The following is a 55,570-nucleotide window of genomic DNA, read 5'->3' as shown; positions in this document are numbered from 1 at the left end:
AGCCGGTGCCGATGCCGATCAGGACGCCGTAGCACAGCACGACTTCCGTCATGCTACGCGCAAACGCCGCGCTCATCAGGCCGAGTGCCACAGCCACCATGCCCACGATGGCCAGCGGTCGCGGCCCGATGCGGTCCGCCAGTGGCCCCGTGACGCCGCTTACCGCGAAGCAGCACGCGCCCGAGAGCGCGAAGACCAGGCTGGAGGTGGCGTGGGACGCACCGAACGCCGCGACGAAGTCGTCGGAGAAGGCGGCATAGGAGTAGATCGCACCGAAGCCCACCATGTTGACCAGGAACGCCCCGACCAGGGCGCGCCACCCTTCGGCGAATTCGCCGCGGCGAGCCCTGTTGCCGGCCGCGCCCGCCTCGCCCGCGCGCGGCAGTCGCAGATGGCGTTCAGCCTGGTAGTGGAGGCTCACGGCACGCGCTGCCGCAGGGTCGAAGCGAGAAAGATTTCGGCCTTGCTCCCGCCGCGAGCGATGCGGAGCGGACGGAAGGAGCGACCATGCGATGCCGGCGCCGTCAGGCCCGCGGCCGCCTGCGCTGCCCCTGGGCGCGCTGCTTCCCGCCCCCCCGCGTGACGGAGGACCGAAACGCCGGTGACATTCGCCCGCCCGCAAGGACGCGCGCCTTGCCGCGATGGCGGACACGAATGCGCGACGGCGTGGCACAGGTTCTCCGCATCGGAAGACGACCGTGCCGGCAGGTTGTCGGTCCGTAAATGGAACGTTATTCGGGAAGCCAACATGTCGCGAAATGTTAAACTGGGAGCGTGCCGGCGGGAGCGGCCCGGCCGGGCATGCTGTCCAGCCCCGGCTGCTTTCCTGCCGGATTTGTATCGGCACGGCGGCTTCCGTATATCGCCGCCGGCATTACGGCGATGGCCCATTCGAGGAGGCGCGTTGAATGGATCGTGTCTTCATGCCGAGCGAGGCACCGACGATCGATCCCGCCCGCCTGGCGACCTTCCACGTCGTCCAGGCCACCGATTCGGCGGAGCTGGACGGTCTCTCGCGCGTGAGCGAGCGCTTTCCGACGCAGTGCCGCACCTACAAGTACCGCCTGCAGGACCGCGCGCTCTGGCGCCAAAGGTTCGACCGTCCGATCTTCGGCCTTGCCACGCGTAGCGCGGGATCCACCCTGGCGAGCCTGGGCGAGAACCGCTTCGCCACCGAAGTGGCCATCGACGGCCCGGCGGTCGAATACTATGCAATCACGACGATCCTTCGCGGCGGATTGACGCTGGGCCAGAATGGCCGCGACACCACGGTCGCAGAAGGCCAGGCACTGGTGTATCGCACGGCCCCCGGGACCCGCATCCTGACCAGCGACGGGTCAGCGCGTTCAAACTTGTTCATCAAGGTCGAGGACATCGAGACCGTACTCGAGCAGCTGCTTGATCAGCGACTTCGCAAGCCGCTGGAATTCGCGCCCGTGCTCGATTGGACCCACGGACTCGCGGCCAGCCTCAGGAAGCAGCTCGACTTCATGCTGGGCGAATTCGAGCGACCGGACGGGGTGGTGGACAACGCCGCGGCGCTCGCGTCGATGACGGACCTGCTGGTCAGGTTGGTGCTTCGCGCCGTGCCGCACTCCTACACCGACCAACTCGACTGCGGGTCGGCCGGCGCGGTGCCCGCCTATGTCCGGCGCGCGGAGGACTTCATGCGCGCCCATTGCACGGACCCGATCCGCATGGCCGAGGTTGCGGCGGCGGCGGGATGCAGCCTGCGCACCCTTGCGGCCGTCTTTCGGCAGTTCCGCGGCAGGACGCCGCTCGGCGTGCTGCACGGCGTGCGGCTGGACGAGGCCCGACGCGCGTTGGGCGACGGCGCGACCGATGTCCCGGTGGTCGCCGTCGCGCGACGCTATGGCTTCACGAATGCGACGCGCTTCGCGAGCGCGTTTCGCCGTCGCTTCGGTGAATCGCCTTCGGACGTCGTGCGGCGCGCGTCGCGGTCCGCGTAACCGGGTCGATGCGCGGCCGCGGAAAACCTGCTCCGCCGCCCTCCCCGTCGCCCCCGCAGCCGCGGCATCGCCTCCGCCGCGACGCGACCCATCGTCTCCGCCTCCGAGGCTGCGTTGATGCCCGAACCGTCGAGCCCCGGCAACGGCAGGGTGCGGAGGCGCCCGGCTTCCTCGCGCTGCGCCACGACGCAGCGGACAGGGGCGCCGTCGAAGTCGCGGACACGGCACGGACCGGCCAGCGCAACCGGCAGGCCGGCGCCGGCGATGGCGGCGACGGACGCACCGGCCGCGGCAGCGGCATCCGTCACCGGTCCTTGCGGATGCGGGCTCGCACGACGTGGACCCAGGCGATCGCCAGGTTGCGCGGAGGGAACGACGGACCGGCGCCACCTCGCCCATGGGCTCGGAAGCCCAACGGCTACAGGGGGGCTCCCGCCGGCCGGCGGCCTCGACGGCTCAACGCCTGGAGGTAGCGCAGAGATACGGGGGAGAACAGGCGCGCATCGGCGCCGCGCAGCAATTGCGGTAGGACCCGCGGAGGGGAGAAGTTCCCTATCTCCCTCCACCCTGGTTCCCAACCCCGCGCGGCGCTCAGGCCAAGCGCACGAAGTTCCGACGTTCGGCCCGAAGGGCCGAGGCCGCGACTGCGGTCCGCCGGTTGTCCGGCGGAGCCAAGGGCCGCGGATGCGGCCCGCCCGGCGTCTCAGGGGCACGAAGGTGAAACCTTCGTGCGCCAAGTATCAGGCCCCGGCCCGCGCCTGCAGCGCCAGCAATTCCTCCAGGAACCGCGCCGCCGCCACATCCGGCGCCCAGGGCCGCCAAGGCGCGTCGCCGTAGCGGACGGCCAGCGGATCCTTCGCGATCACCACCGCGCGGATGCCGAGCGTCTCGCGCACCTCCTGCGCCGTCCAGCCGACCACATGCACGGCCTCCGCCGCCGCCACCGCGATGTCGACGGATTTGTGGGCGCGCTTCTCCTCCGCCGTCCAGGCGGGCAGGCGGTAGCGCGTGGCGATCGCGCCCGACAACCGCGCCTGCAGCGCCGCGAAGCGCTCGCCCAGGAAGGGCTTCAGCGGCGAGATGCAGTCGAAGTTGATCAGCCCCTCATCCGCGTCGTGCAGCAACTCGCGCAATTCCTGCGCGGGCACCAGGCGGTGGCGCGTGCGCACGCGGCGCAGCGCGAGCACGGTCAGCGAATGCTGCGCGACGGACAGCGGCTCCGGCCATGCGGAATGCCCGCCCCAGCGGAAGGTGCGCGCGAGGCCCGTGGCAAGGTCGGCATCGGTCCAGTCGAAGGGCGTGGGGGAGAGGAGGTCGAGGCGCCGGCCCGACGGCAGGCGCACCCAGGCGCGGTCGGTCATCGGGACGGTCGGGGGAGGAGAACCTCCCCCGAACCCCCTCCCTTCCGTGGCATTTGGCGTAGGTCCCGGGAGGTCGGGCGCCAGGTGCCAAAGAAGGTTGTGGGGGGTCCGGGGGGAGAAGTTCCCTTCTCCCCCCGCCTGTTCCCCGCGGCGCGCATCAGTACTCCGCGAACACCCGATCGAGGTCGTCGATCCCGTGCGCCAAGGCCAGCGCCAGCAGCACGCGCGCCTTCTGCGGCGTCAGGTTGTCGGCGGTGACGAAGCCGAGCGCGGAATTCTTCGTGGTCCGCGCCGCGCGCCCCGACATTGCGCGGGACGATGTCACGACGGCAACGCCCTTCTTCACGGCATCGGCCATCGCCGCCGACATCGCCGGCGTCACGTAGCCGGGCGCGAAGCCCGCGGTCACGATGCCCCTGGCGCCCGCGGCGACGAAGGCGTCGATCGCAGTCCCGTCCGCGCCGGCATAGGTGTAGGCGATGTCGACGCGCGGCAGCGCATCCATGCCGCGCACGTCGAACTCGGTATCGGGCGCGAGCCGGCGCAGCGGACGACGATACCAGGCGATGGCATCCGCATCCGCATGGCCGAGCGCGCCGAAATCCGGCGTGCGGAAGGTCTGCATCCGCAGCGTCGAGGTCTTGGTGACTTCGCGCGCCGCGCTGATCTCGTCGTTCAGCAGCACGAGCGCGCCGAGGCCGCGCGCGCGCGGGTCGGCCGCGACGCGCACGCCGTTGACCAGGTTCATCGGCCCGTCCCCGGCCAGCGCCGAGGCCGGCCGCTGCGCGCCCACCAGCACGACCGGCTGCGGGATCTTCAGCGTGAGCGACAGGAAATAGGCGGTCTCCTCCAGCGAGGCGGTGCCATGCGTGACGACGATGCCGGCCAGGTCCGGGTGCCCGGCCGAAAGCCGGTCGCAGATCAGCAACAGCTCCTTCCATTCCGGCCAGCCGAGCGCCGTGGAGGGGATGGCGCGGAAGGGCACGGGGATGACCTCGGCCACGAGCGCCAGCTCCGGCACGCGCGCGATGACGGCCTCGACGTCGAGCACGGTGCCGGCCGCGCCGTAGTCGATCAGGTCGAGCGGCCCGCGGCCCATGGAGGAGATGGTGCCGCCCGTGCCGATGACGGCGACCTTGGGCTTCGCGCTCACGCCGCCGCCTGTCCTGCCGCGCCTGCGCGCAGCCGATCGATCACGTGGTCGGTGGTCATGACGTCTCCGAAGATGTTCCAGAAGGCCGCGAGCGAGGCGTTGTGCTCGGCATCGCTGTTGGCGGCGTTGCAGTCCGCGACCATGACGGTGCGGAAATTCGTCATCATCGCGTCGCGCGCGCTGCTCTCGCAGCAGACATTGGTGACTGTGCCGCCGATCAGCACCGTGTCGAAGCCGCGCGCGCGCAGCCGCTGCGGCAGGTCGGACGACCCCTGGATGAAGGCCGAGAAGCGACGCTTCAGCACGCGTTCGTCCTCGGGCCGCACATCGAGGGCTGGCCAGAGCGCATGGCCCGGGCTTCCCTCGGTCATGGCGGCGACGCGGCGCGCGCGCGCCTCGGGCGTCGCCATGCGCTGCATGACCGACCATTCCACGTCGCAGCCGGCATCGTGGGTGTTCTGCACCCAGAAGACCGCGCCGCCCGTCTCGCGCAGCGCGGCGGCCAGGCGGTTGACGGCGGGCACGATCCGTTCGGCCATCGGGCAGTAGGCGTGGCTGATCGCCGGATCCATGAAGCCGACCTGCAGGTCGATGACCACGAAGGCGGTGCGCGCGGGGTCGAGGTCCTCGAAGGGATGTTCGCGGCCGCAGCGCGCGGCGACGCGGGCGGGGATCTCGGGCGATATGTCGATCGGATGCATCAGGGCAGCCTTCCGGTGAGGGTTCCCGTGCCGGTGAATTCACGCCACTCCCTGGCGCACGAGGCTATCGGCGCGACCGCGCGGCGGCAACCCGGCGCGGCGCGCCGACGGGCGCTGGCGCTGCACGACATGTGATGCCGCGCCCGCCAGAACATGATCGGGTGCGGCGGCGACAGGGCCCAATATCCCTAGCCACCGCGGTCGATGACCGCAGTCGTCAGGCGCGACACGCAGGCGAGGCGGCCGTCCGCGCGGCGGATCTCGGTCTGCCAGACCTGCGTGCTGCGCCCGACATGCAGCGGCCGGCAGATGGCGGTGACGGTCTCGCCGCTGGGGACGGAGGCGACGTGGTTGGCATTGACCTCGAGGCCGACGGCCATGCTGCCCTCCGGCAGCGCGAGCATGCTCGCCATGCTGCCGAGGGTTTCCGCCAGCACGACCGAGGCGCCGCCGTGCAGGATGCCGAAGGGCTGCACATGGCGCTCGTCCACCGGCATCGCGGCGCGGATGAAATCGGGGCCCACCTCGAGGATCCGGATGCCGAAATGGCCGGGCAGGCTGCCGGCGAAGCGCGCCTCGAGCGCGCCCGGGTCAGCGAATCGCTTCCACATTGCGTCATGAACCGTTTCATAGGGGTGCGTGGACCATACGCTTACCCCGGCCCGTGGGGGATAGGGCGAAGCGGCTTGACCCATGCCAAGCCGGGTAGTAATTAAGAAAAAGTTTACAGTTTTTGAGATGGTCTCTTCAAAAAGAGTTTCGCTTCGCTAGGATTATCTCAACCATTTGGTTTGTAGCGTGGGGGCAGGGCTGGATCGGTCGTCGGACCGGCCGAAGGGAACCAAGGGGGCACGCTTTGCACGTTCTGCTGGATGTCTCGCGCTTCCTCGGCTGTCCGCGGCGCCGCGCCCCCTCGGGAATCGATCGCGTCGAAGTCGCCTATGCCCGGCGCTGGCTCGCCGCGCCGCAGGACGCCGTCACCTTCGTCGCGCGCGCCCCGCGCGGCGGCTATGCGGCGCTGCCGCGCGGCATCGTCGCCGACCTCGCGGGCCAGTTGCACGCCGCCTGGTCGGGCGGCGCCGATGCCGCCGCCGCGCGCCGCGCGGCGCGCCGGACGGGACTTCTCGCCCTCGCGCGGCTGGCGATCGGCCGCGGTCGCAGCCAGCTCGACGCGACCCTGGCGCGCGAGCGACGCAGCGCCTTCCTCCTCGTCTCCCACCGGCTGATGGAGGAACCGGGGCCGATCGATGCGCTGCGCCGCGCCGGCGCCGCCTTCGTGCCCCTGGTGCACGACCTCATCCCGGCCACCCATCCCGAATATGCCCGGCCGGGCGTCGCGATGCAGCACCTGCAGCGCCTCGCGACCGTCGCGGCGCTCGCCGACGGCATCATCGTCAATTCCGGCGCGACCGCCGCCGTGCTGAAGCCGCACCTCGTCCGCCAGGCATCCTGCCCGCCGGTGCTCGTGGCCCCGCTCGGGATCGATCCCATGCGGCCCGACTCGGCCGCGGGCGGCGGCACGCCCTATTTCGTCGCGATCGGCACGATCGAGCCGCGCAAGAACCACATGCTGCTCCTGCATCTCTGGCGCGACTTCGCGGCGAAGTGGGGCCCGGCCGCGCCGCGCCTCGTCCTCGTCGGCCGCCGCGGCTGGGAGAACGAGAACGTGGTCGACCTGCTCGACCGCTGCACCCTGCTGCGCGGCCTGGTGGAGGAAGCGGGCTCGCTGTCCGACCCGGAGGTCGCCGGCCTGCTCGCCGGCAGCCGCGCGCTTCTGTTCCCCTCCTTCGCCGAGGGCTACGGCCTGCCGCTGGCCGAGGCGCTGGCGCTCGGCGCGCCGGCCATCTGCTCGGACCTGCCGGCGCTGCGGGAAGTGGGCGGCGAGGTGCCGGAATACCTCGACCCGCTCGACGGCGCCGGCTGGCGGCGCATGGTGCTCGACTACGCCGCCCCGGGCAGCCGGTCCCGCGCGGCGCAGGTCGCACGGCTCGCGCAGTGGTCGGCGCCCCGCTGGGAAGACCACTTCACCGCCGTCGATGCCCTGCTGGATGAGGTGGTGGACCGCGCCGCCGCGCCGCTCCGCCAAGCCATTCCCGCCCGCAGGCCCGCCATGCCCGCCGACCGCGCGCATGAGCCGCTGGTCGCCGATCCGGTCGGCGCGCAATGAGGTCCCGCCGCCTCCCTTCCGGGACGGGCTGATGCGAGCGGCGGGGCGGCCCCGCCCGCGTCGCGAGGCCGGGGGCGTCGCCATCCTCGGCGCCGCCTGCCGGCTGCCCGGCGCCGCCGACCTCGACGCCTTCTGGACGCTGCTGGCCGAGGGGCGGGACGCCGTCACCACGGTCCCCGCCGATCGCTTCGACCAGGCGCGCTGGCTGCACCCGCGCCGGGGCGAGCCGGGCCGCGCCTACACCTTCGCCGCCGGCACGATCGGCGATGCCGCCGGCTTCGATCCGATGGCCTTCGGCCTGTCCCCGCGCGAGGCCGCCGAGATGGACCCGCAGCAGCGCCTGCTGCTGGAGGTGGCCGCCGAGGCGCTGGAGGATGCCGGCTGGCCGGCCGAACGCATCGCCGGCCGCAACATCGCGGTCTTCATGGGCGGTTCCTCGACCGACTACGCCGAACTCCGCCTGGCCGACCCGGCGGCGGCCGACCGCTTCTTCATGACCGGCAACGCGCTGTCGATCCTGGCCAACCGGATCGGCAACGTCTTCGACCTGCGCGGCCCGGCGCAGACGGTGGACACGGCCTGCTCCTCCTCGCTCGTCGCGCTCGACCTCGCGGCACGGGCGCTCGAGGCCGACCCCGCCCTGGAAGCGGCGGTGGTGGGCGGCGTCAGCATGCTGCTCTCGCCCTATTCCTTCATCGGGTTCTCGCGCGCGGGCATGCTCTCCCCCACCGGGCGCTGCCGCGCCTTCGACGCGGCGGCGGACGGCTACGTCCGGGCCGAGGGCGCGGGCGTGGTCGTGCTGCGGCGCCTCGCCGACGCGCAGGCGGACGGGGCCCGCATCCGCGCCGTGCTGCTGGGCAGCGGCGCCAATGCGGCGGGGCGCACCATCGGCCTCTCGCTGCCCGACCGCGCGGCGCAGGCCGCATTGATGGAGCGCGTGATCGCCCGCGCCGGCGTCGCCCCCGACCGCTTCCTGGCCTTCGAGGCGCATGGCACCGGCACGCGCGTCGGCGACCCGGCCGAGACCTGGGCGATCGGCACCACCATCGCGCAGCGCCGCGCCGCGCCGCTGCCGATCGGCTCGGTCAAGACGAACATCGGCCACCTGGAGGCCGGCTCGGGCATGGCCGGGCTGCTCAAGGCCATGCTCATGCTCGAGCGCGGCGCCGTGCCGCCCTCCCTGCATTTCGCCAAGCCCAACCCCGAGATCGACTTCGACGGGCTGAACCTGGCCGTCGCGACCTCCCTCACCCCCGCCGTGGTCGCGCCGGATGCGGTGGTCGGCGTGAATTCCTTCGGCTTCGGCGGCACCAACGCGACCGTGCTTCTGGGCCGCGCGCCGGAGGCCGCGGTGCGACGGCCCGCGCCGGGCCGCGGCCTGCCCCCGCTGATCCTCTCGGCGCGGTCCGAGGCGCAGCTTCGCCTGCTCGCGGCACGCTGGCGCGACCGCCTGCCCGGCACCGATGCGGCGCGCTGCGCGATGCTCGCGCGCGGCGTGGCGCGCAACCGCGACCTCGCGCCACATCGGCTCGTGCTGCGCGGCGCCGACGGCGATGCGCTGGCCGGCGCGATCACCGCCTGGCAGGCGGGGACCGCCGTGCCCGGCTCCGAGCAGGGGGAGGCCGTGCGCGGCGGCCTCGCCTTCGTCTTTTCCGGCAACGGCGCGCAGCATGCCGGCATGGCGCAGGCGGCGCTGGCGGCCTCGCCCGCCTTCCGCGCCGCGCTCCGCAAGGCGGACCGCGCGCTGGCGCCGCTGCTCGGCTGGTCGCCCCATGCGCTGCTCCGGCGGGGCGTCGGCGCCGAGGCGCTCGCCGCCACCGACGTCGCGCAGCCGCTGCTGTTCGCCGTGCAGGCGGGCGTGGTCGGCGCGCTGGCGGAACACGGCATCGTGCCCGGAATCGTGCTCGGCCATTCCGTCGGCGAGGTCGCGGCCGCCTGGTGCGCCGGCATCCTGCCGATGGAGGAGGCCGCGCGGCTGATCGTCGCGCGCAGCCGCCACCAGCACGCGACGCGCGGCGCCGGGCGCATGGCCGCGATCGGGTGCTCACCGGCCGAGGCGGAACCGCTGCTCGCCGCCGCCGGGCCGGGGCTCGAGATCGCCGCCGTGAACGGCCCCGCCGCGATCACCGTGGCCGGCCCGGCGGCGGCCATCGAACGGCTCTGCGCCGCGGCGGGGGAGGCGCGCATCAGCGCCGTGCCGCTCGACCTCGACTACGCCTTCCACGCCGCGGCGATGGAGCCGGTGCGCGACGCGCTGCTGGCCGACCTCGCGGCGCTGGCGACACAGGCCGGGCGGCTGCCCATGGTCTCCTCGGTCGATGGCGCGGTGCTGGATGGCCGGGACGCGGGCGCCGCCTACTGGTGGCGGAACCTGCGCGCGCCCGTCCGCTTCGGCGACGCCGCGCGCGCCGCCGCCGCCACCGGCGCGCGCCTTTTCCTCGAGATCGGCCCCGCGCCCGTCCTGCAATCCTACCTGCGCGAGAGCCTGCGCGAGGACGGGGTCGAGGCCGCGATCCTGGCGAGCCTCACGCGCCGGGACGCGGCCGGCGACCCGTTCCCCGCCATCGCCGACCGCGCCACGGCGCGCGGCGCCGACCCGCGCGGGGCGAAACCCTTCGCGGGCGCCGCCGCGCGCGACCTGCCGCTCACGCCCTTCGCGCGGACCCACATCTGGTTCCCCCGCACGGTCGAGAGCGCGCGGCTGACCGACCCGCAGCGCGACCACAGGCTGCTCGGCATCCGCGCCGGCGCCGAGCCCGGGCGCTGGCACGGCCTGCTCGATGCCGCGCTCGACCCCTGGCTCGACGACCACCGGCTGCTGGGGGAGGTGGTGCTGCCCGCCGCCGCCATGGCGGAGATGGCGCTCGCCGCCGCTGCCGCGCTGCACCCCGACGCGGCCGTGCTCGAGGTCACGGACCTCGCCATCCTCCGCCCCGTCCCGATCGAGCCCGGGCGCGGCCGCGAGACCCGCGTCACCGCCGATGCCGAGGGCGCCTTCGCCCTCGACAGCCGCCGTCGCCTGGCAGAGGAACCCTGGAGCCCGGCCGCGCGCGCGCGGATCGGCGCGCTGCCCCGCCTGCCCCCCGCGCCCGCGCCGTCAGCGCCGGGCGGGCGCGAGGTGCCGGGGGTCGAGGTGGTGGCGCTGGCCGCCCGCTGCGGCCTCGACTATGGACCGGCCTTCCGGCCGGTGGAGCGCGTGCTGGCCGGGACGCAAGCGGGCCGCGTGATGCTCCGCCTGCCCGAGACGGCGCCGCAGCCGGACGGTTTCCTTCTTCATCCCGTGCTGCTCGACGGCGCGCTGCAGGGTCTGGTCGCGCTGCTCGCCGGCGCCGCGCGGGACGCGGGCGAGAGCCTCGTGCCCGTACGGATCGGCCGGCTGGCCGCCCGCCGCGGCGCCGCGCTGCCGGCCACCGCCGACCTGACGGTGACCCGGCACGGGACGCGCTTCCTCGCCGCCGACCTGGCGCTCCGCGATGCCGAGGGCGGGCTTGTCGCGACCTGCGCCGATGTCTGGCTGCAGCGGTTGGCCCTGCCCGGCCGGGCGGGCACGGCCGGCATGGCCTTCCGGCTCGACCCCGTGCCGGCGCCGCCGCTGCCCGCCACCGCCGCGCCGGCCGACGCCGACGCCGCGCTGGAAGCCGCCCGCGCCGCCGATGCCCCCGCCGACCTGACCGAGGCGGCGCTGCTGCTGGAAGGCTTCGCCGCCGCCGCCGCCCTGGCCGCGCTGCCCGCGGCGCCGCCGCTGGCCGGGCCCTACCGCCAGGCGCTCTGGCGCGCGCTGGCCGAAACCGGCCTCGCCGAGGAAACCGCCGCCGGCTGGCGCGTCGCCGAGGGCCAGCCCTTGCCGCCTCCGGCCGGGATCTGGCGCGCGGTGCTGGCCGAACAGCCGCGCCTCGCGCTCGACATGGCGTGGCTCGCCCGCGCGGCAGAGACGCTGCCCGCCGCGCTGGCCGGGGAGGCCGTCGCCGCCGCCCCGCAGCCGCCCGACAGCGGCGCCTTCGAGCGGCTGGCCGAGGTGATGGCCGCCGCGATCGGCGCGCTTGCCGCCGCCTGGCCGGAAGGGCGGCCGCTCCGCGTCCTGGAACTGGGCGCCGGCGGCGCGCTGACGCGCCGCGCCCTGGCGGCGCTGGCCGCCAGCGGCCGGCAGGTCGCGTATCGCGCGTCCGGGGACGCGCGGGCCGGCGCAGCGCCGCTGGCCGCCGAGGGGATCGACCTGCTCTGGACCGCGCCGGACGCGCCGCAGGGGGAGCCGGCCGACCTCGTGATCGGCCTCGCGGCCGGTGCGCGGCAGCGGCACGGCACAGCGCTGGCGCGGTCGCTGCGGGGCCTCGCCGCGCCGGGCGGGCTCGTGCTCCTGGCCGAGCCCGCGCCCGGCCGCCTCTGGGACTTCGCCTGCGGCCAGGATCCCGCCTGGTGGGCGAGTGGCGAGGGCGCGCTGCCCGACGCCGTCACCTGGCGCCACGCATTGTCGGAAGCCGGGTTCGAAGCGCCGGAGGCACTGCCGCTCTCGGCCGCGCCCTGGCCCGCCCTGCTGCTCGCGACGCGCGCGCCGTCGCTCGTGCTGCCGGTGGCGGCCGCGCCGCGGCGCGTCCTGCTCGCCGCCACGCCGGGAGCGATGCCGCTTGCGGCGGCGCTGGAGGCCGCGCTGCGCGCCGAAGGCCACCGGGTGCAGCAGCAGGCGCTGGCCGCGACGCCGGCCCCGCGCGACCTCCAGGGCAGCCTGGTCGTCGTGCTGGCCGCCGACGACCCGCTGCCCGGGACGCTCGCCGCCGCGACCCGCCTGGCCGAGGCGTCGGACGGCGCGGCATCCGGCTTCGTGCTGGTCGGCGCCGGCACGCCGGCCGCGGCGGGTGCGCTGGCGGGCCTCGGCCGCGTGCTGGCGAACGAAATTCCGGGCCTGGCGCCCCGGCGCATCACCCTGGACCCGGCGCTCGGGCCGGAGGCGGCGGCGCGGCGGCTCGCGGCCGAACTGGGCGCGGCGACGCCGGAGGTCGAGATCTCGGCCGGGTCGCGCCGCGTGCCGCGCCTGCTGCCCGGCCTGCCGGCGGCGCCCGCGTCCGGCGCGGCGCGGCTCGCGATCGGCCAGCCAGGCCAGATCGGCACGCTTGGCTGGGCGCCGCAGCCCGCCCTGCCCGCACCCGGCGCGGGGGAGGTGCGGCTTCGCGTGCTCGCTGCCGGTCTGAATTTCCGCGACCTGATGTGGGCGCAGGGCCTGCTGCCCGAGGACGCGCTGATGGACGGCTTCGCCGGCCCGACGCTCGGCATGGAATGCGCGGGCGTGGTGGAGGCCGTGGGGCCGGGCGTCGCCCTCCGGCCGGGCCAGGCGGTGTTCGGCTTCGCCCCCGCCGCCTTCGCATCCCACGCCCTGACGCGCGCCGAGGCGCTGGCACCGCTGCCGGACGGCCTGTCGCCCGAGGCGGCGGCCACCGTGCCCGTCGCCTTCCTGACCGCGGCCTATGCGCTCGAGACACTGGCGCGGATCCGCCCCGGGGAACGCGTGCTGATCCATGGCGGAGCAGGCGGCGTCGGCCTTGCCGCACTGCAGGTGGCGCTGGCGGCGGGCGCGCGCGTCGCGGCCACGGCGGGCAGCGCCGAGAAGCGCGCCTTCCTGCGCCTGGCGGGGGCGGAGATCGTGCTCGACAGCCGCGACGCCGGCTTCGCCGACGTGCTCCGCGCAGCCTGGCCCGATGGCGTCGATGTCGCGCTGAATTCCCTGGCCGGGGAGGCGATGGAGCGCACCCTCGGGCTGATGGCGCCCTTCGGGCGGTTCATCGAACTCGGCAAGCGCGACTTCGTCGAGAACCGGCGCGCGGCGCTCCGGCCGCTCAGGCGCAACGTGTCCTACTTCGCGGTGGATGCGGATGCGCTGCCGCGCGCGAAGCCCGAACTCGCGCAGGCGCTGCTGGCGGACATCGCGGCGCGGCTGGCCGAAGGGGCGCTGCTGCCGCTGCCGCACGCGGTCTTCGCGCCGGAGGAGGCCGAGGCCGCCTTCCGCCGCCTGCAGGCCTCCGCCCATATCGGCAAGCTCGTGATCCGCCCGCCGGCCGCCACCGGCGCCGCCGCGCCGGCCTGGGCGCCGGAGGCCGGTGGCACCTACGTGATCATCGGCGGGACCCAGGGCTTCGGGCTGGCCTGCGCGACCTGGCTCGCGGCGAACGGTGCGGCGCATGTCGTGCTCGTCTCGCGCCGCGGCGTCGCGACGCCCGGCGCGGCGGCGGCGGAGCGGCGGCTGGCCGCGCTCGGCGCGCGCGTCCGCATCGAGGCCTGCGACGCGGCCGACCATGCCGCGCTGGCGGCGCTGCTTGCGCGGCTGCGGCGCGAGGGCCCGCCGATCCGCGGCGTGGTGCATGCCGCCGCCGCCTTCGCCGACGGTGCCTCGGCGACGATGGACGCGGCGCGCTTCGCGGTCGCGCTCGACCCCAAGGAACGGGCGGCGGAGCATCTGGACGCGCTGACGCGCGAGGACCCGCTGCATCTGTTCCTGCTGTTCTCCTCGGCCACCACGGCCTTCGGCAATCCGGGCCAGGCGAACTACGTCGCCGCCAATGCCGCGCTCGAGGCAATCGCGCGGCGCCGCCATGCGGACGGGCGCGTGGCGCTGGCCGTCGGCTGGGGGCCGATCGCCGATGCCGGCGTGCTGGCGCGCGACGCCGCGACCGCCGAGACGCTGGAACGCCGCACCGGCGTCGCCCCGATGCCGGCCGAGGAGGCGCTGGCCGCGCTGCCCGCGCTGCTCGGCGCCGGGGTGCCGGTCGTGCACCTCGCGCGCGTCGCCTGGGGCGGGCTGTCCGCCGCGCTGCCGATCCTGCGCGAACCCGCCTATGCCGCGGTGCGCGCGGCGCCCGAGTTGGCGGCGGAGGGTGCGGAGCTGCGCGCAGAACTGCGCGCCCTGCCGCCCGAGGAAGCGCGCGCCCGCCTGCTGCGCCTGGCGCAGGAGGAGATCGCGCGCATCCTCCGCCTGCCAGCCGGCAGCGTAGGCGCCGATGCGCCGGTGGCGGGGCTCGGGCTCGACAGCCTGGGCGGGCTCGAGTTGCGCATGGCGCTGGAGCGACGGCTCGGCGTGCAGGTGCCCCTCGCCGCCGTGACCGAGGACCTCACCCTCGCCGTGCTTGCCAACCGCATCGCCGGCGTGGTGCTTGAGGACAGGACGGACGAGGCGGTGCAGGCGCTGATGGAAGCCTACGAACCCGCCGTGGTGGAGGCCGGGGAATGAGCCAGGGCTTCGGCCTGTCGGCCACCGCGCGGCTCGCGCTGCTGCAGCGCCTGTCGAAGCGGAAGGAAGACGCGGGACCCGCGCCCGGCGCCGCGCGCGCCTTCCGCGAACTGCCCGGCCAGCGCGACATGGAGATGATCCGCGAGGCCGCCGGCGCGCTCGGCCTCGAGAACCCCTTCTTCCGCCCGCATGAGGGCATCGCCGGCGCGACCAGCGTGATCGGCAACCGCGAGGTCATCAATTTCGGGTCGTACAACTACCTCGGCCTGAACGGGGATGCGCGCGTCATCGCGGCGGCGCGCGCGGCGATGGCGCGGCACGGCGTCTCGGCCTCGGCGTCGCGCATGGTCTCGGGCGAAAGGCCCGTGCACGGGCAGCTGGAGGCGGCGCTCGCGGCGCATTACGGCGTCGATGCCGCACTCGCCTTCGTGTCGGGCCACGCGACGAACGTGACGGTGCTCGGCCACCTGATGGGGCCGCGCGACCTGATCCTGCACGATGCCGCCATCCACAATTCCTGCGCCGAGGGCGCGCGGCTGTCGGGTGCGCGGCGCATCGCCTTCGCGCACAACGACTGGCGCGCGGCGGAACGCGAACTGGCCGCCGCGCGGCGCGGCGCGCGGCGCGCGCTCGTGGTCATCGAGGGCCACTACTCGATGGACGGCGACATCCCCGACCTGCCCCGCTTCATCGAGCTGGCGCGCCGCCACGACGCCTGGCTCATGGTCGACGAGGCGCACGGCATGGGCGTGGTCGGCGCGGCCGGCCGCGGCATCCACGAGCATTTCGGCGTCGATGCGCGCGAAGTCGACATCTGGATGGGCACGCTGTCCAAGACGCTGTCGGGCTGCGGCGGCTACATCGCGGGCAACGCCGACCTCGTCGCCTGGCTCAAGCATTCCGCGCCAGGCTTCGTCTATTCCGTGGGCCTCGCGCCCGCCCTGGCGGCGGCGGCGCTGGAATCGCTGCGCATCCTGCACGCGGAGCCGGAGCGCGTCGCGCGGCTGCAGGGAAATGCCGCGCTGTTCCGGCGGCTCGCGCGCGAGGCCGGGCTCGACACCGGCACCTCGGCGGGGCTGGCCATCGTGCCGGTCATCGTGGGGTCCTCGGTGGCCGCGGCGCGGCTGTCGCAGGCGCTGTTCGAAGCCGGCATCAACGTGCAGCCCATCCTCTACCCCGCGGTGCCGGACAGCGCGGCACGGCTGCGCTTCTTCCTGTCGTCCGAGCATACGGAGGCGCAGCTGCGCGCGACCGTGGCCGCGCTGGCGGCCGCGATGGCGGGCGCCCGCCCGGCCGAGGTCACCGCGCCAGGATGATCGCCGGGATGCCGCCCTCCGGCGTGATGCGCCGGACGGGCGCGAAGCCCGCGCGGGCGTAGAAGGGCAGCACCTCCTCGCGCTCGGTCTTCAGCACCCAGCGGCGGTCGGGCAGGGCGGCGAGCGCCTGCGTCAGCATCTCGGCGCCCAGCCCCTGCCCCTGCCGCGCCGGCGCCACGCCGATCGCCCAGAGATAGGCGAAGGGCGCGGCGCCGAAGCCCTCGCGGATGGCGGCCTCGCAGGCGCTCTCCTGCGCCATCAGCCGGCGCGTCGCCCCGGGGCCGATGAGCGCGGGCGCCAGGACCAGGCCCGAGCGCAGCAGCAGCGCGGCCGGCGCGGGCACCGCGTCGCCGCGCCGCCAGCCGGCGACCGCGGCGCCATCGCCGACCGCCGCGACGCCGCCGGCGACGCGACACGCGCGCAGCACGGCGCCGAACAGCCGGGGCAGGCGCCGCGCGCGCGCCGCGGCGTCGGGCAGCGCATGCGCCATCAGCGGGTCGGCCGCGAAGGCGGCGGCGAGCGTCGCGGCCAACGGGTCAGCCATCGGCCAGCACCGCGTCCCGCACCGCCGCATGGAAGGCGGCGGCGTCGAGGTCGCGGTGCGCGCCCTCCCCCGGCCGGTCGCTCCGCCAGATCAGGAAGTCCGTGTCCGTGCCGCCTCGCATCGCCGGCAGGGCCGGCCGGTGGTCGCCGAAGGCCGCGATCGCGACCGGCCGGCCGATGCCGCGCGCCGCATCGGCCAGCCGGCCCAGCATCGCATCCGTCGCCGCCATGCGCGCGGCCCAGGCGGCGGCGGGGTCGGGTCCCGGCCAGGGGCCATGCGCCGCGACGCTGATGGCGTAGAGGAGCGTGGGGCCGGACGCCGCCGCGAGTTCCTCCGCCAGGCGCTGCCCGAGCGCGGCATCGGTGACGAGCCCGCCCTCCCGCGGCGCGTCCCCGAACTCGGGCGCCGCCAGGAAGCGTTCGAAGCCAAGCGCGGGCAGCACGCGGTCGCGGCCGAAGAATCGCGCATCGAACGGGTGCAGGCAGGCCGTGCTCCAGCCCGCGCCGCGCAGCGCCCAGGCCAGCGAGCCGACCGGCCGGCGCGCGAAGCGGAAATAGGGGTTCAGCCGGTCGAGCCCGAGCGCGGCATCGGCAAGCCCCGTCAGCACCACGAATTCCGTGCGCATCGTATTGGCGCCGAAGCCCGGCACCGCGAGCCGTCCGCGCAGCAGCGCCGCCGCGCCCAGCGCATCCCAGGCCGGCAGTGCCTGCGCGCGCCCGAAGCGCCGCGGATCGCAGAAGGATTCGAGCTGCAGCAGCACGAGATGCGGCCGCGCCGCGCCCGGCCGCGCGATGGCGGGCGCCGGCGGATGCGCGGCGCGCCGCGCCGACCGCTCGCGCGCCGCGACGCGGGCATGCAGCGCGAAGGTCGCGAAGGGCCCGAAGGCCATCGCATCCCGCGCCGGGTCCCGCGCCAGGGCGGCCGGCACGGGCGGGCGCAGCACCGGCGCCAGGACCACGACCGCGCCCAGCAGCAGCGCCGCCCGCCTGGCCTCGCCGAGCGCCAGCGGCGGCTCCAGCGCGAGCGCGGCGATAAGCGCGGCGGCGCCCAGCACCGCCTCCGCCGCCAGCACCCAGCGCGGGATGAAGGGCAGGTAGAAGCGCGGATGCCGCGCCACCTGGCCGAGCAGCCCGCCATCGGCGAAGACCAGCGGCTCGCCCAGCGTGCGGCGCTTCGCCCAGTCGGCCACCACCAGCAGCAGGCAGGCGGCGCCGACCAGCCCGCCGGCCAGCACCGGCCGCGCCGTCAGCGCCAGCAGCGCCAGGAAGGCCGCCGCAACCGGCGCCCCATCCAGCAGCGTCCAGGCCGACAGCCGCGCGCCCGCGCCGCGCCTCAGCAGCCACCAGAAGGTCAGCGGCAGTGCCGCGCCGGCCAGGATGTGCAGCGCCTGGCTCATGCTTGGCGCACGAAGGTTTCACCTTCGCGCCCCTCAGACGCCGGGCGGGCCGCATCCGCGGCCCTTGGCTGCGCCGGACAACCGGCGGGCCGCAGTCGCGGCCTCGGCCCTTCAGGCCGCAAGACGGACCTTGGTGCGTTCGATGTCACGGCTCGGGCGCGATGCGGAAGCGCAGCCGCCGCACCGCCCGGTCCGAGAGCCCGGCCGGCAGGGCATCGAGCACGCGCAGCAGCAGCGCGAGCGGCAGCGGGAAGGATGCGCGGCGCGCGCCGCGCAGGATGGCGCGCCGCGTGCGCGCGGCCGCGGCGTCGAGGTCCATCGCCATCGGCCGCGCGCCGATCCAGCGGGCACCCATGGCGCTGTCGAAGAAGCCGGGCAGCACGACCGTCACGCGCAGGCCGGCGGGTGCCAGCGCGGCGCGCAGCCCCTCCCCATAGGCGCGCAGCCCCGCCTTGGAGGCCGCATAGCCCGGCGCATCCGGCAGGCCGCGATAGGCGGCGAGCGAGGCGACCAGCGCGATCCGCCCTTCACGTCGCGCGCGCAGGCCGGGCAGCAGCGGCTCGACCGTGTGCATCGCGCCGATGAGGTTGACCGCGACCTGCAGCGTCGCGCCATCCAGGCCTTCCCACGTGCCATCGGGCGCGATCCCGCGCGAGATGCCGGCATTGGCGACGACGCAGTCGAAGGGCCGCGCGGCATCCCAGGCGAGCAGCCGCGCGGCCATCGCGGCGCCGTCGCGGACGTCGATCGCGGCGGTCTCGACCTCGGCGCCACGGGCGGCGCAGCGCGCGGCGGTCGCCGCCAGACCTTCCGGGCCGCGCGCGACCAGCCGCAGCGCCACGCCCGGCGCGGCGAAGCCCTCGGCCAGCGCGGCGCCGAGCCCGCGCGATGCGCCGGTCACGAGGATGCTGCGCGGCGGCGCGGTCACTCCGCCGCCCGGTCGAGCGCGAAGGGGCAGGCGGCCTCGAGCCGCGGCACGGCGTTGGCCACGGCCTCGTTCATCGCGTCCTCGCTGAACAGGCCGCCGCGCACCAGGCAGTGCGCGGCGAGCACGCGGCGGAGCGCATCGACCAGCGTCATGTCGGGCGCCGTGCGCTCGGTCCAGAAGCGGTCGAGCCCGTGCCGGAAGGTCAGACCCGGCATGTCGTAGAGCGCCTCGCCCAGCACCACGACCGGCTTGCCTTCCCGCAGCGCCTGCAGCCCCGCCGTGCTGTTCACGGTGACCAGCCCCGCGGCCGGGGCCAGGACGGGCGTGAAGGGCAGTTCCGGCAGCCAGGCGACGCGATCCGCGACGCCGAGCCGGCGCGCATGCCCGAGCGCGACGCGCCCCCAATCCGTCAGCCCGTTGTCGAGCGGATGGCCCTTCACCGCGAGCAGCGCATCGCGCGGCGCATGGGCGGCGAAGGAGGCGAGCACGGTCTCGATGACCGCGCCGAGCCCAGGGAAGGGCGAATGGAGGCGCAATTGGAAGTCGCCCTCGAGCTGCAGCGGCAGCACGAAGACCGGGCCCGCCCAGCCCTCGACGCCAGCCAGGCGCCGCGCCGCCTGCGCCCGGCGGACCGGCCGCAACGCCCCGCGCAGCGCCCAGCCGGCATATTCGTGGAAGGGGTTCCACTGCCGGTGCGTGCGCCAGTGCGGGAAGCGGCCGCGCCCCATCGCATTCGCGATGTTGTAGCGGACATCGTCCGTGGCACGCCGGAGGAAGGACCCGCCCGAGAGCGTCTCGGGCGCCGCAGGCGGCAGCCCGGCGGCCAGCGCCCGGATGCGCGCCGGGTCGCGCGGCAGGGGGGACCGCGCGTTCACGCCACCTTCCTCGAGCGTCACGTAGCCGGGGCGGAGATAGGCTTCCTCGAAGATCCAGGCGCGCAGGCCGCGCTTCCGCGCCAGCGCGATCGCCTCGACGTGAAAGGGGCGGCCGTCGCCGAACATGACCAGGTCCGTGACGCCCCGCGCCTCGACCAGGGCCGCGAGCCAGCCGGGCCAGTCGGCGGCGGGGCCGGTGAAGTCGGTCGCGGTCGGGCGGCGCCAGAACAGGCGGTCCCCGGCATTGAGGTTGACCCGGTGCACCGCGTGGCCGCGTGCGGCCAGCGCATCCCCAAGGCGCGCGAAGACATGCGTCGCGAGCCCCTGGAGGAACAGGAAGGAGCGCCCGCTCATGGGCCGCGCCCCGGCAGGAGGCGCGCCATGGCCCGGCCCTGCCAGCGACGCAGCCGCGCCAGCGCGCCGCCCCGCCAGGCCTGGGGCTGGCCGAGGCGCTCGAGCAGGGCTTCCGGCGGGCAGGGCAGTTCGGTCACCGGGTCCAGGTAGCGCGGGAAGAGGATCAGCGCGATGGCCACCATTTCGTCGAGGTCGAGGCGGCGGGTGCGGCGCGGGATCGGCGCGCGGTCCAGGGTCAGCCCCCAGCCGGCGTAGAAGGGGCGGCCCCAGCAGGTCACGGCGCGGCCGCGCAGCAGCGCCTCGAAGCCGGTGAGCGAGGTGATGGTGTGCACCTCCTCCACCTGGTCGAGCAGCGGCGCCATCGGCGCGCGGTCGAGCACGATGTCGGCCAGAGCGGCCGCCTCGGCCGCGGGCACGGCGCCGCGACGGTAGCCGGCCTCGACATCCGGATGCGGCTTGAAGGCGATGAAGGCGTCCGGGTGCAGGGCACGAACGGCGCGCAGCAAGTCGAGGTTGCCCGCGACCGGCGGCGCCGCGCCGCGCAGCACCGACAGGTCGTCCTCCACCTGGCCCGGGACCAGGATGCGCCGGCGGCCCGGCGTGGCGGGCAGCGCGGGCGCTCTGCCGCCGAGGTTGTACTTGGTGATGCCGCGGGCGAGCAGCGCCGCGCGCAGCGCCGCCGCGCGGGCGCGCAGCGCGGGCGGCACCTCGGCGGTCGCGAGCATCACCTCGAGGTCCGAGGGGCCCGTCGGGTCGTAGTAGGGCCGCCGCGAATCGACGCTGATCGAGGCCGCCGGCAGGAAGCCGGCGCCGAGCCCGGCCGAGCGCACGAAGCCGTCCTCCACCCAGGCCACCGGCACGCCGGCGGCACGCGCGCGGGGCAGCAGGTCGGCCGGCGCGCGGCTGGCCCAGACCGCAACGGCTCCGCCGCGGCGCGCGGCCTCGGCCAGCGCCGCCCCGGTGCCGCGGGCGAAGGCCGGCGGGCCGGCGGCGGAGGCGAGCGCGGCGGCCATCCGGCGGCGCTTCCAGAAGGCCATGCCGAGGCAGACCGCGATGCCGCGATTCGCCGTCTCCTGGCGCCGCCAGTCGGCAAGCAGGCCGAGCGCCTCCTCCATCGTGCAGGGGCTGGCGCGCACCGGGTCGGCGCAGCGCGCGGCCCCGACCAGGGCGGCCAGCAGCCCGATTCCGTCCGCCACCGCCCCCGACCCGAGCACGGGCACGCCCGCCAGCGTCGCCAGCCGCGCGGTCGGCCCCGGCAGCGCGTGGATCTCGGCCGCCGCGTCGATCAGCGTCCAGGGCGACACGCGGCGGTCGAGCGTTCCGGCCAGCACCGGCCGGGCGGCGGGCGGCATCGCCGGGTCGCGGATGGCGAGGACGCGGCCGCCCCGGCCCCGGGCCGCCTCAGCCAGCGCCGCCGCCGCCTCGGCCCGGGCGGGATCGCAGGGGTCAAGGAGCAGCACCGCCTCCCCCGGCGCGCAGCCGAGCGCAGCAGGGCCGGGGTCGGGCAGGCCGGGCGCGCCGCCGGCCCGCGCGGCCCGCAGCAGGGGGCGGAGCGCCGCGGCGCGGTCGCGCGCGGCGGCGCCAGGCGGGGCGGCCAGGGCGGCGGCGACAGGGTCGTCGGATTCGGCGGCGAACAGGACCGGGGGCACCATGCGCGTGCCAAAGCAGGTCGGCGCGAAAGGCCCGGCGTCGAGCCGCAGCACGCGACCGGGCCATCCGGCGGGCACCGGGCCCCCCACCTCGAGGGCGAGCAGGTCGCGGGCATCGGGCAGCGGCGGCGGCGGGCGGACGGCCCGGCCGGGCCAGAAGGCCGGCAGATGGGGCCAGCGCCGCAGCAGGGCATGCGGGGCGAAGAGGCTGCCAGGCCCATCGGGGGCTGCACGCTCTGGTTGCAATGCTCTGTTATCCTGCCGCGGCATAACCTTTAGGGCGAAGGGCGAACCCCGCCAACGCCCGGCATGCTCGGCGACATGTCTTCTTTTTTGCGTAAAGCACGCCGAAAGGCTAGGTTCCGGACGTGACGTGCCAAGGATTGTGCACCGTAATGAACCGATTCCCGTATCGATCCTGGCGCGGATGGGGTGGGGCCACAGTGGCGGCGCTGGTTCTGGTCGGCTGCGCCGAGACCGGTGGCCCTGCCGCCGACGCAACGGACGCCGTCGCGGCACCGATTTCCGACCCGGTCGTCGCCTTCGCGGCGGCGGCCTCCCCGGGGGCCGAGGACAGCGTCGTGCTGGCCGGCACCGGCCAGACCGCCAGCGTGCGCCTTGTCCGCGCCTACGCGGCCGCGAGCGGGCGGGAATGCCGCGAGGTTCAGGTGCGGACCGGCGGCGGCACCGAGACACGGCTCCTCTGCCGCGCCGGCGCAGGCTGGCGGGAAGCGCGCCCGCTGGTGCGCAGTGCCGCGCACAGCCGATGAGCGAGGCGGCGTCCCGACCGCCGCTCATCGACTGCGCGCGGGCACAGCTGCGCGTCATCGGCGCGCTCGTGATCCGCGAGATGCACAGCCGCTTCGGCCGCCGCCGCTTCGGCTACCTGGCCCTGTTCGCCGAGCCGCTGCTGCTGGCCGGCACCATCGCGCTGATCCACCAGACCCGCAGCGGCGGCGAGGGTATCCGCGGCAATTTCGAGTTCTTCGCGATCGGCTACCTGCTGTTCTTCAACTTCCGCGGCATCGTGACGCGGTCCTCCGGCACGATCCCGTCGAGCCTGCAGCTGCTCTATCACCGGCAGGTCACCCTGCCCGACGTTTTCTACGCGCGGCACCTGATCGAATCCGTCGCCTGCACGGGGGTCATGGCGATCTTCGTCTTCGCGGCCATCGCCTTCGGCGGCGACGCCCCGGACTCGCCCATGAAGATGCTGGCGGCGATGGGGCTGATGTTCCTGCTGGCGCAGGGCTTCGCGCTGATGATCGGCGCGGCGACGAGCGAATGGCACGGGATCGAGCGCGGCATCCACGTCCTGACATACCTGTCGATGCCCTTCAGCGGCCTGTTCTTCATGGTGGACTGGCTGCCGACCTGGATGCAGGAGATCGTGATCTGGGTGCCCATGGTGCACATCTTCGAACTGCTGCGCGACGGGCAGTTCGGCGACCGCTTCCGGCCGGTCTACGACCTGTCCTATGTCGCCGCCTGGATCCTGGCCACGCACCTCATCGGCCTGGCGGGGCTGCGCGTCGCGCGCCGCCGCATCGGGCTGGAATAGGGCGCGCCATGGGCCTGGAACTCATCGACGTCCACAAGTCCTACGCGATGAATACCGGGCGCAAGCAGGTGCTGCGCGGCGTGAACGCACGCTTCGAGAAGGGTGAGCGCGTCGGCATCCTCGGCCGCAACGGGACGGGCAAGTCGACGCTGGTGCGCATCCTGGGCGGCGTCGAGGCACCGACCCGGGGCGCGGTGAAGCGGAGCATGAGCGTCTCCTGGCCGATCGGCATGGCGGCGGGCTTCCAGTCCTCGATGACCGGGCAGGACAATTGCCGCTTCATCGCGCGCATCTACGGCCGCCCCGCGCAGGAGACCGTGGAGTTCGTCGAGAGCTTCGCCGAGCTCGGCGAATACCTGCGGATGCCGGTCGGGACATATTCGTCGGGCATGCGCTCGCGCCTCGGCCTCGCGATCTCGCTTGCGATCGAATTCGACTGCTTCCTGGTCGACGAGGCGCTGGCGGTCGGCGACACCAAGTTCGGCAGGGCCTTCGCCGCGCGGCTGGAACGCGCCGGGCTCATCATCGTGACGCACCAGCCATCCCTGGTCAGGCAGCTCTGCACCCGCGCGGCCGTCATGGACCAGGGCACCCTCACATTCTACGAAGACCTCGATGAAGCTCTCGCCACCTACAACAGCCTTTGACGGCACGACCGCGGACGCGGTCCCGGCCTGGAGCGAAGCGGCGCCGTCGCCGCCGCCGCGACCGAGGTCCTGGCTGCACCGCTTCATGGCCCACCCCTTCACCTGGTGGGTGCTGCTGCCGACGGCGATCGTCGCGGCGTATTTCTACCTCGTCGCGGCGCCGCAATACGTCTCGGAGACGCGGATCGTGGTGCGCTCCCGCGCCGAGGCGCCGACGGTCTCGCTCAGCGGCGCGATCTCCTCGGCCATGGGCGGCGGCGGCGGCGCATCCTCGGTCGAATCGAACAGCGTGCGGGAATTCCTGCTCTCCCACGATGCGGTGATGCGGGCGCAGGACCGGCTCGACCTCGTCTCGATCTGGCAGCGGGAGGAAGCGGATTTCTGGGCGCGCCTCGCGCACAGCGACCCGGAGCGGCTGACGAAGTTCTACAACTCCATGGTCTCGGCCGTGTTCGACAGCTCGACCGGGCTCCTGACGCTGCGCGTGCGCAGCTTCCGGCCCGAGGATTCGAAGGCGATCGCCGAGACGCTGCTCGAACTCTCCGAGGGCCTGGTGAACGGCCTCTCCGAACGCGCGCGCGAGGATGCGCTGCGCATCGCCCATGCCGAGGTCGGCATCGCCGAGCGCCGCGTGCTCGCCGCGCGCGAGGCCCTGACCGGCTTCCGGGAGCGCGAGCAGGACCTCGACAGCGCCGGCACGGCGGCGGCGGCGGCGCAGACCATCGCGGCGCTCGAGGCGACGCTGACCGGGGCGCGGGCGGAACTGCGCGAACGCATGGCCTTCATGCGCGCGGACAACCCGGCGCTGCTCGCGACCCACAACCGGATCGAGGCGCTGGAGCGCCAGATCATGGCCGAGCGCACGCGCCGCACCCAGGGCAACGGCACGCTGGCGCAGCAGCTCGCATCCTACGAACGCCTGGTGCTCGAACGCGAATTCGCCGACCGGCAGCTCGCCTCCGCCACCGCCAGCCTCGAGACGGCGCGAATGGATGCACAGCGCCAGCAGCTCTACGTCGCCCGCGTGGTCGCGCCCAACCTCGCCGTCTATCCCCTCTATCCGCGGAAACTGATCAGTGTCGGCAGCGTCTTCCTGGGTCTCTCCGTCGCCTTCGGCATCGGCTGGCTGCTCGTTGCCAGCATGCGGGACCATGCGGCCTAGCCCCCGGCGCGGCCTCGCGCTTCTCCTCGCGGTCCTGTTCGCCCTCGGCTGGGCCGGCACGGCCGCCGCGCAATCCGGCGCGCAGCGGCTGCCGCAGGGCATCGGCGGCGTGCCGGGCGCGCTGCCGGGCCTGCCGAACCTGCTGCCGCGCGGCCCCCAGGCGGGCGTGCCGGGTGCGGGGGAAGCGGCCGCCCAGCCGCCGCCGGTCTTCGACCAGCGCAGCCTGGCCGACATTCCCGGACAGGCGCGCGGCACCGAGCGCCTCGGCAGCCCGACCCAGGCCGAAGGCGGGCCATCCCTCGTGGCGCCGCTCGGCGACCAGGCGCGCATGGCGGGACCGGCGACCACGGTCTTCGGCGCGTCGCTGTTCACGCAGACGCCGCAGGCCTCCTCCGAGGCGCCGAACCCGAACTACGTGCTTGCGCCGGGGGACCGCGTCAGCGTGCGCGCCTGGGGCGCGGTGGAATCGGAACTGGTCGGCGTGATCGACCCCGCCGGCAACCTGTTCCTGCCCAATATCGGCCCGATCCGCGTGGCGGGAACGCGCGTGGGCGACCTGCAGGCGGTGGTCGAGAGCGAGATCCGCAAGGTCTACACGGCCCAGGTCCAGGTCTATGCGACCGTGCTCTCGACGCAGCGGATCGGCGTGTTCGTCACGGGCTTCGTGCGGGCACCGGGGCGCTATGCGGGCACGGCGTCGGACAGCATCCTCGACTTCCTGGTGCGGGCCGGCGGCGTCGATCCCGGCCGCGGCTCGCACCGCGAGATCGCCATCCGACGCAACAACCAGAGCGTCGCGACCGCCGACCTCTACGGCTTCCTGCTCGAAGGGCGCCTGCCCGCCGTGCGCCTGCAGGAAGGGGACACGATCGTCGTCGGCCGCCAGCGCGCGATGATCGGTGCCGACGGCGCCGTCCGGAACAACTACCTGTTCGAGAGCGCAAGCCGCGCCTCGCTCTCGGGGCGCGACCTGATCGACCTCGCGCGACCGCTGCCGGCCGCGACGAACGCGGTGGTGCGCGGCGTGCGGAGCGCGCAGCCCTTCTCCCGCTACATGTCCCTGGCCGAACTCGCGCAGCAGACGCTGCTCGACCAGGACACCGTGACCTTCGTGGCCGACGTCGCGGCGCGCACCATCCGCGTCAGCGTCGAGGGCAGCAGGCTCTATCCCTCGGTCCTGGTGGCGGACCGCGACATCACGCTCTGCAACCTGCTCGACCACATCGCGGTCGACCCGGGGCTCGCGAACACCGACGGCGTGTTCATCCTGCGCCCGGGCCTCGCGCTGCAGCAGAAGCGCGCGATCGACGAGGCGCTCGACCGGCTGGAACGCCAGCTCTTCCTCGCGCCCGCCGCGACCACGCGGGTGGCCGAGGCGCGGTCGCAGGAAGCGGCGCTGATCTCCCAGTACATCTCCCGCGCCCGGCGCGTGCAGCCGGAAGGCCGGCTCGTCGTGATGGGCGCGGACGGCGCCTGCGCGCCGCTGCGGCTGCAGAACGGCGACATCGTCGTGATTCCCGAACGCTCGCAGACCGTGATGGTGCAGGGGGAGGTGAACTTCCCCCAGGCGGTTGTCTGGCGGGAGGGCTGGACGACGGCCCAGTTCATCGAGGCGGCCGGCGGCCTGACGCCGCGCGGGAACAATTCCACGCTGATGCTCCGCCGCCCCTCGGGCCAGGCGATCCTGAACCCCGCCGTGGCGCCACGGCCGGGGGATGAGCTGATCGCGCTGCCCTACCTCGACCCGAAATACTGGCAGTTCGCGACCGACCTGGTGACGGCGCTGTTCCAGGTGGCGCTGGCGGCGCGGGTGTTCATCGACTGACACCCTGCGGACGAAGGCTGCACCTTCGTCCGCCTCTGGCGCCGGGCAGGACGCCGACGCCGCGGGGCATGGGTCCCGCGCCAGCCCGTCAGGTCGGCTCGCCCTCCAGCGGCTGCGCGCCGCAGGCCCGCAGGAACACCAGCACGTCGTGCGCGGCCTGGCGCACCGCGGCTTCCTCCGTGCCCTTGGCGACCACCGCGACGCCGCCCCCGCCCTGGCGGTAGTAGGGGTAGGACCCGATGTCGAGGTCCGGGTAGCGCGCCTGGATGCCCGCGAGCCCCTCCGCGATCCGCCCTTCCATCAGCCCGGTCGCGTGGACGGCGGCCGAGACCACCGGCGGGCCGCCCTTCAGCGTCGGCGCCAGCGCCTCGAACATCGCCTGCATGATCCGCGGCACACCGGCCAGCACATGGACGTTGCCCATGGTGAAGCCCGGCGCGATCGAGACGATGTTGTCGATCAGCGCCGCACCGCGCGGCATCGTCGCCATCCGCTGGCGCGCGGCGTTGAAGTCGCCGGGCGGGACCTGGCGGGCATAGTGGGATTCCAGCCGGCGCCAGGCCTCGGGATGCGGCTCCCAGGGCACGCCGAAGGCGGCGGCGACGCATTCGCTCGTGATGTCGTCATGCGTCGGGCCGATGCCGCCGGTGGTGAAGACGTGGTCGTATGTCGCGCGCACCTCGTTGACGGTGGCGACGATGGTGTCCCGGACGTCGGGGATGATCCGCGCCTCGCGCAGCGGGATGCCGATCTCGCCGAGGCGGGTCGCGAGGTACTTCAGGTTGGCGTCCTGCGTGCGGCCCGACAGCACCTCGTTGCCGATGATGAGCAGGCAGGCGGTCGGGTTGGTCATGGCGGTTCCTCCGCGGCCAGGATAGGCGCGTCGCGCGTCCGCACAATCGCCCGGACGCCAGCGCCCCACATCCGATCGACGGGCGGACGGTCGGGGGAGGAGAACCTCCCCCGAGCCCCCTCCCTTCCTTGTCACTTGGCGCTGGTCCTGGAAGGTCGGGCGCCAAGAAGACAAAGAAGGTTGTGGGGGGTCCGGGGGGAGAAGTTCCCTTCTCCCCCCGGCACTTGCCTTCCGCTCGCATCCGAAGCCCTCATCGCGGCCAGCCCGCTCAGAGAAAATCCCGCAGCAGCGCGACCAGCGGCACGTCCGCCGGCGGCATCGCGTAGTCGCGCAGCCGCTGCGGCCGCACCCAGGCGAGCGCCTGGCCTTCCATCCCGGTCACCTCCCCCTGCCAGCGGCGGCAGAGGAACAGCGGCATCAGCAGGTGGAAGGCCTCGTAGCCATGGGAGGCGAAGGCGAAGGGCGCGAGGCAGGCCTCGGTCACGTCGATGCCGAGTTCCTCGCGCAATTCGCGGATCAGGGCGCGTTCCGGCGTCTCCCCCGGGCGCACCTTGCCGCCGGGGAATTCCCAGAGGCCGGCGAGCGGCTTGCCCTCGGGCCGGCGCGCCAGCAGCACGCGGTTGTCGGGGTCGATCAGCCCGACGGCGGCGACCAGCAGGATGGGCTTGCCGTCGGCCACGGCCTCGGGCGCCCGCGCGGCGGGCGCCGGCGCGGGCACGAGGTCGCCGCGCCCGGCCTCGAACCGCAGGACCCGCATCGCGCCGCCGCGGGACAGGAAGTCGCGCATCCCCTCTCCCGCCGGGTGGAAGCCGATGCGCTTCAGCACCGCGGCCGAGCGCGCATTGTCGGTGAGCGCCGAGGCCGTCACGCGGTCGATGTCGAGATTGGCGAGCCCCCAGCGCAGCAGCCGCCCCGCCGCCTCGGGCGCGATGCCCTGGCCCCAGTGCGGCCGGCCGACCCAGTAGCCGAGTTCCGCGCTGCGCGCCGCCGCATCCACGGTCAGGCCGGCGCAGCCGAGCAGCGCGCCGCCCTCGGCCTCCGGCCGCGCGATGGCGAGGTGCCAGGCCTCCCCCGCCGCGAGTTGCTTCGCGGTCGAGGCGATCCAGTCGTGGGCGAGCTCGCGCGGATAGGGGAAGGGCACGCGCGCCAGGGTCTTCGCCACCTCCCAGTCGTTGACCAGGCGGTGCAGCTCCGCCGCGTCCTCGGCGCGCAGCGGGCGCAGCACGAAGCGGCCGGTGTCGAGCGGCGCGAAGGGGGGCGCGGAGTCGGGCATCGCGGCCAGGAACGGCCGGGCCGCGGGCCGCGTCAAGGCTTGCGCGCGACCAGCAGCACGAACATCGGCGCCGCGTCGCGCGGGAAGGGCAGCCAGGCCGCTGCGCGCGCCGCCAGCGCCGCCACGGCCAGCGACGCGTGCCAGGTCCAGCGATGCGCGAAGAAGGGTCCGCCGGGCCGCGTCTTCACGGGCGCGAGCCGCCCCATCCGGTGGATCAGCGGCTGGGCTGCGACCGGCGGCAGGGCGAGGATTTCCTCGACCGCCCAGCCGCAGCGCGCGGCCAGCGCCGCCATGGCCCCCGCGCTCCACCAGGACAGGTGGTGCGGCGGCGCGTTGAAGGCGAAGTTCGGGATGGTCGTCATGGCGGAGGGCCACAGCGGCGCGCCGATCATCACCAGCCCGCCCGGCCGCACCGCGTGCCCCATCCCGCGCGCAAGCGCGAGCGGGTCCGCCACGTGCTCGATGACCTGGAAGGCGCAGGCGGCGTCGTATGTCCCGGCGTGCCGCGCCGCGTGGTCGGCAAGGTCCTCGGCGATCACCGTGGCCTCGGGCGCGGCATGGGCGCCCGGGTTGGGGTCGAGGCCCGTGTATCGTGCGCCGGGGATCAGCCGCGCGAAGGCGCCGGCGCCGGCGCCGACCTCCAGCACCGCGTCGCCCGGCCGGATGCGCGCCGCGGCATGCGGGTACTCGGCACGGTCTCGCCCGGCGCGGCGCACCCGCCCGCCCGCGTCGAGCCGCGCATAGAGCGCCGCGTAGAAGGCGCCGTCGCCCTCGGCCGCCGGGGCGAAGAAGGCAAGGCCGCAGGGTGCGCGCCAGAGGCCGATGCGCCCCGCCGGCAAGGGCGTCGGCTCCACGCCGAAGCCGCGGCGCCAGAGGCCACGCAGCAGCCCGGCCGGGATCTCCTGGACCAGCGTCGCGGCCTCCCCCGTGATGGGGCAGGTGCCGGGCGTCACGCCGCGGCGCCCGGCGCGTGGCGGCGCAACACGCGCACCTGCTCCGGCCCCAGCACCTCGTATTCCACGTGGCGCCAGCGGATGACGCGCGTGCGCGCGCTCAGCGTGAACAGCAGCAGCACGAGCGGCGCCGTCAGCGGCACCGCGGCGCCGAGCGCGAGTTGCAACGTGCGCGCCGCGAAGCCCTCGCGGATGCCGACGGCGCGCGTCACGCGGTCCTGCAGCGCCGCACGCGCCGCGCCGAGGGCGGCCAGCGGCGCCAGCCACCACCCCGCAGCGGCGTCGCCGGCCAGCGCCAGCAGCAGCAGCGGCAGGGCCAGCGCCTCGGCCGCAAGCACGCCGCCGAGCAGCCACCAGAGCCGCGGGACGTAGACGCGCACGATCTGCAACTGCCGCTTCTTGAAGGCGATCGCCTCCCGGTCGCCGCCCTCGGGGGGTGTCGGCACCAGCACGGCGCGGCGGGTCAGTACCCGCAGGCCAAGCGCGCGCGCGCGCCGGCTGATCGCGCCATCGGTCGAGAAGGTGCGCGCCAACGCATCGGGAAGGTCCATGCGCGCGAGTGCCCCGCGCGAGACCGCGACCGAGCCGCCCCAGACCAGCCCGGTCGCCACGAAGCGCGGCCCGAGTGCAAGCGCACGATCCAGCCAGGCGACGACGTGCCGCCCCGGCCCCGCGCCGTCCAGCGCATGCCAGCGATAGCCGGTCACGAGGTCCGCCGTGCCGTTCAGCGCCGGCGTCGCGAGCCAGGACAGCCAAGTGTCCTGCGGCAGGATATCGGCGTCGAGCAGCACGAGCGCGTCGTCCCCGGCATCCACGCGCGCCAGGGCCGCGATCATGTTCGTGGCCTTCTGGCTGCGCGTGTCGTCCACGCCGGCGACCAGGATCTCGACCGGGAAGGGCAGCCGCGGCGCGAGTTCCCGCACCTGCGCCGCGGCGGGGTCGGCCTCGGATTCGACCGCGACCAGCAGGCGCCGCGGCCGCAGCGTCTGGCGCGCCAGGGCGTCGAACAGCGGCGGCAGCCCCGCGGTGCGGCCGGTCACGGCCAGCAGCAGGGAGACGCAGCCTTCGACGGCGACGGCGGGCGGGCGGAAGTGGCGGAGGAACCAGAGGATGCCGGCGAGCCAGGCGAGGGAGGCGAGCAGGGCGATGGCGCCCGGGACGTTCGTCACGCAGCGCCCCGGAGCGGGGCCTTGCCCCCCTCCGGACCTCCCCCCACCAAGGGCCGAAAGGCCCTTGGAACCCGGGACTTGGGCGAGCGTTGCAGGTGGCCGAGTATCGGTTTCCAAAGGCCTTTCGGCCTTTGGCGGGTGGGGTCCGGGGAGGGCGGCGCCCTCCCCGTTACCGCCCGTGCCCGCACTAGCTCCGATACGACCCGTTGATGTCGATGTACCCGTGCGTCAGGTCGCAGGTCCACACCGTGGCCTTGCCGCGCCCGAGCCCGATGTCGACCGTGATCTCGACCTCGCGGCCCTTCATGTGGGCCACGACCGGCGTCTCGTCGTAGCCGTCGACCACGCCGCCGTCCTTCGCCATCCAGGTGCCGCCGACCGCGATCGAGAGCGTGTCGCGATCCGCCGGCTCGCCCGACTTGCCGACCGCCATGACGATGCGACCCCAGTTCGCGTCCTCCCCGGCGATGGCGGTCTTCACCAGCGGGGAATTCGCGATGCACATGCCGATGCGGTGTGCCGAGCGCGCCGTGGTGGCGCCGGTCACGTCGATGCGGATGAGCTTCTGCGCCCCCTCCCCGTCGCGCGCGACCATCAGCGCCAGGTCCATCAGCACCCCGTTCAGCGCGCGCGCGAAGTCCTTCAGCACGGGCCCGCCCTCGGCCGGCACGCGCGGATGCTTCGCGACACCCGTCGCGAACAGCATGACGGTGTCGGAGGTCGAGGTGTCGCTATCGACCGTGATGCAGTTGAAGGACCGGTCGCAACCCTTCTTGAGCAGCGCCTGCAACGCCGGCGCCGGGATCTTCGCGTCGGTCGCGAGGAAGGAGAGCATCGTCGCCATGTCGGGCGCGATCATGCCCGACCCCTTGGCGATGCCGGCGATGGTGACGGTCGTCTCCCCGATGCGCGCGGTGCGCGTGGCCGCCTTGGGGAAGGTGTCGGTGGTCATGATGGCGCGGGCGGCGGGGCCGAAGCCCGATTCCGCGACGGCGCCGAAGACGGCCGGCAGGGCGCCGACCAGCTTCTCGGTCGGCAGGCGTTCCCCGATCACGCCGGTCGAGGCCAGGAAGACCTCGCGCGGCTTGCAGCCCAGGATCGCGGCCGCCGCCTCGGCGGTCCTGGCGCAGGTCTCGCGGCCCGCCTTGCCGGTGAAGACGTTGGAATTGCCCGAGGTGACGACCAGGCCGCGCGCCTTGCCGCCCTTCAGCGCCGCGCGCGACCATTCGACCGGCGCGCCCGGGCAGCGGTTCTTCGTGAAGACGCCCGCCGCCGTCGTGCCGGCCGGGAAGGCCATGGCCATGACGTCCTCGCGCGCGCGGTAGCGGATCTCGGCCATGCCGGTGGCCACGCGCACGCCCGGCACGGGCGGCATCTCGGGCATCGGCAGCGCGAGGGGAGAGACGGGATGGGCCTGTCCGGCCATGGCGTGTCCTCGTGGTGTCCTGGAAGGGTCGAACTCAGCGCCGGATCGGGCCGCCCGGGCGGGCGGCGGGCGCGGCGGGGGCGGGCGGCTCGGCCTGGTCGGTCGGGCGGGGGGCGGTGCCGTCGAGGTTGAAGCGCTCGATCCGGGCGGCGCTGCGGGCGCGCTCGACGGCGGCCTGCACCTCGGTCTGCAGCAGTTGCTGGCGAAGCGCCTCGGCCACGTCGTCGAAGGCGGGCGCGGCAGCGCTGCGGCGTTCCTCGACCTTGATGAGATGCCAGCCGAAAGGGCTGCGGACCGGCGCCTCGCTCACCTGGCCGGCCTGGAGTGCGAAGGCGGCATTGGCGAATTCGGGCACCATGTCGCCGCGGCGGAAGAAGCCGAGGTCGCCGCCCTCCCGCGCCCCGGGGCCGGTCGACAGGCGCTGCGCGACCGCCGTGAAGTCGGCGCCGCCGCGGATCTCGGCCAGTGCCGTGCGCGCCTCGGCCTCGGTCGGCACCAGGATGTGGCGGGCGCGCACCTCCTCCTCGGCCGGGCGGCCGGCGATCTCGCTCTCGTAGCGGGCACGCACGGCCTCGGTCGTGACGCGGCCGGCGATCTCGCGCGACAGCCAGGCCTGCTGCAGTTCCTGTTCCTCGGCACGGCGGATGCGGGCGCGCACCTCCTCGTCCCGGTCGAGGCCGGCGCGGCGGGCGGCGGCGGCGATGGAACGCCCGGCGATCATCTGGTCGAGCAGCAGGGGATAGAGCATCTGGGGCGGCGCGCCGCGCAATTCCTCCGGCAGGTCCTGCGCCGCGGCGGCCAGGTCCGAGAGCAGGATCGGCTCCCCGTCCACCCGCGCCACCACGGGGTCCCCGGGCGGCGTGGCGGGCACCGGCGCCTGGGCCGAGGCCGTCGCGGCGGCCAGCAGCAGGGCAAGCGCGAGGCCCGCGCAAAGGGGGAAAGCGGGGCGGTGGCGCTGGGTCATGCGATCTCGGTTCCGGGGACGCCGGGAAGATGGCGGAAGCGTCACGGCCCCACAAGGCGCCCGGCGTTGACCCGCCCCGCCCTGCCCCCTATCTCTGCCGGGGCCGCGCCGCGACCCGCGACCCGACCGCACCGGTCCGGCCTGCCGCGGCGCGTTCCGTTCGCGACCGTGCCATGGTGCCGGCCGCCCCGCCGGAGACCGACGCCCCTCATGTTCGCCCGCCTCGCCGCCGCCATCTTCGGCACCTCGAACGACCGCGCGCTCAAGCGCTACCAGGCGCGGGTGCCGGCCATCAACGCGCTCGAGCCGAAGATGCAGGCGCTGTCCGACGAGGCGCTGGCCGGCCAGACCGCGCTGTTCCGCGAACGGCTGGCCAAGGGCGAGACGCTGGACGACCTGCTGCCCGAGGCCTTCGCGACGGTGCGCGAGGCCGCCCGCCGGGTCCTGGGGCTGCGCCATTTCGACGTGCAGATGATCGGCGGCATGGTGCTGCACGAGGGCAAGATCGCCGAGATGAAGACCGGCGAGGGCAAGACGCTGGTCGCGACCCTGCCGGTCTACCTCAATGCCCTGCCGGCCAGGGGCGTCCACGTCGTGACCGTGAACGACTACCTGGCGACGCGCGACGCCGAATGGATGGGGCGGATCTATGGCTTCCTCGGCCTGACCGTCGGCACCATCGTGCATGGGCTGACGGACGACGAGCGCCGCCAGTCCTACGCCTGTGACGTCACCTACGGCACCAACAACGAATACGGCTTCGACTACCTGCGCGACAACATGAAGTACCGCCTGGAGGACATGGTCCAGCGCGACTTCGCCTACGCGATCGTGGACGAGGTCGACAGCATCCTGGTCGACGAGGCGCGCACGCCGCTCATCATCTCCGGCCCGTCCGAGGACAGTTCCGACCTCTATCGCAAGGTCGACGAGGTGGTGAAGGAGCTGGTGAAGGACGAGGCGGTCTACGAGAAGGACGAGAAGCAGCGCACCGTCACCCTGACCGAGGACGGCAGCGAGCGCATCGAGCAGATGCTGAAGGACGCCGGGCTGCTCGAGGAGGGCGACCTCTACGACATCGGCAACGTCACGCTGGTGCACCACCTGAACCAGTCGGTGCGCGCGCACACGCTGTTCAAGCGCGACGTGGAATACGTCGTGCGCAACGACAAGATCGTCATCATCGACGAGTTCACCGGCCGCATGATGGAAGGCCGGCGCTATTCGGACGGGCTGCACCAGGCGCTGGAAGCCAAGGAGCACGTGACCGTCCAGCCCGAGAACCAGACGCTGGCTTCGATCACCTTCCAGAACTACTTCCGGCTGTACCCCAAGCTCGCCGGCATGACCGGCACGGCGTCCACGGAAGCCGACGAGTTCGCCGAGATCTACAAGCTCGACGTCGTCGAGATCCCGACCAACGTGCCGGTGGCGCGCGAGGACAGCGACGACGAGGTCTACCGCACCGCCACCGAGAAATACGAGGCGGTGGCCGTGCTGATCGAGGAGGCGCGCGGCCGCGGCCAGCCCTGCCTGGTCGGCACCACGAGCATCGAGAAGTCGGAACTGATCTCGGGCCTGCTCAAGAAGAAGAACGTCCCGCACCAGGTGCTGAACGCCCGCTACCACGAGCAGGAGGCGACGATCGTCGCGCAGGCCGGCCGCCCGGGTGCCGTGACCATCGCGACCAACATGGCCGGCCGCGGAACCGACATCCAGCTCGGCGGCAATTTCGAGATGCTGGCGCGCCAGGAAGCCGGCACGAACGAGGGGCCGGAGTACGAGGCGGCGATCGCGAAGCACAAGGCCGAGGTCGAGGCCGTGCGCCCGGCGGTGAAGGAGGCCGGCGGCCTTTTCGTCATCGGCACCGAACGGCACGAGAGCCGGCGCATCGACAACCAGCTGCGCGGCCGCTCCGGCCGCCAGGGCGACCCGGGCGCGTCGCGCTTCTTCCTGTCGCTCGAAGACGACCTGATGCGGATCTTCGGGTCGGACCGCATGGGGGGCATGCTGACCCGCCTCGGCCTCAAGGAAGGGGAGGCGATCGTCCACCCCTGGATCAACAAGGCGCTCGAGAAGGCGCAGAAGAAGGTCGAGGCGCGCAACTTCGACATGCGCAAGAACCTTCTCAAGTACGACGACGTCATGAACGACCAGCGCAAGGAAGTGTATTCCCAGCGCCGCGCCTTCATGATGGCCGACGACGTGCTCGAGACGATCCAAGAGATGCGGCGCGAGACGATCGGCGACCTCGTCGCCCGCTGCATCCCCGAGAACGCCTATCCCGAGCAATGGGACCTCGAGACGCTGTCGCGCCAGGTGCAGGAGGTGCTGAACCTCGACGTTCCGGTCGCCGACTGGGCGAAGGAGGAAGGCATCGACGACGAGGCGGTGCGCGAGCGGCTGGAGGAGGCGGCCGACCGCTCCTATGCCGCGCGCGCCGCCAATGTCGGCCCGGACATCATGCGCCAGGTCGAGAAGTCGCTGCTGCTGCAGGTCTTCGACCAGGTGTGGAAGGAACACCTGCTGGCGCTCGACCACCTGCGGCAGGGGATCGGGCTGCGCGCCTATGGCCAGCGCGACCCGCTGAACGAGTACAAGTCGGAAGCCTTCGCGCTGTTCAACACCATGCTGGGCGACCTGCGCGAGCGCGTGACGTCGCTGCTGCTGCGCATCGAGCTGCGCCCCGAGGCGCCGCCGCCCATGCCCGAGGGCATCGGCTTCCTCGACATGCGCCACCCCGACCCGGCGATGGCGGCGGCCGAGCTCGAGCTGGCAGGCGCCGGCACGACCTACGAAGCCGTGCCCATGGCCATCGGCACCGCCGCACCACGCCCGGCGGCGCAGGGCGTCGATCCGGACGATCCGTCCACCTGGCACCGCACGCCGCGCAACGCCCCCTGCCCCTGCGGCTCGGGCAAGAAGTTCAAGGTCTGCCACGGGCGGGCGGTGTGATCCTGCGGGGCCGGCGCCGCACCCGCGCCGCGCGGTCAGCCCACCCGTTCGACGCTGCCGTCGAGGTCCATGACGCCGGCGACGACCTCCAGCCCCGGCTGGCGTTCGCCGACCGCGGCGCGGAAGGCGCGCAGCACCCCGGCATGGGCGGCGGTCTCCGCCGCCCGGGTGGCGACCGCCGCTTCGCCCAGCGCGATCCGCGCCGCGCCGCAGTCGCGATGCGTGACGGCCACGACGCGGCGGATCGCGTGAAGCTGCACCGACACCGCGAGGTTCTGCCAGAAGGTGTCGTGCCAGGCCGCGAAATGCGGATGCACGGCACCGATCGGCCCGCCCGCCACCACGAACTGGCTGTACCGGTCGCGCAGGCCGATCTCGGCCATGTGGAACAGGCCGTGGGTGGTGAAGCGCGGGTCGATGCAGTTCAGCAGCATCGCCTCGTACCGCCCGCTTGCCGCGCCGGCGCCACGCGGCCCTGCCACCAGGCCGAGGCCGGCCGCGATCAGCCCGAAGGCCGCGCGGCGCCCTGCCATCCCGGGGCGGGGCGGGCAGCATCGGCATGGGGCGCCCCCCGGGGCGTGCGGCGCCTGGGCCATCGGGTCGGTCATGCGGTCCGTCTCCTCGGCCCCCCGGCGGCATCCGGATGGAGGTGGCCGGCGGCAGGGCCGGGGGGGGCGCCGCCAGTCTGGCCGGAAAAGGCAACCGAAATGCTACCGCCCAGCCCCGGCTCGGCAGGGGCGCACGGCGGCATGAGGCGGGCGCCGTGCCCGCTTCCGGCCGCTGCCGGCCCGTTCGCACGGCTGGCTGGCGTGCGGGCTTGGCTGGTGGCCGCCGTCGTGGTGATGGCCGGCCTGCCGGCCTCGCCGGCCGCAGCGCATTGGGAATACACGCGCTGGGGCATGACCCAGCAGCAGGTGATCGCCGCATCCCGCGGCGCCGTGCGCGCCCTGCCGGTGGGCGAACGGCGTCCGGTGCCGAGCGCCCGCATGGAATACCGGGCGTCGGGGCAGTTCCGCACGGCTGGGTTGCAGATGACCGTCGCCTTCGCGTTTGACGGGCGCAATGGCGGGCTCGTCTGCGTCTCGGCGCGCGTCGAGGAAGGCCAGGCGGACGCGCTGCGTGCGCGGCTCGAGCGGCAATTCGGCCCCGCCCAGGAACGCGGGCAGGACCCCGGCACCGGCGCCCGGTCCTATGGCTGGTCCCGCCCGGACGAGATCGATCTTCAGGTCACCCGCGGGCAACCCGCGGTCCTGCTGCACTGCGCGCGCGGCGTGTGAGGCCCGCAGGCCGGAGATGTGAACCGGATTGCGTTTGCTAACAACGGGCGCGGGGAGAGGGGAATTTCTCCCCCCGAGTTCCGCCCTCGACCTTCCCTGGCATCAGGCGGGGATGCCTGCATGTGTGGCAGCGGGTGCCGGGGAAAGGGGGCCTGGGCGTCCCGTGTGCGGGAGGTTCCACGCGTCGCCTTCTTCAGGCCGAGGCATGCGCCGGCCGGGCGCGACCGCCACGGCACGGCGCCGCGCGGTTCATTCGCCCGGCGAAAGGGTCTTGATCAGGTCGAAGACGCGCTTGCGCACCGAAGGGTCGGTGATGCGGTAGTAGGCCCGCACGAGTTCCAGCGTCTCCCGGCGATGGAGCGTGTCGTCCTCGAAGCCGTCCTGGCCCTCGGCGAAGCCGAAGGCGGCGGCACGGGACCGGGTCGCGTTGTTGCCGCCGAGCTCCGGCGACATGTCGTCGAAGAAGAAGCCGATCGGCACATCCAGCACCCGGGCGAGGTCGAAAAGCCGGCTCGCCCCGATCCGGTTCACGCCACGCTCGTATTTCTGGATCTGCTGGAACGTGAGGCCAAGCGCCTCGCCCAGCTTTTCCTGGCTCATGCCGAGCAACGTGCGGCGCAGGCGGACCCGCGAGCCGACATGCACGTCGATCGGGCTGGCCCGATGTTCGCGCTCGGCGCGATCCGCAGTCCCGTCGCTCGCCATCCGGCCCTCCACGCCCCGTATGTCCACGGTCGCCTCCTGGTCACGCAATGGTCGCGTGTGAGCGGCCCCGCGTTGCATCCTGGATACGGCGTCGTTCATTCTTCGTCAACTCTTTTTCCGATTTTTGTTTTTTGAGACATTTCAGGCGTGCCGTGGCCGTGCTGTCTCACGGTTGGCGATTCGTCTTCCGCCCTGCCCACCACCCGGAGGCGAGGGCGAGGACGGCCAGGATGCCGCCGATCGGCAGTCCGAACCGCGCGAAGGGCGTCGGCTCCCGCGCCGCGGGCAAGGGCGCCATCAGCACACCCGTCTCGCCGAGTCCCGTGCGCGCCACCTCCCGCCCACGCGCGTCGAACACGGCCGAGACGCCGGTCTGCGCGGCCCGCGCGAGCGGCAGCCCTTCCTCGATCGCGCGTAGCCGCGCCGCAGCCAGGTGCTGCCAGGGCCCGGCCGAGATCCCGAACCAGGCATCGTTCGTGACGTTCACGAGCCAATCGGGGCGTTCCGCCGGCGTGACGCGACCCGGGAAGATCACCTCGTAGCAGATGAGCGCGCCGAAGGGCGGCACCCAGCCGGCCCGCACCGGCCGACGTTCCCCGCCGGAGGAGAAATCCATCCCGCCCTGCACGATCCGGATGGGCAACAGCCCCGACAGCGGCATGTATTCGCCGAAGGGCACCAGCGTGACCTTGTCGGCCACGCCCCGCACCTCCCCCGCCGGGTCGATCGCCACCAAGCTGTTGAAGACCCGCTGCGCCCGGCCCTGCGCGCCGAATTCGGCCCGCACGCTGCCCGAGAGCAGCATGGCGCGCTGCGGCAGCGCCCCGGCCACCAGGCGCCGCACCTCCGGGTCGTCGGCCAGCAGGAAGGGCACGGCCGTCTCGGGCCAGATCACGACCAGGCCGTAGTCCTCGGGCAGGTCGCGCAGCGCGGCGAGCGCCGCTTCGCGCGTGCCCTCGATGTAGCGGCGCAGCACGGGAATCCTTTGCTCCTCCCGCCACTTCAGCTCCTGCGCGACATTGCCCTGCACGATGAGCAGGCCGACCGGGCGGGGCGCCGGCTCCTCCGGCCAGAGCCGCACCAGGCCAAAGGCGGCGAAGCCCGCCAGCGCGGCGGCACCGCCCAGCATCGCCCGGCGGCCGAGCAGCGGCGTCGCCATCACCAGCAGCGTCACCAGCGACAGCCCGTGCACGCCGACCCAGGCCGCCGCCTGGACCGGCAGCGCGCCGAAGGCCCAGACCGTGCCGAGGAGGTTCCAGGGAAAGCCCGTGAAGACCCAGCCGCGCAGCAACTCGAACCCGACCCAGGCGCCGGCGAAGACGAGCACGCGCGGCCAGCCCGCCCGCACCCGCCAGGCGAGCGCCGCCGGCCCCGCCACGAACAGCGCCAGCGGCAGCGCCAGCGCAGGCGCGGCAATCGGCACCAGCCACCAGAAGCGCTCGGCCTCGACCAGGATGGCGTGGGTGATCCAGTAGAGTCCGGCCGCGAAATGCCCCCAGCCCCAGGCGAAGCCGACCCAGAACGCGGCCCGCCCCGTCGGCGCGGCACCCAGCATGACCAGCAGGCCGGGGATCGCGACCAGCAGGACAGGCACGGCATGGACCGGCGGCAGCGCCAGTGCGGCCAGGGCACCGAGCCCCGCCGCCGTGACGAGGGCACGCCAGCCGCGACGCGCGGCAAGATGGCCGAGGAGACGATCCCACATGCGGCAAGGGTCCTAGGAGGCGGGCGGGGCGATGGCGGGAGGGCTCCGCCCTCCGGGACCCACCCGCCAAGGGCCGAAAGGCCCTTGGAACCCGATACCTGGGTCGGCGCGGCGTCGGCCAGTGGCGCACCACCCCGATGATGGTGTCCAGAGGCCTTTCGGCCTCTGGCAGGGGGTGCAGGGGGGCGGCGCCCCCATGCCGCGGCCGCGCAATGCCACCCGCCTACTCGGCCGCAGCGCGCTGGGTCGGGTCCCCCGGCCGGCGCACGCGCAGCCGCCGGATGCGCCGCGGGTCGGCGTCCAGGATCTGGAATTCGAGCCCCGACGGATGGGACACGAGTTCCCCCTTGGCCGGCGCCCGGCCCGCGAGCGTGAACACGAGCCCGCCCACCGTGTCGATGTCTGCGCCGCGTTCCTCATCCGTCAGCACCTGGCCTAACCGCGCCTCGAAGGCCGCGATCGGCGTGCGGGCGTCGAGCTCGATGGTGCCGTCGGCGCGTTCGGTGATCTGCGGCTCGACGTCCTCGTCGTGCTCGTCGCTGATGTCGCCGACGATGGTCTCGACCAGGTCCTCGATGGTGATGAGGCCGTCGATGCCGCCGTATTCGTCCACCACCAGCGCCATGTGGACGCGCGACTGGCGCATCTGCAGCAGCAGGTCGAGCACGGGGATGGACGGCACGACGAACAGCGGCCGCCGCAGGATCGACTTCAGGTCAAAGGACCCTTCCCGCCCGACCGAGGCGAAGACATCCTTGATGTGGACCATGCCCACGATGTCGTCGAGGCCCTCGCGGTAGACCGGGTAGCGGCTGTGCCCGTCCTTCTGGATCAGGGCGATCGCCTGCTGGATCGTCAGCTCCTCGGGCATCGCCATGATGTCGGCGCGCGGCACCATCACGTCGTAGGCGGTGGTGCCCTGCAGGCGCAGCACGTTGGACAGCAAGGCGCGTTCATGGGTGTCGAGGTCGCTCTCGTCGGGTTCCTCGCCCTCGGTCTCGCGCGTGTCCTCGTGGCGGCGCTCGATCAGTTCCTCGACGCGGTCGCGCACGGATTCCGCCTCGCGGCGGCGCAGCAGGCTCTGAAGCTTCCAGAACAGGCCGGATCTGGGGGAGACCTCGCTCATGGTGTTGTGCCCTCAGACGCCGGGCGCGGCCTCCGGCCGCTTGGCTTGCGCGCCATGCACGGGCGCGCGGGGCATGACGGGCGGGCTGGGCGCGGTCGCGCCGTGCGCTCCGCGCCCGCGGCCTCGGGCCGCCGTGTGGGGTGCCGGGCGCGCGGGCGGCGGGCGGCGGTGGCGCGTGTCGCGACGGGCGTCATGCCACGTGCCGCCAGGGGTTGGGCAAGCCAAGGCGGCGCATGACGCGCGCCTCGGCACGCTCCATCCGCCGCGCCTCGCCGGCCTCGAGGTGATCGTGCCCCGTCAGGTGCAGCGCGCCATGGGCCACCAGATGGGCCAGGTGCGCGGCCGGGTGCCGCCCGGCCTCGCGCGCTTCGCGCCGCACCACGCCGAGCGCCAGCGCGACATCGCCGAGCACGCCCGGCGCCCCCGCCGGGAAGGACAGCACGTTGGTCGACTTCGCCTTGGCGCGATGCTGGCCGTTCAGGCGCTTGACCTCGGTATCGTCGGTCAGCAGCACGGTCACCGCGCCGGTGGCGCCGGCCTCGCGCAATGCGGCCTCGGCGGCCCGGCGCACCAGCGCCTCGGGCCGCTTCACGGCGGCGCGCCAGCCCGGCGCCGCCAGGACCACGGAGATGTCCACCATCCCCCCTGGCCCGTTCCGAAGCCCAGCCTGGCCGCCTGAAACGCGACCTCGGCCGGGACGGCTACTTCCCGGTTCCATATCTCTCCTTCTTCGCCCGAACCTGCTCGTCGGCCCGCCCATAGGCGGCGACGATCCGGGCAACCAGCGGATGCCTTACCACATCCCGCTCCGCAAATCTCGCGACTCCGATGCCATCCACGCCTTCGAGGATGCGCAGCGCCTCGGCCAGGCCCGACGGCTGGCCCGAGGGCAGGTCCACCTGGGTCGGGTCGCCGGTGATGACCATGCGGCTGCCCTCCCCCATGCGCGTCAGGAACATCTTGATCTGGGCGGGGGTGGTGTTCTGCGCCTCGTCCAGGATGCAATACGCATGCGCCAGCGTCCGGCCGCGCATGAAGGCGAGCGGCGCGATCTCGATCTCCTGCGCCGCGATCCGCCGCGCCACCTGCTCGCCCGGCAGCATGTCGTGCAGCGCGTCGTACAGCGGCCGCAGGTAGGGATCGACCTTCTCCTTCATGTCGCCCGGCAGGAAGCCGAGCCGCTCGCCCGCCTCGACCGCGGGGCGGCTTAGCACGATCCGGTCGACCCTGCCCGATTGCAGCAACGCGACCCCCTGCGCCACCGCCAAGTAGGTCTTGCCCGTCCCCGCCGGCCCGATGCCGAACACCATCTCGCGCCGCGCCAGCATCTCGATATATGCCGCCTGGGCCGGGGAACGCGGCGCGATCGCGCCCTTGCGCGTGTGGATCGCCGGCAGGTCGGCCAGCGGCAGGCGGGGCTCGCCCTGCTCGGCGCCGCCCTCGGCCAGGCGGAGCGCGGCCTCCACCTCCGCGGTGCCGACATGCTGGCCCTGTTCCAGCCGTTTCCACAGCGCGAGCAGCGCCGCCTCCGCCATCTCCGTCCGCTCCGCGCCGCCCGAGATGGCGATGCGGTTGCCGCGGGACGCCAGGCGCACGCCGAGCACCTGCTCGATCCGCGCCAGGTGCCTGTCGTGCTCCCCGTGCAACAGGGGCAGCAGGACGTTGTCGTCGAACTGCAGCGTGACCGAGCGTTGCTCGATCGGGCTGCGCGCGTCCGCGGCGCGGAGGGCGAGGCTCGGAGTGGCGGTCAAGCGGCTGGTCTCTCCCTGGGTTGGTCGTGGCGCGGCGCGGCGAGCGCGCCGGTGAGGGAATTCGGATGCCCGGCCAGGATCCGCACCGGCACGATGCGCCCCGCGAGGTCCGCCGGGCCATCGAAATGCACCGGGTTCAGCCAGGGCGTGCGGCCGGCCATCTGGCCGGGGTGGCGGCCTGCGCCGGTGACCAGCACCTCGGCCACCATGCCGGCGCGGGACCGGTTGAACGCCGCCTGCTGGTCGCGCAGCAGGGCCTGCACCTCGGCCAGCCGGGCGTCCTTCGTCGCTTCGTCCACCTGCCCTGCCATGGTCGCGGCCGGCGTTCCCGGGCGGGCGGAATACTTGAAGGAAAAGGCCTGGGCGAAGCCGACGGCGCGGATCAGCGCCAGTGTCGCCTCGTGGTCGGCCGCCGTCTCGCCGGGGTGGCCGGCGATGATGTCGGTCGACAGCGCGAGGTCCGGCCGCGCGCCGCGCAGGCGCTCGACCAGCCGCAGGTAGTCGGCCGCCGTGTGGCCGCGGTTCATCGTTTTCAGCACCCGGTCCGAGCCCGACTGCACGGGCAGGTGCAGGAAGGGCATCAGCGCCGGCGTGTCGCCATGGGCGGCGATCAGGTCGTCGTCCATGTCGCGGGGGTGGGAGGTGGTGTAGCGGATCCGGGCGAGGCCCCGGACCTCGGCCAGTCGCCGCACCAGACGCCCGAGCGTCCAGGCGCGGCCGTCCGGCCCCTCCCCGTGCCAGGCGTTGACGTTCTGGCCGAGCAGCGTGACCTCGCGCGCGCCGAGCGCCACCAGCCGCTCGGCCTCGGCCACGATCGCGGCCACGGGCCGGGAATATTCCGACCCGCGCGTATAGGGCACGACGCAGAAGGAGCAGAACTTGTCGCAGCCCTCCTGCACCGTGAGGAAGGCCGTGGCCCCCTGCGGCGTCGTGGTCTCGGGCAGGTGGTCGAACTTGTCCTCGGCCGGGAACTCGGTCTCGATCACGGCGCCGGCGGCGCGCGACGCGCGCGCCACCATCTCCGGCAGCCGGTGGTAGGATTGCGGGCCGAGCACGATGTCCACCCAGGGCGCGCGGGCGGTGATCTCGGCCCCTTCCGCCTGGGCGACGCAGCCGGCCACCGCGATGACCATGTCCCCGCCGCGCTCGCGCTTCGCCTCCCGCAGCCGGCCGAGGTCCGAGAACACCTTCTCGGTCGCCTTCTCGCGGATGTGGCAGGTGTTGAGGATGACCATGTCGGCCTCCTCCACCGCCTCGGTCGGCGCGTAGCCGAGCGGCGCCAGGACATCCGCCATGCGGGCGCTGTCATAGACGTTCATCTGGCAGCCCCAGGTGCGGATCAGCAGGCGCTTGCGGGGGGCTTGGGCGTCGGTCATGCGGGTCAGGCTCCACCTGCCCCGCCGCGCGGGCCGCGGCGGAGAGAGGCAGGGGAGATGCGCAGCGTGGCTGCGCGGGTCAAGCGACCGGACGCCGGGAGCGACTCGCCATGCCGGCAGCGTGGCCAATCGCTTCCGCGCCGGTCAAGCGCGGCGAGGGTATCCGCCCCCGGGACGGCCGCCATGGATCGCGGGGCCAGGGGACCGTCGTCCCCTGGCGGAGGGACCCCGAGGGGGGCGGCGGCCCCCTCGATCCGCCCCTGCCCGACCAATCCCTACTTCATCCGAAGCGGCTGCGCCGGCCGGTTCTGCCGCAGCAGCGCCGCGCCCTCGGCCACCACGTCGCTGGCCGCCGCCGTCAGCGCCTTGCGGTCGGGGAAGGCCGCGGGGTCGGCGGGGTCGTGCAGCAGGACCGTGGCGCGCCCGCCCGAACGCCGGGCGATGCGCCAGAAATGCGTCGCGATGTCCATGTCGCCGTACCAGGCAAAGAGCGGCCGGTCGCGCCGGCAGGCCGGCAGCCCGCCGAGCCGATCGTAGACGAGGGAGACCGGCTGCACCTGCTTCGCGTGCTGCGCCGCCGCCAGGAAGGAGGACCGGAAGGGCAGCACCCGCGTGCCGTCGTTCGACGTGCCCTCGGGGAACAGGATGATGCTGCCGCCGCCGGCCAGACGCTGCTGGATCTCCTCCGCCTCCTTGCCCGTGCCGGTGCGCTTGCGGCTGACGAAGACCGTGCGGCCGAGCCGCGCGACGGTGCCGACCACCGGCCATTGCCCGACCTCGGCCTTCGATACGAAGGCGGCCTCGAGCACCCCGCCCAGGACCAGCACGTCGAGCCAGGAGGAATGGTTGGAGACATAGAGCACCGACCCGCCCGGCGCCGGCGCGCCGATCACCTGGATGCGCAGGCCGATCAGCCGGCAGAGCACGCGGTGGTAGGTGCGCGCGAAGACGATGCTGCCCCGTCCGGGCAGCAGCATCAGGACCGACTGCACCGGGATGGAGACCGCGGTCCAGAGCACGGCGAAGATGATCCGCCGCACCGCCCGGATGCGCCCGCCGATCGGGCGTGGCTCCATCACGTCGCCCCAGACGTCGCCCGGCATCCAGGGGCGGAAGTTCAGCGGATTGCGGCGCAGGAGGCGGCGGGGCCTCAGCGCCTCCTCGGGCGAACGGGCGACTGTGTCCATGGATCAGCGAGGTAGCGTGGCCACCATGGCGCCGCAATGACGGCGTCGAGAAGGATGCGTGACGGCGGCGCTTGCCCGGGCGCCCCGGGGCCGTCCAGCATGGCCCTGCCATTCCGGGACCCGCCGCCATGATCCTTCGCCGCCACATCCTCGCCGCCCCTGCCCTGCTGGCCCCGGGCGCCGCGCGCGCGCAGGGCGCCTGGCCCGACCGGCCGGTGCGGATCGTGGTGCCCACGGCCGGCGGCGCGGGCACGGCGGACACGCTGTCCCGCATCATGGCGCAGGAGCTCGAGCGGCGGCTCGGCCAGCGCGTGCTGATCGAGAACCGGCCGGGCGCCAACGGCAATGTCGGCGCGGCCCATGTCGCGCGCAGCGCGCCGGATGGATACACATTCCTGTGGGGCTGGGCCGGCACGCTCGCGACCAATGTCACGCTCTACGCCGACCTGCCCTTCGACCCGGTGCGCGACTTCGAGCCCGTGGTGCTGGTGGGCAACGTCCCGAACATCCTGGTGGTGAACAAGGACCTCGGCCCGCGCACGCTCGCCGAGTTCACCGCCTTCGCGCGCGCCAATCCCGGCCGGATCAACTTCGGCTCGACCGGCAACGGGTCCTCGATGCACCTGGCGGGGGAGCTCTATCGCCAGATGACCGGCACCGACATGCAGCACGTGCCGTATTCCGGGCCGGCGGCGGCGGTGACCGACCTGCTTTCCGGGCGCATCCAGGCGATGTTCAACCTCGTGACCGGCGCGCTGCCGCAGGTGCAGTCGGGCAGCGTCGTGCCGGTCGCGGTGCTGGCCGATGCCCGCGTGCCGCAGCTGCCCGAGGTGCCGACGGCCGCGGAAGCCGGCCTGCAGGGCCTCGCCTTCGGCACCTGGTTCATGGTGATGGCGCCCAAGGGCACGCCGGAGCCGGTGCTCGCGCGGCTGAACGCGCTGGCGAACGAGGTGATCGCCGACCCTGCCGCGGCGGCGCGGCTGCAGGCCGCCGGCATGGCGCCGCTGGGCGGCACGCGCGCGCGCGCCGCGGCCTTCCTGGCGGATGAGATCGCGCTGCACCGGCGGATCGTGCGCGCGAGCGGCGCGCGGATCGACTGATGCCGGCCGCGCCCGGCACAGCCGGCGCGGCGCGCTCAGCGCGACATCTCGTCCGCCACGGCGCGGTCGGCCGGGTCCTCGCTCGCGGCGAGGCCCGCGACCACCCCGGCCCGGTCTGCCTCGCTCCGGTTCTGGCTGAGCTTGCGCTTGCCGATCAGCGTCCCGATCCGCAGCACGACGCCGACGATGCCCTTCAACTGCCCGGCCACGAAGGCCGCGGGCGCGTCGGTCACGGCCCAGGGCGCGGCGCGCGGCGATTCGTGCCGCTCGGTCAGGCGGGAGACCAGGGCGTGCAGCCGTTCACCGTCCTCGATAACCTCGACCGCGCCGATCGCGTGCACCGCCACGTAGTTCCACGTCGGCACGACGCGCCCGTGCTCCTGCTTCGACGCATAGAGCGAGGGCGAGACATAGGCCTCCGGCCCCGGGAAAATGGCGCGCGCGACGCCGGCCGCGGCCAGGCCCCGCCAGTGCGGGTTGGCCTTCGCGACATGACCGTAGAGCGTGCCGTGGGGGCCCTCGGCCGCCTCCAGCACCAGCGGCAGGTGCGTGGCTTCCGGCGCGCCGCCGTCCGGCGCGGCGCTGACCAGCAGCGCGAGCCGCGCGGCGCGCATGATGCCGTGCAGCACCTCGGGCCGGTCCTCGCGGAAGGCGGGCGGGTTGTACATGGCGCGATGCTCCTTGCCGGTGCAGGCTAGGGTGTTTTCCTCAGCGGCGGAATCGGCACCGGCCCGCGGGCCGGTGCCGGTCATGCGAAAAACGCTCTATCCTCGCGCCGGGCCCGCCGGGAACCGGCACCGCCGCGGAGGAGACATGCCATGGACGAGGACCGTTTCAACATGGAACTACGCAAGTTCCTCAAGGAGGTCGGCGTCACCTCGCAGCGCGAGATCGAGCGCGTCGCGCGCGAAGGCTCGGTGAAGGGCAAGGTGCTGCGGCTGCACATGGCGCTGACCTCCCCGGATGCGCCGGGGCTGCAGCATGTCGTCGAAGCCGAAATCCGGCTGGACTGACCGCCCCATGCCCGAGGACCTCATCCGCCTCACGGCGACGGAGGCGGTGGCCCGGCTCTGCACCGGCGAGATCACGCCGCTCGACCTGATCGAGGCCGCCGCTGCGCGGATCGCGGCAGTGGAGCCCGCGGTCAACGCGCTGCCGACCCTCTGCCTCGACCGGGCGCGCGACCACGCGAAGGCTCTGCTGCGCGGCGAGCGCCGCGACGCCGAGGGCGAGGCCGGCTGGCTCGCCGGCCTCCCCGTCGCGATCAAGGACCTGACGGACGTCGCCGGCGTGCGCACCACCTACGGCAGCCCGATCTTCGCCGACCACGTGCCCGCCTGGAGCCACCCGATCGTCGAGCGCATCGAGCGCAAGGGCGGCATCGTCGTCGCCAAGTCCAACACGCCGGAATTCGGCGCCGGCGGATCGACCTTCAACGAGGTCTTCGGCCGCACGCGCAACCCGTGGAACACGTCGCTCACCTGCGGCGGGTCGACCGGCGGCGGCGCGGTGGCGCTGGCCACGGGGGAGGTCTGGCTCGCGCATGGCTCGGACCATGGCGGCTCGCTCCGTCGGCCGGCGACCTACTGCTCGGTCGTGGGGCTGCGCCCTTCCCCCGGCCGCGTGACGCGCGGGACGGAGGAGGACCTCTGGTCCACCCTGTCGGTCCAGGGGCCGATGGCGCGCAACATCCCGGACCTGGCGCTGTTCCTCGACGCCATGGCGGGCTGGGACCTGCACGACCCGCTGACCTACGACGCGCCGGCGCGCCCCTACGTCGACGCCGTCGCCGCCGCCGAGGCCGAGCGGCCCGTCCGCATCGCCTTCACCACCGATTTCGGCGGCGCCATGGCGATGGACCGCGAGATGGCGGAGATCTGTGCGAAGGAGGTCCGCCGCTTCGAATCCCTGGGCTGCATCATCGAGGAAACCCACCCGCCCATCGGCGACCTGATGGAGGCCTTCCTCGTGCTGCGCAGCCAGCATTTCGTGGTGGACCGCGAGAGCCTGCTGGCGACGCAGCGCGACAAGCTCAAGCCCGACATCGTCTGGCAGACCGAGCGCGGCCTGACCGAGACGCCGTCCCGCCTCGCCTGGGCGGAGCATGAGCGCGCGCGCTTCTTCCGCGCCATGCGCGACATCTTCGCGCAGTGCGACGTGCTCATCACGCCGGGCGCCTCGAGCCCGGCCTTCGACGTGATGCTCCGCGCGCCGGAGAAGATCGGCGGCAAGGTGCTCGAGAACTACATGGGCGGGTCGCTGATCAACGCCTTCGCAACGCTGGCCGGCTGCCCGGCGGTCGCGGTGCCCTGCGGCTTCGACCGCTACGGCCGGCCGGTCGGGCTGCAGGTGGTGGCGCCGCCGCGCCAGGATGCGCGCGCGCTGCAGGTGGCGGCGCTGTTCGAACGCATGACGGGGCTCGACCGGATGCTGCCGATCACGCCGCGGGAAGGAACGGTGCCGCCCTACGAGTGAAGGAACGGCGCCGGCGCCGCGGCACCTGCCCGCCATCGCGCTGATCGGCGCTGCGCTGGCGGTGATCGACCGCCGGCCGCGCGCCTATGCCTCGCGAATCTTGCGCTCGTAGTGGCGATAGTAGCTGTCGGTGATCAGGTCGGTCTTCACCAGCACCGCGATGTCGGTGGTGTTGAACTGGTGGTCGAGCACCGCCCCGTCGCCCACGAAGCCGCCGAGGCGCAGATACCCCTTCACCAGCGGCGGCAGCCCGGCCAGGGTCCGCTTCGCGTCGATCGTCGCGGGGTCCTTCAGCATCATGTCGACGTAGCGGTCCGGCAGGGCGCGCGGACGGATCGCCTCCGGCGCCATGTGATGGGCCGCGAGGTAGGTGAGCTGGTCCGCCAGCGCGCCGAGGTCGGTGCCGGGCAGGGAGGCGCAGCCGAACAGCAGCGCGATCCGGTGCTTGAACACATAGGCCGCGATCCCGCCCCAGAGCAGTTGCAGCGTGCCGCGCGTCCGGTATTCGGCATCGACGCAGGACCGGCCGAGTTCCAGCACCTCGCCCTCGAAGGCGATGATTTTCGAGATGTCGTATTCGGCCGCCGAATACCAGCGGCCGAGCCGCGCGGCGGCGGGCCGGCGGATCAGCCGGTAGGTGCCGACGACCGAATCCGCGCCTTCGCCCCGGTCGTGGTCGACCACGAGAAGGTGGTCCGCCACCGCGTCGAAATCGTCGCGGTCGCGGCGCGTCGCCGCCGTCGCGGCGTCGGGGTGCGCGCCCATCTCCTCGTAGAAGACGCGGTAGCGCAGCGCCTGGACGGCGTCGATCTCGGCCGCATCCACGGCGAGCCGCACGCCGAGCCGCCCGGACCGCAGTTCCCCGAAGCCGGGATCCTCCGCGGTCATGGTTCCTTCCCCGGCCGGCGGCGCGGCGCGGCGCGGTCGGGCTCCGCCTCCTCCTTCCGGCCGAACAGTTCGAGCCGCTGGCCTACCAGCGTGAAGCCGAGCCGCCGCGCGAGGGCACGGGCGAGCGCCTCGAATTCCTCGTCGGCGAATTCGATGACGCGGCCGCTGTCGACGTCAATCAGGTGGTGGTGGTGGCCGCGGTCGGCCGGGTCGTAGCGCGCGCGGCCGCCGCCGAAGTCGCGCCGCTCGAGGATGCCGTTCTCCTCGAGCAGCCGGACGGTGCGGTAGACGGTCGCGATCGAGACCTTGCTGTCGAGCGCGAGCGCCCGGCGATAGACGTCCTCGACATCCGGGTGGTCCTCGGCCTCGCTCAGAACGCGCGCGATAAGCCGGCGCTGGCCGGTCATCTTGAGGCCGCGCTCGATGCAGAGCCTCTCGATCCGGGATGCCGGCTGGTCTTGTGCCGGGGCACGCGGACGGGGTCGGGACTCCATGACGCGGACGAAACCTTCGGAACGGGGCGCACCGGCGTCGGCGCGGCCCGGGACCTTAGTGCGGGACGGGCCGGCCGGCCACTCCCGCGGCGCGGCGGGCGCGGGCGGCTGTTCGATGCGCCCGGCGCCGGCGCGAATTCCCGCCCGGTCGCCCGACGACGGAAGCCCGGATGGCTGGCCGGGGAACGGCGGCGGCCCGCACGGGACCAGGGAATGCGTCAGTCGACGCATTCCCGGATGGTCTCTCAGGCGCCCTTGCCCTTGCCGCGCACGCGCGGCGTGGTGCCGAGGCCGATCTTCTTCGCGAGCGACGAACGATGCTTCGCATAGTCCGGCGCCACCATCGGGTAGTCGGCGGGCAGGCCCCAACGCTCGCGATACTGCTCGGGCGAAAGGTTGTAGGCTGTCTTGAGATGCCGCTTCAGCATCTTGAGCTTCTTCCCGTCCTCGAGGCAGATCAGGTAGCCCGGCGTTATGGACTTCTTGATCGGCACGGCGGGCTGAGGACGCTCCGGCTCGGGCGCCGGGGCGCTGCCGACACCGGTCAAGGTGCGGAAGACCTCGCTGATCAGACCGGGAAGTTCCGACGCTGGAACCGGGTTGTGAGATACATGCGCCGAGACGATCTGCGCCGTCAGGCCCAGAAGTTCGGTCTTTGGATTGATTTCTGCCACGACGTCAGCCCCCTTCAGTCGTCTTCGATAGCGTCTTCTAGAACGGGAGTCACAGGCTCGCAATGTTGCAAGGGATGAATTCGATGAAAAGTATGACAGAAATGGGCCGGGACGAAGAATTGCCGGCGGATGCGCAGCTCGACATCACCTCCGAGACTTGCCCGATGACCTTCGTTCGTGTCCGGCTCGCGCTCGACCGGCTGGCGCCCGGCGCCGTGCTCGAGGTGCTGCTGCAAGGCGACGAGCCGCGCCGCAACGTCCCCCGCACCGCCGCCGGGCAGGGCCACGCCGTGCTGTCGCAGGAAGACGGCGCCGACGGCCGGACGCGCCTCCTGATCCGCCGGAAGGGTTGAAGGCGCGCGCCCGAGGGCCGGCGCCAAGTTTTCACGATCGGCCGCCGAGGCCGGCCCGCAACACCAACGCATCCGCGCCGTCCGGGTAGTAGCGCCGGCGGCGCCCGACCTCGGTCATGCCGCTGCGGGTATAAAGGGCGCGGGCGGCGACATTGCCTTCGGCGACCTCCAGGAAGACCTCCGCCGCCCCCCGCCGCGCCGCCTCGGCCATCAGGGCGCCGAGCAGCGCCGCCCCGGCGCCCACTCGTCGCGAAGCCGGGCGCACGGCGATCGTCAGGACCTCCGCCTCCGCCGCCGCAACCCGGCCCATGGCGAAGCCGAGCGGGTCGTCATCCGACACCGCCAGCAGCGCGAAATGGCCGGGCAGCGCCAGCATCAGGGCGATCGCCTGGGCGCCCCAGCGCTCCGCGCGCGGGAAGGCCGCCTCATGCAGCGCGGCAAGGAGAGGCGCGGCCTCCGGCCCGGCCGGCAGGATCCGGGGCGGCGTCAGGCCGGCAGCCCCGCCGGGGGCCGGACCGCCGGCGGCTCGGCGTAGAGCGGCGCGCCGCCGCGCGGCGGCAGGTGCCCTGCCAGCCGGCGCGCGGCGAGCCGCGCCAGGTCCTCGGCCAGCGGCAGGCCGGGCCGCGCCTCGGCCAGGTCGCCGCGCGCAAGGAGCGCCGCGGCCACCGCTTCGGCGGCATCGCCCAACAGCAGCAGCGACCCCGCCACTGGCGGCAGGTCGTCGAGCAGCGCGACGAGGGGCGCGGCGGGCGTCGCGGCGCCGGGCGCGAAGGCCTCGAGCACCATCCGCCCGCGGCGGTTGTCCACGACCGCCCAGACCGGCCGCGCGGCGCGGTCGGCCTCGGGCAGCGGCTGGGCGAGCACCTCCCCCGTGGTCGCGCCGATCAGGGGGACGCCGGCGCCCCGGGCGATGCCCTCGGCCAACGCGATCGCGGCGCGCAGGCCCGTGAAGCCGCCGGGGCCGACGCCGACCGCGACCGCGTCCAGCGCCGTCGCCGCGAGCCCGGCGCGCGCCAGCACGGCGGCCGCCATGGCGGGCAGCAGCGCCGGATGGCCGCGTGCCGCCTCGGCGGCCTCGGCGGCGACGACCGCGCCCCCGGCCAGCACGGCCGCGGAGCAGCGGGCGAGCGCGCCCTCGATCGCGAGAATCCTCATCGGCGCGCTTTACGGCACTTCGCGCGGCGGCGGGAGGCCGGGCGCGGCCCTATCGCCCCTGCCGCAGCAGCGCCTTGATCTCCGCGATCTCGGCCGCCTGGCGGCGCAGCGCGACGCCGAGCGCGGCGATCCCGATCAGCGCGAGCGCCGGGATCGCCCCGGCGCCGGCATAGAGCAGCCGCGCCCGGTTCCACCCGTCCCCGCCCCAAGGGCTCGCCTGCCAGGCGAGATGCCCGCAGGCGAGGATGCCCGCCACGCCGACCGCCTGCAGGATGCGCCAGAGGATCATGCCGCCCCCCGCCGCGCGATCGCCGCGTCCAGCGTGTTCTCGAGGAGGCAGGCGATGGTCATGGGCCCGACGCCGCCCGGCACGGGGGTGATGGCGCCGGCGACCGGCAAGGCCTCGGCGAAGGCGACATCGCCGACCAGCCGGCCGTCGGCGCCGCGGTTGATGCCGACATCGACCACCACCGCGCCGGGCGCGATCCAGTCGCCGCGCACCATCGCGGGCCGGCCGACGGCGGCGACCAGGATCTCGGCGCGGCGGCATTCCGCCGGCAGGTCGCGTGTGCGGGAATGGGCGATGGTCACGGTGCAGTCGGCGGCCAGCAGCAATTGCGCCATCGGACGCCCCACGATCTGCGACCGGCCGAGCACGACGGCGCGCGCGCCGGCCAGCGCCACCCCCGCCTCGGCCAGGATGTGCATGACGCCCCGCGGCGTGCAGGGCACGAGGCCCGGCTGCCCGGCGGCCAGGCGCCCGGCATTGAGCGGATGGAAGCCGTCCACGTCCTTGGCCGGGTCGACCGCGGCGATGGCGGCCTCGACGCGGATCTGCGGCGGCAGGGGTAGTTGCACCAGGATGCCGTCCACCGCCGGGTCCGCGTTCAGCACGGCGATGGTCGCGAGCAGCGCCGCCTCGGTCGTATCGGCGGGCAGGTGGATGGTCGAGCTGTCGAAGCCGGCCTCCCGCGCCGCCTTGTCCTTGTTGCGGACATAGACGCCGGAGGCAGGGTCCTCCCCCACCCGCACGACGCGCAGCCCCGGGCGGAAGGGCAGCGCGGCCACGCGCTCGGCGAGCCGCGCGCGGAGCCCGGCCGCGATCGCGCGGCCGTCCAGGATGCGGGCGGTCATGCCAGCGCCTCGAGCCGCGCCGCCAGCGCCGCGGGGTCGCCCGCCACGCGCAGCGTCTTCTCGCGGGAGGACGCGCCCTGCGCGACCTCCACCGCCGAGGGCGCCACGGCCAGGGCGCCGGCCAGCGCGGCGCAGGCGGCGCGGTTCGCTCGCCCGTCCTCCGGCGCCTCGGCGACCGCGAGCGACAGCCGCGGCCCGTCGGCCGAGGCGCGCAGGCCGGCCAGTCCGGGGCGGCGGGATTTCGGCTGAACCCTTACCCGCACCAGCACCGCGCCGGGCGCCGCCCGCCAGAAGGCCGGCGCGGCCGTGGCCATCACAGTCCGAAGCCGCTGCGCATCAGGGAGACCTGGATCTCGGCCAGCAGGATGCGCAGCGCCGAGAGCAACAGGATCAGCACCAGCGGCGACAGGTCGACGCCGCCGAGGTTGGGCAGCCGCCGGCGGATCGGCCGCAGCGCCGGCTCCGTAACGCGGTAGAAGAAATCCGCCAGCGTCCAGACGAAGCGGTTGCGCGTGTCGAGCACGTTGAAGGCCAGGAGCAACGAGAGCACGGCCGAGATGATCAGCGCCCAAACATAGAGGCTGATCGCGGTATCCAGCAGCCAGAACAGCGCGCGCATGGGCCCTCCTGCGAAGTGGGGGGAACCTAGTGGCGCGGTCGGGGGCGGACAAGGCGGCCGCGCCGGCCCCGAAGGCGCCTTGACTTCCCCCACGCGCTGGGGCACTCACCGCGCCTCGCGCGGCGGGGCTGTAGCTCAGATGGGAGAGCGCCTCGTTCGCAATGAGGAGGTCAGGGGTTCGATTCCCCTCAGCTCCACCACCGCCCGCGATCCTTCACCAGAATGCCCCGTTGCCCTAGCCTGCCCGGGCGATCTGGGAGACGCGTCGCCATGACCGATCAGCCGCACGGCCTGCCGGGTCACGACAAGGTCGCCCTGCTGCGCGGCATGGCACGGCACTGGTGGGCCTTCCTGCTGCGCGGCGCGGCGGCCATCGTGTTCGGCGTGCTCGCACTGCTGTTTCCGGGGCTCGGGCTCGTCACGCTGCTCGCCTTCCTCGCCGCCTGGCTGGCGGTGGACGGCGCCGCGACCATCTGGCAGGCGACCGCCGGGCGCGGCGAAGGGCATGGCGCCTGGAGCTGGCTCGACGGCCTCCTCTCCCTTGGCGCGGCGCTCGCGCTGCTGCTGGCGCCGGGGCTCTCGCTGTTCCTGCTGGTGCTGATGGCGGGCGCCTTCGCTGTCGCGACCGGCCTCTCGCGCATCATCTTCGCGTTCCGCGCGGCGGATGTGCTGCTCGGGCTGCTCGGCATCGTGACGCTGGCCTTCGGCGCGCTGCTGCTCGCCCGGCCGGGCCCCGGGCTGATCGCGGTGGTCTGGATCGTGGCGCTGGAGGCGATCGCGATGGGCGTTCTGCTCGTCGCGCTCGGGTTCCGGCTGAAGCGCCTCAGCCCGGCGGCCGCGTCGCACTGAGCACGAGCAGCGCCGCCGCGGCGCCGTGCATCAGCGCCATCCCGAGCGACAGCGGCCGGCGCAGCCCCATCCACCAGGCGGGCGCGATCCCTTCCCGCCGCAGCCGCGCATCGGTCGGCAGCAGCGCGGCGAAGAGCATTGCCAGCAGCAGGAGCCCAGCGGCCGGCGGCAGCAGCAGCGCCGGCCACGCAATGAGCGAGGGCAGCACCGACAGCGCCAGCAGCCGCGACCGCGCCCCGGCATCCGGGCGGACAGCGACCAGGCCCCACCAGGCGCCGCCCACGAAG

Annotated in this window: 51 protein-coding genes and 1 tRNA gene (2 of these 52 only partly in view); 17 read left to right on the top strand and 35 right to left on the bottom strand. The window is 74.1% G+C overall.

The window, feature by feature from the left end; genetic code table 11:
- Positions 1–421, bottom strand: partial view of an MFS transporter gene (locus E8M80_RS14925; protein ID WP_137126499.1) — the beginning only. It extends 866 nt beyond the left edge of the window; 421 of the gene's 1,287 nt are visible here — the first part of the coding sequence; it begins with the start codon at positions 419–421; the stop codon falls past the left edge of the window.
- 502 nt (positions 422–923) lie between these two features.
- Between E8M80_RS14925 and E8M80_RS14920 the strand changes: the two genes are divergently transcribed.
- A complete protein-coding gene (locus E8M80_RS14920; RefSeq protein ID WP_170979435.1) occupies positions 924–1,970 on the top strand; it encodes an AraC family transcriptional regulator in 1,047 nt (348 codons plus the stop codon).
- 740 nt (positions 1,971–2,710) lie between these two features.
- Here the strand turns inward: E8M80_RS14920 and E8M80_RS14915 are convergent.
- The 4 genes from E8M80_RS14915 to E8M80_RS14900 all read right to left on the bottom strand — a co-directional run bounded on the left by E8M80_RS14915 (position 2,711) and on the right by E8M80_RS14900 (position 5,796).
- On the bottom strand, positions 2,711–3,331 hold the full coding sequence (locus E8M80_RS14915) for a phosphohydrolase (protein ID WP_137126497.1): 621 nt from the start codon (positions 3,329–3,331) through the stop codon (positions 2,711–2,713).
- Positions 3,332–3,488: 157 nt separating this feature from the next.
- Positions 3,489–4,484, bottom strand: a complete 996-nt coding sequence (locus E8M80_RS14910) for an asparaginase (RefSeq protein ID WP_137126496.1) — start codon at positions 4,482–4,484, stop codon at positions 3,489–3,491.
- Positions 4,481–5,185, bottom strand: a complete 705-nt coding sequence (locus tag E8M80_RS14905) for an isochorismatase family protein (RefSeq protein WP_137126495.1) — start codon at positions 5,183–5,185, stop codon at positions 4,481–4,483. Before E8M80_RS14905 ends, E8M80_RS14910 begins: the two co-directional genes overlap by 4 nt.
- Positions 5,186–5,373: 188 nt before the next feature.
- Complete coding sequence (locus tag E8M80_RS14900; RefSeq protein ID WP_137126494.1) at positions 5,374–5,796, bottom strand: hotdog fold thioesterase; 423 nt, start codon at positions 5,794–5,796, stop codon at positions 5,374–5,376.
- 245 nt (positions 5,797–6,041) lie between these two features.
- Here E8M80_RS14900 and E8M80_RS14895 point away from each other — a divergent pair, with 245 nt between their 5' ends.
- Genes E8M80_RS14895 through E8M80_RS14885 form a run of 3 tightly spaced genes read left to right on the top strand, consistent with a single transcriptional unit; the run spans position 6,042 to position 15,881 of the window.
- Entirely contained in the window at positions 6,042–7,352 is a 1,311-nt protein-coding gene (locus E8M80_RS14895; RefSeq protein ID WP_137126493.1) for a glycosyltransferase family 1 protein, read from the top strand.
- Between the two features lie 31 nt (positions 7,353–7,383).
- Positions 7,384–14,565, top strand: coding sequence for a type I polyketide synthase (locus E8M80_RS14890; RefSeq protein WP_170979434.1), 7,182 nt, complete (start codon positions 7,384–7,386; stop codon positions 14,563–14,565).
- Positions 14,562–15,881, top strand: a complete 1,320-nt coding sequence (locus E8M80_RS14885) for an aminotransferase class I/II-fold pyridoxal phosphate-dependent enzyme (protein WP_137126491.1) — start codon at positions 14,562–14,564, stop codon at positions 15,879–15,881. Before E8M80_RS14890 ends, E8M80_RS14885 begins: the two co-directional genes overlap by 4 nt.
- On the opposite strand, the gene E8M80_RS14880 is transcribed toward E8M80_RS14885, so the two are convergent.
- The 5 genes from E8M80_RS14880 to E8M80_RS14860 all read right to left on the bottom strand — a co-directional run bounded on the left by E8M80_RS14880 (position 15,865) and on the right by E8M80_RS14860 (position 21,873).
- On the bottom strand, positions 15,865–16,425 hold the full coding sequence (locus E8M80_RS14880; RefSeq protein WP_137126490.1) for an N-acetyltransferase: 561 nt from the start codon (positions 16,423–16,425) through the stop codon (positions 15,865–15,867). The two genes, E8M80_RS14885 and E8M80_RS14880, sit on opposite strands and share 17 nt — an antisense overlap.
- Positions 16,418–17,821, bottom strand: a complete 1,404-nt coding sequence (locus tag E8M80_RS14875; RefSeq protein ID WP_137126489.1) for an LTA synthase family protein — start codon at positions 17,819–17,821, stop codon at positions 16,418–16,420. Before E8M80_RS14875 ends, E8M80_RS14880 begins: the two co-directional genes overlap by 8 nt.
- A gap of 145 nt (positions 17,822–17,966) precedes the next feature.
- The gene (locus E8M80_RS14870; RefSeq protein WP_137126488.1) at positions 17,967–18,749 is read right to left on the bottom strand and encodes an SDR family oxidoreductase; all 783 of its coding nucleotides are present in this window, start codon (positions 18,747–18,749) and stop codon (positions 17,967–17,969) included.
- Positions 18,746–19,978 carry a capsule biosynthesis protein gene (locus E8M80_RS14865; RefSeq protein ID WP_137126487.1) on the bottom strand — a complete coding sequence of 411 codons (1,233 nt, stop codon included), beginning with the start codon at positions 19,976–19,978 and terminating at the stop codon, positions 18,746–18,748. The genes E8M80_RS14870 and E8M80_RS14865 overlap by 4 nt, the downstream gene beginning before the upstream one ends.
- Positions 19,975–21,873: a beta-3-deoxy-D-manno-oct-2-ulosonic acid transferase gene (locus E8M80_RS14860; RefSeq protein ID WP_137126486.1), complete on the bottom strand. Its 1,899-nt coding sequence runs from the start codon at positions 21,871–21,873 to the stop codon at positions 19,975–19,977. Before E8M80_RS14860 ends, E8M80_RS14865 begins: the two co-directional genes overlap by 4 nt.
- A gap of 149 nt (positions 21,874–22,022) precedes the next feature.
- On the opposite strand from E8M80_RS14860, the gene E8M80_RS14855 reads away from it, so the two are divergent.
- The 5 genes from E8M80_RS14855 to E8M80_RS14835 all read left to right on the top strand — a co-directional run bounded on the left by E8M80_RS14855 (position 22,023) and on the right by E8M80_RS14835 (position 26,822).
- The gene (locus E8M80_RS14855) at positions 22,023–22,397 is read left to right on the top strand and encodes a DVU3141 family protein (protein WP_137126485.1); all 375 of its coding nucleotides are present in this window, start codon (positions 22,023–22,025) and stop codon (positions 22,395–22,397) included.
- The gene (locus E8M80_RS14850) at positions 22,394–23,188 is read left to right on the top strand and encodes an ABC transporter permease (RefSeq protein WP_170979433.1); all 795 of its coding nucleotides are present in this window, start codon (positions 22,394–22,396) and stop codon (positions 23,186–23,188) included. The genes E8M80_RS14855 and E8M80_RS14850 overlap by 4 nt, the downstream gene beginning before the upstream one ends.
- Before the next feature lie 8 nt (positions 23,189–23,196).
- Entirely contained in the window at positions 23,197–23,835 is a 639-nt protein-coding gene (locus tag E8M80_RS14845; RefSeq protein ID WP_137126483.1) for an ABC transporter ATP-binding protein, read from the top strand.
- An 85-nt stretch (positions 23,836–23,920) separates the two neighbouring features.
- A complete protein-coding gene (locus E8M80_RS14840) occupies positions 23,921–24,997 on the top strand; it encodes a capsule biosynthesis protein (protein ID WP_240790049.1) in 1,077 nt (358 codons plus the stop codon).
- Positions 24,987–26,822, top strand: coding sequence for a polysaccharide biosynthesis/export family protein (locus tag E8M80_RS14835; protein WP_137126481.1), 1,836 nt, complete (start codon positions 24,987–24,989; stop codon positions 26,820–26,822). The genes E8M80_RS14840 and E8M80_RS14835 overlap by 11 nt, the downstream gene beginning before the upstream one ends.
- A gap of 88 nt (positions 26,823–26,910) precedes the next feature.
- Here E8M80_RS14835 and E8M80_RS14830 read toward each other — a convergent pair whose 3' ends face one another.
- The 6 genes from E8M80_RS14830 to E8M80_RS14805 all read right to left on the bottom strand — a co-directional run bounded on the left by E8M80_RS14830 (position 26,911) and on the right by E8M80_RS14805 (position 33,460).
- Positions 26,911–27,675, bottom strand: a complete 765-nt coding sequence (locus E8M80_RS14830; protein ID WP_137126480.1) for a molybdopterin-binding protein — start codon at positions 27,673–27,675, stop codon at positions 26,911–26,913.
- A 268-nt stretch (positions 27,676–27,943) separates the two neighbouring features.
- Positions 27,944–28,948, bottom strand: coding sequence for a bifunctional GNAT family N-acetyltransferase/(deoxy)nucleoside triphosphate pyrophosphohydrolase (locus tag E8M80_RS26950; RefSeq protein ID WP_137126479.1), 1,005 nt, complete (start codon positions 28,946–28,948; stop codon positions 27,944–27,946).
- Between the two features lie 32 nt (positions 28,949–28,980).
- A complete protein-coding gene (locus tag E8M80_RS14820) occupies positions 28,981–29,901 on the bottom strand; it encodes a bifunctional 2-polyprenyl-6-hydroxyphenol methylase/3-demethylubiquinol 3-O-methyltransferase UbiG (protein ID WP_170979432.1) in 921 nt (306 codons plus the stop codon).
- Positions 29,898–31,070 (bottom strand): glycosyltransferase, encoded by a 1,173-nt coding sequence (locus tag E8M80_RS14815; protein ID WP_170979431.1) that lies wholly within the window; start codon positions 31,068–31,070, stop codon positions 29,898–29,900. Before E8M80_RS14815 ends, E8M80_RS14820 begins: the two co-directional genes overlap by 4 nt.
- 187 nt (positions 31,071–31,257) lie before the next feature.
- Positions 31,258–32,496, bottom strand: coding sequence for a bifunctional glutamate N-acetyltransferase/amino-acid acetyltransferase ArgJ (argJ, locus tag E8M80_RS14810; protein ID WP_137126477.1), 1,239 nt, complete (start codon positions 32,494–32,496; stop codon positions 31,258–31,260).
- 34 nt (positions 32,497–32,530) lie between these two features.
- Positions 32,531–33,460, bottom strand: coding sequence for a peptidylprolyl isomerase (locus E8M80_RS14805; RefSeq protein WP_137126476.1), 930 nt, complete (start codon positions 33,458–33,460; stop codon positions 32,531–32,533).
- Between the two features lie 210 nt (positions 33,461–33,670).
- Here E8M80_RS14805 and secA point away from each other — a divergent pair, with 210 nt between their 5' ends.
- Positions 33,671–36,415 carry a preprotein translocase subunit SecA gene (gene secA, locus E8M80_RS14800; protein ID WP_137126475.1) on the top strand — a complete coding sequence of 915 codons (2,745 nt, stop codon included), beginning with the start codon at positions 33,671–33,673 and terminating at the stop codon, positions 36,413–36,415.
- Positions 36,416–36,450: 35 nt separating this feature from the next.
- Here secA and E8M80_RS14795 read toward each other — a convergent pair whose 3' ends face one another.
- Positions 36,451–36,948: a hypothetical protein gene (locus tag E8M80_RS14795; protein ID WP_137126474.1), complete on the bottom strand. Its 498-nt coding sequence runs from the start codon at positions 36,946–36,948 to the stop codon at positions 36,451–36,453.
- Positions 36,949–37,239: 291 nt separating this feature from the next.
- On the opposite strand from E8M80_RS14795, the gene E8M80_RS14790 reads away from it, so the two are divergent.
- A complete protein-coding gene (locus tag E8M80_RS14790; RefSeq protein ID WP_137126473.1) occupies positions 37,240–37,692 on the top strand; it encodes a hypothetical protein in 453 nt (150 codons plus the stop codon).
- Between the two features lie 249 nt (positions 37,693–37,941).
- Here E8M80_RS14790 and E8M80_RS14785 read toward each other — a convergent pair whose 3' ends face one another.
- From E8M80_RS14785 to E8M80_RS14755, 7 genes are all read right to left on the bottom strand, one after another.
- Positions 37,942–38,397 (bottom strand): helix-turn-helix domain-containing protein, encoded by a 456-nt coding sequence (locus E8M80_RS14785; RefSeq protein WP_137126591.1) that lies wholly within the window; start codon positions 38,395–38,397, stop codon positions 37,942–37,944.
- A 166-nt stretch (positions 38,398–38,563) separates the two neighbouring features.
- Positions 38,564–40,102 carry an apolipoprotein N-acyltransferase gene (lnt, locus tag E8M80_RS14780; protein ID WP_137126472.1) on the bottom strand — a complete coding sequence of 513 codons (1,539 nt, stop codon included), beginning with the start codon at positions 40,100–40,102 and terminating at the stop codon, positions 38,564–38,566.
- Between the two features lie 223 nt (positions 40,103–40,325).
- Entirely contained in the window at positions 40,326–41,228 is a 903-nt protein-coding gene (locus E8M80_RS14775; RefSeq protein ID WP_137126471.1) for a hemolysin family protein, read from the bottom strand.
- Positions 41,229–41,418: 190 nt separating this feature from the next.
- Positions 41,419–41,868, bottom strand: coding sequence for an rRNA maturation RNase YbeY (gene ybeY, locus E8M80_RS14770; protein WP_137126470.1), 450 nt, complete (start codon positions 41,866–41,868; stop codon positions 41,419–41,421).
- 61 nt (positions 41,869–41,929) lie between these two features.
- Positions 41,930–42,979: a PhoH family protein gene (locus tag E8M80_RS14765; protein ID WP_170979429.1), complete on the bottom strand. Its 1,050-nt coding sequence runs from the start codon at positions 42,977–42,979 to the stop codon at positions 41,930–41,932.
- Positions 42,976–44,355 carry a tRNA (N6-isopentenyl adenosine(37)-C2)-methylthiotransferase MiaB gene (gene miaB / locus E8M80_RS14760; RefSeq protein ID WP_137126469.1) on the bottom strand — a complete coding sequence of 460 codons (1,380 nt, stop codon included), beginning with the start codon at positions 44,353–44,355 and terminating at the stop codon, positions 42,976–42,978. Before miaB ends, E8M80_RS14765 begins: the two co-directional genes overlap by 4 nt.
- Before the next feature lie 275 nt (positions 44,356–44,630).
- Positions 44,631–45,542, bottom strand: a complete 912-nt coding sequence (locus E8M80_RS14755; RefSeq protein ID WP_137126468.1) for a 1-acyl-sn-glycerol-3-phosphate acyltransferase — start codon at positions 45,540–45,542, stop codon at positions 44,631–44,633.
- Between the two features lie 128 nt (positions 45,543–45,670).
- On the opposite strand from E8M80_RS14755, the gene E8M80_RS14750 reads away from it, so the two are divergent.
- Positions 45,671–46,642 carry a tripartite tricarboxylate transporter substrate binding protein gene (locus E8M80_RS14750; RefSeq protein ID WP_137126467.1) on the top strand — a complete coding sequence of 324 codons (972 nt, stop codon included), beginning with the start codon at positions 45,671–45,673 and terminating at the stop codon, positions 46,640–46,642.
- Between the two features lie 35 nt (positions 46,643–46,677).
- On the opposite strand, the gene E8M80_RS14745 is transcribed toward E8M80_RS14750, so the two are convergent.
- Positions 46,678–47,310, bottom strand: a complete 633-nt coding sequence (locus tag E8M80_RS14745; RefSeq protein WP_137126589.1) for an FMN-binding negative transcriptional regulator — start codon at positions 47,308–47,310, stop codon at positions 46,678–46,680.
- A gap of 150 nt (positions 47,311–47,460) precedes the next feature.
- Between E8M80_RS14745 and E8M80_RS14740 the strand changes: the two genes are divergently transcribed.
- Positions 47,461–47,655, top strand: coding sequence for a DUF6494 family protein (locus tag E8M80_RS14740; protein ID WP_137126466.1), 195 nt, complete (start codon positions 47,461–47,463; stop codon positions 47,653–47,655).
- Positions 47,656–47,662: 7 nt separating this feature from the next.
- Positions 47,663–49,117: an amidase gene (locus E8M80_RS14735; protein WP_137126465.1), complete on the top strand. Its 1,455-nt coding sequence runs from the start codon at positions 47,663–47,665 to the stop codon at positions 49,115–49,117.
- Between the two features lie 84 nt (positions 49,118–49,201).
- Here the strand turns inward: E8M80_RS14735 and E8M80_RS14730 are convergent, their stop codons facing one another.
- From E8M80_RS14730 to E8M80_RS14720, 3 genes are all read right to left on the bottom strand, one after another.
- A complete protein-coding gene (locus E8M80_RS14730; protein ID WP_137126464.1) occupies positions 49,202–50,005 on the bottom strand; it encodes a GNAT family N-acetyltransferase in 804 nt (267 codons plus the stop codon).
- Positions 50,002–50,499, bottom strand: coding sequence for a Fur family transcriptional regulator (locus tag E8M80_RS14725; protein WP_137126463.1), 498 nt, complete (start codon positions 50,497–50,499; stop codon positions 50,002–50,004). The genes E8M80_RS14730 and E8M80_RS14725 overlap by 4 nt, the downstream gene beginning before the upstream one ends.
- Positions 50,500–50,744: 245 nt before the next feature.
- Positions 50,745–51,173, bottom strand: a complete 429-nt coding sequence (locus E8M80_RS14720; RefSeq protein WP_137126462.1) for a MucR family transcriptional regulator — start codon at positions 51,171–51,173, stop codon at positions 50,745–50,747.
- 83 nt (positions 51,174–51,256) lie between these two features.
- Between E8M80_RS14720 and E8M80_RS14715 the strand changes: the two genes are divergently transcribed.
- Positions 51,257–51,526 carry a sulfurtransferase TusA family protein gene (locus E8M80_RS14715; protein ID WP_370287448.1) on the top strand — a complete coding sequence of 90 codons (270 nt, stop codon included), beginning with the start codon at positions 51,257–51,259 and terminating at the stop codon, positions 51,524–51,526.
- A 31-nt stretch (positions 51,527–51,557) separates the two neighbouring features.
- On the opposite strand, the gene rimI is transcribed toward E8M80_RS14715, so the two are convergent.
- Genes rimI through E8M80_RS14685 form a run of 6 tightly spaced genes read right to left on the bottom strand, consistent with a single transcriptional unit; the run spans position 51,558 to position 54,434 of the window.
- Complete coding sequence (gene rimI / locus E8M80_RS14710) at positions 51,558–51,959, bottom strand: ribosomal protein S18-alanine N-acetyltransferase (protein WP_255467532.1); 402 nt, start codon at positions 51,957–51,959, stop codon at positions 51,558–51,560.
- Positions 51,960–52,012: 53 nt separating this feature from the next.
- Entirely contained in the window at positions 52,013–52,681 is a 669-nt protein-coding gene (gene tsaB / locus E8M80_RS14705) for a tRNA (adenosine(37)-N6)-threonylcarbamoyltransferase complex dimerization subunit type 1 TsaB (RefSeq protein WP_137126460.1), read from the bottom strand.
- A 49-nt stretch (positions 52,682–52,730) separates the two neighbouring features.
- Complete coding sequence (locus tag E8M80_RS14700) at positions 52,731–52,970, bottom strand: hypothetical protein (RefSeq protein WP_137126459.1); 240 nt, start codon at positions 52,968–52,970, stop codon at positions 52,731–52,733.
- Positions 52,967–53,815, bottom strand: a complete 849-nt coding sequence (gene folD, locus E8M80_RS14695; RefSeq protein ID WP_137126458.1) for a bifunctional methylenetetrahydrofolate dehydrogenase/methenyltetrahydrofolate cyclohydrolase FolD — start codon at positions 53,813–53,815, stop codon at positions 52,967–52,969. Before folD ends, E8M80_RS14700 begins: the two co-directional genes overlap by 4 nt.
- The gene (locus E8M80_RS14690; RefSeq protein ID WP_137126457.1) at positions 53,812–54,129 is read right to left on the bottom strand and encodes a DUF167 family protein; all 318 of its coding nucleotides are present in this window, start codon (positions 54,127–54,129) and stop codon (positions 53,812–53,814) included. The genes folD and E8M80_RS14690 overlap by 4 nt, the downstream gene beginning before the upstream one ends.
- A complete protein-coding gene (locus tag E8M80_RS14685; RefSeq protein WP_137126456.1) occupies positions 54,129–54,434 on the bottom strand; it encodes a YggT family protein in 306 nt (101 codons plus the stop codon). Before E8M80_RS14685 ends, E8M80_RS14690 begins: the two co-directional genes overlap by 1 nt.
- A gap of 124 nt (positions 54,435–54,558) precedes the next feature.
- Here E8M80_RS14685 and E8M80_RS14680 point away from each other — a divergent pair.
- Both E8M80_RS14680 and E8M80_RS14675 read left to right on the top strand, forming a co-directional pair.
- A tRNA-Ala gene (locus tag E8M80_RS14680) sits at positions 54,559–54,634 on the top strand.
- Positions 54,635–54,704: 70 nt separating this feature from the next.
- Positions 54,705–55,283 (top strand): HdeD family acid-resistance protein, encoded by a 579-nt coding sequence (locus tag E8M80_RS14675; protein ID WP_170979428.1) that lies wholly within the window; start codon positions 54,705–54,707, stop codon positions 55,281–55,283.
- Here the strand turns inward: E8M80_RS14675 and E8M80_RS14670 are convergent.
- Positions 55,258–55,570 carry the 3' portion of a DUF3429 domain-containing protein gene (locus tag E8M80_RS14670; protein ID WP_170979427.1) on the bottom strand. 155 nt of this gene lie beyond the right edge of the window, so the window shows 313 of its 468 coding nt (coding positions 156–468); its start codon lies off the right edge, out of view — the gene reads right to left on this strand; its stop codon occupies positions 55,258–55,260. The genes E8M80_RS14675 and E8M80_RS14670 overlap by 26 nt on opposite strands.

This window comes from Roseomonas sp. HF4, assembly GCF_005222755.1.
Taxonomy (GTDB): domain Bacteria; phylum Pseudomonadota; class Alphaproteobacteria; order Acetobacterales; family Acetobacteraceae; genus Neoroseomonas.
This window is presented reverse-complemented; position numbering and strand designations above follow the sequence as displayed.

Coding starts and splice junctions, on each gene's coding strand:
- E8M80_RS14920 (WP_170979435.1), top strand. CDS start 924: ATGCCGAGCGAGGCACCGACGATCGATCCCGCCCGCCTGGCGACCTTC.
- E8M80_RS14915 (WP_137126497.1), bottom strand. CDS start 3,331: ATGACCGACCGCGCCTGGGTGCGCCTGCCGTCGGGCCGGCGCCTCGAC.
- E8M80_RS14905 (WP_137126495.1), bottom strand. CDS start 5,185: ATGCATCCGATCGACATATCGCCCGAGATCCCCGCCCGCGTCGCCGCG.
- E8M80_RS14900 (WP_137126494.1), bottom strand. CDS start 5,796: ATGTGGAAGCGATTCGCTGACCCGGGCGCGCTCGAGGCGCGCTTCGCC.
- E8M80_RS14890 (WP_170979434.1), top strand. CDS start 7,384: ATGCGAGCGGCGGGGCGGCCCCGCCCGCGTCGCGAGGCCGGGGGCGTC.
- E8M80_RS14885 (WP_137126491.1), top strand. CDS start 14,562: ATGAGCCAGGGCTTCGGCCTGTCGGCCACCGCGCGGCTCGCGCTGCTG.
- E8M80_RS14880 (WP_137126490.1), bottom strand. CDS start 16,425: ATGGCTGACCCGTTGGCCGCGACGCTCGCCGCCGCCTTCGCGGCCGAC.
- E8M80_RS14875 (WP_137126489.1), bottom strand. CDS start 17,821: ATGAGCCAGGCGCTGCACATCCTGGCCGGCGCGGCACTGCCGCTGACC.
- E8M80_RS14865 (WP_137126487.1), bottom strand. CDS start 19,978: ATGAGCGGGCGCTCCTTCCTGTTCCTCCAGGGGCTCGCGACGCATGTC.
- E8M80_RS14855 (WP_137126485.1), top strand. CDS start 22,023: ATGAACCGATTCCCGTATCGATCCTGGCGCGGATGGGGTGGGGCCACA.
- E8M80_RS14850 (WP_170979433.1), top strand. CDS start 22,394: ATGAGCGAGGCGGCGTCCCGACCGCCGCTCATCGACTGCGCGCGGGCA.
- E8M80_RS14845 (WP_137126483.1), top strand. CDS start 23,197: ATGGGCCTGGAACTCATCGACGTCCACAAGTCCTACGCGATGAATACC.
- E8M80_RS14840 (WP_240790049.1), top strand. CDS start 23,921: ATGGCCCACCCCTTCACCTGGTGGGTGCTGCTGCCGACGGCGATCGTC.
- E8M80_RS14835 (WP_137126481.1), top strand. CDS start 24,987: ATGCGGCCTAGCCCCCGGCGCGGCCTCGCGCTTCTCCTCGCGGTCCTG.
- E8M80_RS14830 (WP_137126480.1), bottom strand. CDS start 27,675: ATGACCAACCCGACCGCCTGCCTGCTCATCATCGGCAACGAGGTGCTG.
- E8M80_RS26950 (WP_137126479.1), bottom strand. CDS start 28,948: ATGCCCGACTCCGCGCCCCCCTTCGCGCCGCTCGACACCGGCCGCTTC.
- argJ (WP_137126477.1), bottom strand. CDS start 32,496: ATGGCCGGACAGGCCCATCCCGTCTCTCCCCTCGCGCTGCCGATGCCC.
- E8M80_RS14805 (WP_137126476.1), bottom strand. CDS start 33,460: ATGACCCAGCGCCACCGCCCCGCTTTCCCCCTTTGCGCGGGCCTCGCG.
- secA (WP_137126475.1), top strand. CDS start 33,671: ATGTTCGCCCGCCTCGCCGCCGCCATCTTCGGCACCTCGAACGACCGC.
- E8M80_RS14795 (WP_137126474.1), bottom strand. CDS start 36,948: ATGGCAGGGCGCCGCGCGGCCTTCGGGCTGATCGCGGCCGGCCTCGGC.
- E8M80_RS14785 (WP_137126591.1), bottom strand. CDS start 38,397: ATGGCGAGCGACGGGACTGCGGATCGCGCCGAGCGCGAACATCGGGCC.
- lnt (WP_137126472.1), bottom strand. CDS start 40,102: ATGTGGGATCGTCTCCTCGGCCATCTTGCCGCGCGTCGCGGCTGGCGT.
- E8M80_RS14775 (WP_137126471.1), bottom strand. CDS start 41,228: ATGAGCGAGGTCTCCCCCAGATCCGGCCTGTTCTGGAAGCTTCAGAGC.
- ybeY (WP_137126470.1), bottom strand. CDS start 41,868: ATGGTGGACATCTCCGTGGTCCTGGCGGCGCCGGGCTGGCGCGCCGCC.
- miaB (WP_137126469.1), bottom strand. CDS start 44,355: ATGACCGACGCCCAAGCCCCCCGCAAGCGCCTGCTGATCCGCACCTGG.
- E8M80_RS14755 (WP_137126468.1), bottom strand. CDS start 45,542: ATGGACACAGTCGCCCGTTCGCCCGAGGAGGCGCTGAGGCCCCGCCGC.
- E8M80_RS14750 (WP_137126467.1), top strand. CDS start 45,671: ATGATCCTTCGCCGCCACATCCTCGCCGCCCCTGCCCTGCTGGCCCCG.
- E8M80_RS14745 (WP_137126589.1), bottom strand. CDS start 47,310: ATGTACAACCCGCCCGCCTTCCGCGAGGACCGGCCCGAGGTGCTGCAC.
- E8M80_RS14740 (WP_137126466.1), top strand. CDS start 47,461: ATGGACGAGGACCGTTTCAACATGGAACTACGCAAGTTCCTCAAGGAG.
- E8M80_RS14735 (WP_137126465.1), top strand. CDS start 47,663: ATGCCCGAGGACCTCATCCGCCTCACGGCGACGGAGGCGGTGGCCCGG.
- E8M80_RS14730 (WP_137126464.1), bottom strand. CDS start 50,005: ATGACCGCGGAGGATCCCGGCTTCGGGGAACTGCGGTCCGGGCGGCTC.
- E8M80_RS14725 (WP_137126463.1), bottom strand. CDS start 50,499: ATGGAGTCCCGACCCCGTCCGCGTGCCCCGGCACAAGACCAGCCGGCA.
- E8M80_RS14715 (WP_370287448.1), top strand. CDS start 51,257: ATGAAAAGTATGACAGAAATGGGCCGGGACGAAGAATTGCCGGCGGAT.
- tsaB (WP_137126460.1), bottom strand. CDS start 52,681: ATGAGGATTCTCGCGATCGAGGGCGCGCTCGCCCGCTGCTCCGCGGCC.
- E8M80_RS14700 (WP_137126459.1), bottom strand. CDS start 52,970: ATGATCCTCTGGCGCATCCTGCAGGCGGTCGGCGTGGCGGGCATCCTC.
- folD (WP_137126458.1), bottom strand. CDS start 53,815: ATGACCGCCCGCATCCTGGACGGCCGCGCGATCGCGGCCGGGCTCCGC.
- E8M80_RS14690 (WP_137126457.1), bottom strand. CDS start 54,129: ATGGCCACGGCCGCGCCGGCCTTCTGGCGGGCGGCGCCCGGCGCGGTG.
- E8M80_RS14685 (WP_137126456.1), bottom strand. CDS start 54,434: ATGCGCGCGCTGTTCTGGCTGCTGGATACCGCGATCAGCCTCTATGTT.
- E8M80_RS14675 (WP_170979428.1), top strand. CDS start 54,705: ATGACCGATCAGCCGCACGGCCTGCCGGGTCACGACAAGGTCGCCCTG.